Here is a 57,671-nt window from a genome sequence, read left to right as displayed (position 1 = left end):
GGTAACCCGTGCGAAAAAGCGCTGAACGCGATTGCACAAAGTATTAACAGAGAGGTCGGCCGGGAAACATGCCAGCCCGAAGGTGTGTTCATCAAATCGACATTTTGGCAGGATAGTTGTGGTGAGACTGATATCTTATCGTGTTTCGCCACAGATTAACAGCATTCGGCCTTCAGCTTTCGGACGCTTGCCAGATGAAGGAGCGTTCGTACTGTTAAAGTGCAGTGTGCTCCAAGGCCTCGCTAATCGCGTTTGCCTTTTCCGTTTCACCGCTCACGCGAAGCAGCGTGTCTAAAATAACTTCGGCATCCGTTGCTGAAATCTCCCGGCTGCTGTTAGGCAGAATCGTAGGCTGTGTTTGGCCGGTGCGGGCAGCGCTCACAAATTTGGCGTTTGGCTCCGGCGAATTCGATCGTGTGAGAATCGCTTTCGACGCATTTTGAATCGCAGTTTCCAAAACTTGGTGCTCGCTAGCGAGCCGCTGCGTAAATCGCGCCGATAGCATCGTCGCATCAATCGCGACAGCACCGTCGTGGGTCGCCAAGCGAAAGAGCGACGCCACTTCATTTTCTGATTTTCCATTTGCTAGGCCCAGCAAGCCCGCGCGCAAAACAACTTCGCTTGGCAGTGCCTTTCGGACTTTCAGCAATTGCGTGCAGGCGTCCTCCGCTTCCTGCATCGCACCTTGGTCAACCATGTCGTCAATCAAGTCAACTGCGACGTCCAGCCAGCTAGCCTGGTCGTCAATTTGATAAGGCTGCTGGTTCCGGATTTCAAGATGGACCGGAGGCGACGCTTGGCTTGGGCTGGCCGAATCTTCAATAACAGTGGGAACATAACCCGAGTAGTTCGCGGACGCAGGAACGTAGCTGCAGCAGTCGTTGTAGATCGGTTGTGGCTCGCAGCAGTTTGTCTGACTGTAAAAACTGGTAGTAGGATAGACGCAGGGTGACGTTGGATAGCGAACGATTGGAACCGAGTACGTCGAGTAAGCATTCCAAGTGGGCAGATACGTATGGTAGCTGTAAGTGTAGGGTAAGACGGAGTAGTTCAAGCTGTTGTAATAGCCATAGCTCGTGTAGTACGGGCGGTAGCGATAGTGATGTCCCAGGCCGCGGTAGAAAGGTCGATAAGTGCTGTAAAAAGGACGCGACCAAGTGAGTGATAGGCCGAAGTTGTTGGGGTAGAAACTTGAGTACGAGCTGTAGTAGTACGAGTTCGTCCAAGCATAAGGGCGGGCATAGGAAGCGAATCCTATGGCAGGCGTTGCGTAATACGCATGGCGATGATGGCCGAAACCACTTGCAGTGTTCGTCGAGAAAGTGGACACCGCAATCATGCTGAGAAGTGCCAGTGTTTTTCGCATACGTTAACGCCTCTAAATAGAGCGACATGAGCAGGTTGGAATACTGCTATTGTATGTCAAACTGCTGGTGAAGCGAAGCTTTTAACGAAAATGGGACGTCGTGGCGCCCCAGCGCGTTTTGGAGAGAGGCAAGTTGTGCAAGCTGCAGACGCGGCGTCCGTCGTTCAGCGCAGCAAAAACGACGGCCAAAAGACCGTCGTTAAATCATATTCAGCTCGGTAAATATCAGTTAGACGCGGCGTTCGCGAAGCCGAACAGCCTTGCCGCTACGTTCCCGTAGGAAGTAAAGCTTGGCACGGCGAACCACACTGCGGCGTTTGACTTCGATTTTTTCGATGCGTGGCGAGTGGACAGGGAACTTTCGCTCGACCCCTTCGCCCGCGACGATACGTCGAACGGTGAACATTTCACGGGAACCGCTTCCACTGCGGGCAATGACAACGCCGGTGAAAACTTGAATGCGTTCTTTGTTGCCTTCCAAGATTCGTGTGTGCACGTCGACGGTGTCACCGATCTCAAATACCGGAAGGTCGGCCTTCAACGAAGACTGTTCAACAAGTTTTAAAATTTCCTGGCTCATGATAAATCGCAAACAACGTCGCGTGAAAGATATTTTTGCAGTTAAGTGGGGGACGTATATTCCACGAAAACGTTCGAAATGAAAAGGGCAAAATCGGCCTCGGAAGCCAAAAACCCCATCTTCCGTCTGACTTTTTCGAGCAATACGAGAGACATCCGAGCGCGCGGCTTATCATTCTGGCGGTTGATCGAGCAATTCTCGCCGCTTTTCAGCCGTGGTCTTAGTGCTCTGTTGAGCTCGCCAAGCGGCGATTTCTTCGTGATTTCCGCTCAGCAGAACGTCGGGAACAGCTAGGCCGCGGAACTCTCTCGGTCTAGTGTACTGCGGAAACTCTAGCATGCGGTTGCCGCGTGAAAACGAGTCTTGAACGCTACTGTTTTCGTCCCCGAGGACGCCCGGTACCATTCGGACCATGGCGTCGATGAATACCATCGCTGCTACTTCGCCGCCGTTTAAAACGTAGTCGCCAACGCTCAGTTCAAGCGGGTTCAGGATGTCGGAAACGCGTTGGTCAAAACCCTCGTACCGGCCGCAAAGCAGCAAGAAGCGTCTTTTCGGATCGTTCGAGAGGTCTTCGATAAAACGCTGGTCAAGTCTACGACCCTGAGGCGAAAGCAGGATCGTCGTCGGAAGTCGAGCATCGTAGCCTGAAATCTCTTCAACACAGGCTACGGTTGGTTCGACCGAGAGGAGCATGCCAGGTCCGCCACCAAAGGGCCGATCATCGACTTTATGATGTTTGGGGTCAGCAGACCAATCGCGGAGGTTGTGTGTTTCGATTTGGACAAGTTGAGCAGCGATCGCTTTGGCCAGGATACTCTGCGAAAGATAACCGCTAAAAATTTGCGGAAACAGAGTAACAATGTCGAAACGCATGGACTTGCTTTAAGTCGTCGCTGATAAAAGACGGGCGAGAACGCCTGTCTTGCACTTTTCGAAACAAGAATTAATCAGTGACAGAGCACTAGTGCTGCGTCAAAATTCAATCTTAGATCGGCCGGAGCCCAACTGGCACCCGGTTCGTACGGCGATAACCGGACGCTAGCGCGTTCCGGCTGATTCTTCCTACCGTAGGATTGAACGTAAGCGGTGCACTAAGCACCTTGAACTGGTGCACTGACGCGTCGTTTTGGATTTCCGTTTTCGTCGCGGTTCAGTCGTGCAAATGCAGCGGCTTGTTGTTCTTTATGCGTGCCTTCGCTGCCATATTTCTTGACCAATACACGAACGGCATCGCTGGGTTGGGCACCGACGCCGACCCAATACAAAATGCGATCACCCTTTAGCACTGCGCGGGCGTCGACTTCCTTACACATTGGATCGTAGTAACCCAATTCTTCGAGAACACGACCATCGCGCGGTTGACGACTATCAACGGCACAAACTCGATAAAACGGACGCGCTTTACGTCCAAGCCGTTTCATACGGATGCGAACAGCCACTGTAAGGAAGCTCCAAAAACACTGAACTTAGTAAATGAGGGTCGCTAGTTATAGCGTGCAAGTCGGTATGTGGGGAGACGTTTTTCGCGGTTTTTTGCCGAGAATCATTTTTGCTTTCGCATTTTACGCAGCATTTTCTCTTTCTCCTTCGCCAATTTCTCCCTTTCCTTGGGTGTAAGCCGCTTGCCGGTGCTTTGTTTGATCTTGCCGCCCTGCATGGGATTGAACGGGTTGGCGCTCATCATGTTTTGCATGTTTTTAACCGCGCCCAGTTTGTCTTTCATGTTTCCGCCGGCCGCCATCGCCATCAGCGGTTTCATGGAATCAAACATTTTGACGAGGTCATTGACCTGCTGCGGAAGGACCCCTGCCCCACGCGCGATACGCGTTCGGCGAGTCGTATCAATGAGTTTTGGATTGTTGCGTTCGGCCACGGTCATCGAATCGATCATGCCCACCAGTTGCTTGAATTGCTTCTCGCTTTCGGGCGAATTCAGCATTTTGGACATTTGCCCCATGCCAGGCATTAAGCCCAGCATTTTGGTCATAAGTCCAGGTTTCCGAAGCTTTTCCATGAGCGAACGGAAGTCGACCAGCGAGAACTGGCCCTTCTTCATCCGTTCTTCCATGCGATTTCGTTCGTCTTCATCGACCAACTTGTGGGCTTCGCGGGCAACTTCAAGAATATCGCCCATTTGCAGAATTCGGCTGGCCATGCCTTCAGGGCGAAATGGCTCCAGAGCATCCAGGTGCTCGCCCGTACCAATGAACTTGATGGGGACCCCCGTGACTGCTTTGACGCTCAAGAGAGCCCCACCGCGCGCGTCACCGTCCAGTTTGGTCATGATTACGCCGTCAAGTTCTAGCGCCTCATGGAACGCAGCCGCACTGTTGACGGCGTCTTGGCCGGTCATCCCGTCGACGACGAGTAGGATCTGGTCGGGCTTTACTTCCTTGTCGATACGCTCGAGCTGTTTCATCAGCTCTTGGTCGATCGCCAAGCGGCCCGCAGTGTCCAAAATTACAACGTCCGCACCTGCTGCTTTAGCCATCGCGATTCCGTCGCGACAGACTTTGACAGGGTCCTGAGCACCTTTTTCGCTGTATACCTGGACACCGATCTGATCACCGATGACGTGCAATTGGTCGATCGCAGCGGGGCGTTGCAAGTCAGCCGCGACCATGAAAGGCTTGAACTTCTGATCGCGAATTGACTGCGAAAGTTTGCCGCAAGTCGTTGTTTTACCAGCTCCCTGGAGTCCGCAGAGCATTAGAATGGTAAGACTACCGCGTTTAAGAGGGAGGCTAGAATCGACGGGCCCAAGCGTTTCCACGAGCTGGTCATAGACCACTCGGACAAGTTCTTCATGCGGCCGTAGCGAAAGCAGGACACGTCGACCGAGAGCCGCTTCGGTGACCTTTCCCATGAATTGCTCGATGACCGGCAACGCCACGTCAGCCTCAATCATGGCCGTTTCGACCGTCTTGAGCCCATCGCGCATATTGGATTCGGTCAATTTGCCTTGACCACGAATCTGTTTAAAAGCGGACTGTAGCCCTTCTTGGAGCGATTCGAACATCAGAAATTAGTCAGATTGTTGAGGGTATGAAAACGCAAAGCTACTGCGGCTTACCGGGTCGACACGTGCTGCCGCCTGCTTAAAAGGAGCACCAAGTCGTTAATTTATAGCACTCGCGCACGACCGACCAGGGTTGTTCAATGCTTCGCTAAAATAGTGTTCGAGCTCTTGGTTGGTCTTCGATTCGATGGAAGGGGTGTTAAATCCTGAGTAATCCTCAACTTTTGCGTAAGAATCTTTCTGCCGTAAAGATTTGAAGAACGTAGAACTTTCGTCCCCCAACTATCATCAAAGGCTACTGAGCTCGCCCGACTGCAATTTGCGTACGGTTTACAATGTTCGAATTTATGCACAGTTCAAAATCTTCTGGCTCGCCTCGCAGCCGTAGAGAGCGTGCTGCGCGAAAGTTGAGAGCAACAGAGCGACGGCTCAGAGTAGAGCGTTTGGAAGACCGCCGCGTCATGGCGTCTTTGCCTTTCGGCGCCGTCGCGACTGATACCGCAGAATTTATGCTCGGTCGTGTCGCGGTAACGCCCGTTTTCTTGGAGAGTAACGGTCAGCTCGATCACAGTACGGAGGACTGGACGCCGACTTATAAGGAGCAAGTTTTTCAAAACATAGTTACCGGGCTCGACTTCTGGGTCGACCTGCTCGCAAAGAAAAGTCCAGTCCACACGCTTGAGTGGGTCTTTGATCGTACTTTCGTAGACAATCCTGCCGAGACGGTTTATGAGCCGATCAGCCGTATTTCCAATGATTACAATCGTTGGGTGCCCGAGTTTCTGACAAATATTGGCTTCGGCAACCATGGTGGTTTGGAGGCGAATATTCGCGAGTTTAATCACTCGCAACGAGTGAAGCTGGCGACGGATTGGTCATTCACCATTTTCGTCGTCAACGCTCAGAACGACCCCAATGGTTCTTTTGCGAGCGGTGGTGCGTTCAGCCGTGCGTTTGCCTTTGCCGGTGGCCTATTCGAAGTTGTCCCGTCCACGCGGCCGCCATCGACGTTTGCACATGAGACGGGGCATATCTTCTATGCTCGCGATGAATACTCTGGTGGAGGAAATTATTACCAGCGACGTGGTTACTACGATACGCAAAATACCAACGCTATTGATCTTCATCCCGACCCGAACTTTGTACAAGAAGTCAGCATTATGACTTCAGGCGCTCTGTTAGAGGAAGCTTACACAACGCTTGAGACTACGGCTTCAACGCTCGCCCAGCTCGGCTGGCAAGACAGTGATGGAGATGGCATTTTCGACGTATTGGATGTCCCGCTTGGGTTGGAAGGTGTTGGGCGTTTTGATCCTGTGCATTCCGTCTACCGTTTCAATGGTCGAGCCTATGCGCAGGTTGCACCCAATCAAAATTCCTCCGGTAACGGCAACAGTATTACGATCAACAGAGTAACGGATGTCCAATACCGATTTGAAGGCGATTTAAATTGGGTATCGGTGGTACAGCCAAACGAGTATGAAGCCAATCTGAATTTCGAAATTCCAGTCGCAGAGGCCAACGCCGGTAAGATCGTTGAGATTCGAGCAGTTGATGCGAGGATTGGAATTACAAGCGGTACGTTTTCCGCAGCTGTAGTTGGAGAACCCACAGGTACGAACGCAAGAGGGCTTGGTGGGCTAGTATGGAATGACATCGATGGAGATGGAATCTACGACGTTACCGAACTTGGGCGGCATGGCTGGGTTGTTGAGCTGCGATCGGGGACAGGGGCTCCGCTCAATCTATATAGGCACATTGAGTTGAATGCGTTACCTGACGGACTGCTTCAGTCTGACTTTTTCGGGGGAGTTTCGATCAGGAATAGCGGTTCGAGTGGGAATTACACTCTTGGAATCGGCAACGGGCAGAGGATCAGCGGGAAGGTGCTGAAACCATTTTCAAGTGCGAATAACCGATTGCTTGATGCTTGGAATTCATCGCAAACGCTAGAAATATCGACTTCACAAAGTTTCACAACGTTTGAAATCGAAGCAGCGGCGATTGCTCAGACTGCGATTGTTCAGATCCGTGGCTACGATGCCCATGGCGTGGTCGTTGTTTCCAATTCTCAAACTCTACTTGTGTCTGAGCAACCTGCCAAGTTGCGGGTGGTAGATCCGACTGGTCGAATGACCCGAGTCCTTGTTCAAGTCTTAGGATCGTCGGCAGTTGAGCTTGGGGATTTAGATTACGGGACGCCGACGGTGACGACGACCGATTCCAACGGTCGATATCACTTTGATGTCCTTCCGGTCGGAGAGTACGCAGTTAGGGTCGTTCCGAAGCACGACATTTATCAACAGACTACACCTGCAGACGATTTAATTGCTGTTTCATTTGAGTCGGACGCTGCGTTGAATGGTCTAAATTTTGGGCTTCATTTGGCGCATAACCCTTGGGCTCGAGAGACAAATCAACTGGATGTTGATGGAGACACCAAGATCCTGCCGCTCGATGTGTTGAAGGTTATCAATGCACTCAATCGATACGGCATTGGTCGGTTAGAGAACCTGGATGTTCCTGCGGGCTGGGTTGTCGATGCCAATAAGGATTTGGTGCTTTCGCCATTGGACGTGCTGATAATCATTAATGCGATAAATGCAGTTAGCCGTGCCGTTGGCGAAGGGCCGTCGACCGGCATTTTGACCGGGCAATCTCTTGCAGGAACTCCCGCGAATCTCCAACCTACTGTAGCCCCAGCCATTGTCGTCGATGCGGCATTCGCTGGGCACAGCGTCTCTTGGGACGTTGGAGAGAGTGAAGGTGTCAGTGACGAGCAAGAAGTTAGGTTCCTACCAAGTATCACTAATCGCGGTCGTCTTATTGACGGTCAGCATCGCTCTCTGAGTGCGACTCTTTCTACGGACTCGGAAGTCACGCAGCCTTCAACGGAACCGCAGGAGAGTTTACGCACCCAAGTCGACCAAGCATTGCCGTCAAACCTGCTTCAACTGTTTCAATTAGCTCCTCTTCCAGCGTGAGCCGACACTGCGCATCTTTCGATCTCTCGGAAAAAGCGGCTTTAGCGATTTTATCGATTTTGACTAAATTCCTGGAACCGGACCATCGTCCGGGACGTCCAATAGCTACGTCTGGTGGCATGTTCTGCCCAAGTTGTAGCGATTATTTCGACCTTAATGCTCCTTTACGGACAAATCCTGCGGGCTGGGTAAGCCTGCAGATTGAAAACGATCATACCCCCAATTACTCTCAAACCGTGAGTTTTAGCTGACTTTTCACAAAAACTGGATCGGCTGGAATCTTCGGCAACAACCCTTCTCTAATATCACAGCAAACGATGCAAAGATCTACGCGACGGTCGAACTCAGGCAATCGATCCACATCAGCTATCTCGAAAGTCCTGCAAAAGGTGCGGCAATCGGGGAGCCGAAAGCTAGCCAAGAAACGCGGTGAGAGTCGGTTGCGAGTGGAGGCTCTCGAGCGACGCGATCTGATGGCAGCCGATTTCTTGCACAATCCGCTGATTGCGCAGGACGTTAACGGCGACTTCCGCGTAACGCCCCTCGATGCGCTCAGTGTGATTAATCATCTAAATCGTCAGTATCGCAGAGGCGTTGGATCAGGCGAAGGGGAAGCCACGACAAGCTCTGCGAGCACCAGTACGCCCAAATTTAGTTCAATGTTGGATGTGAATGACGATGGGCGTGTGACACCGCTTGATGTGCTTAGCATTATCAATAAGTTGAACAGAGCGGAAGGAGAAACGATTCTGGCGGAGGTTCAATTAGTTCCGATTGATAGTCAAGGGAACGAACTTGCTTCGTCAGTCGTAGACGGTGTGACCACTTACATCATCGGCATGGGGCAGGATTTTTCAGTCCGAACACAGATTTTAGACAATCGCGGCGATGAAGCCGAAGGTGTCTTCGCCAGTTATTTGGATATTGAATACGTGAATCTGGATGGTTCTCCGAATGAAAAGGTTGGAGCGTTGTATGGTGAGTTTCAAACAATTGAGCTAAGCAATGTTGACGGCGGGACCTTCACACTGAATTTTGGCGGCCAAATTACTGCTCCAATCACTGTCGCACGGACAGCAGGTGGAGCAATCAACCGCGGAGCAACTGCTACCAATATCGTCAATGCTATTGGCGCACTGCCTTTCGCTGGCGGTGCCGCTAACATAATTATCGAAAACGACGGTTCAGGAAATGACGCAACGTTCAAGCTAAACTACTTTAGAGAATTGGCTCGTATTGATATCCCGAATCCCACAGTCCAATCAAATCTCCTGACTGCTCCATCAGGAACTCCTTCAATCGTCGTACCACCTGGAATTATTGATCCATCTAATTCGGATGTACTTTTTCCGGCGATGGGATTTCCAATTACGCCACAGTCTACAAACAACTTGATTTACGGTTTTTCTCCTACGGGTGCTCTGGTATCGGCGGGCAATGGGAGATTTGTACTCGATGAAATAGGCTCATCGCTTTCATTCTTTTTCCCGTTGATTATTGAGAATCCCGATGTCTTCATTAGTATTTTTGATGTGAAATTTCGCGGTACGGAAACAGGTATCGTTGAATTTTCTGCAAATGTCGCAGACGAATTTGCCGGCATCGCCTTGCTCAGTTCCTTTGGTGAGGATACTGAAGATTCAGTGGATTTGCCGGCAGATGTAATTCAGTTTCCAGCTCCTTTCCGGATCAATGTTATCGACCGAGTCCAAGCAGTGAATGATGTCTTTCCTGCTCCGGGGGCTCCGCTCTTGCGGGAAGATCTCGGGCCTTTTACGTTAACGAACGTAACCGGAAATGACATCGTCCTTGTTGGCGAGTTGGCTGGTATCCAGGCTGTTAGTAACCCAGGTGCATCTGTAGGCACGGTGAGCTTTACTCCGGGTGGAAACGATATCGTTTTCAACCCAGCGAGAGACTTTTTTGGCCAAGCTACGTTCACTTATACGGTAGCAAACACGCTTGGTGATACCAGCGTTGGTACGGTAACAGTCAATGTTACACCAGTAAATGATCCGCCAATTCCTCGATCGCCGCTTCCAGCGTTAACTATCGAAGAAGATAGTACAACTCCACTCACTGTGGCGGCGTCGGAAGTGTTTTTGCCGGGTCCTGGCGGCGAGACGGGCGCAGTGAGTTTTGTGTCTGCTGAACTGTTGCCCGGTGAAACTGGCGGATCTGTTCAGGTTGTGAATGGACAATTGGTCTTTACTCCGGCCGAGGATTTTAATGGACTCGTGCGACTTAACGTTGTTGCAGCCGATCAAGCGAATTTGCAAAGCGCGGTGACTCGCATCAATATCACGGTTACGCAAGTCAACGACGAACCGACGCCATTGGGCCCAACTTTCACCACGAATGAAGATACCAACTTGGTCCTCGCACCATCCAGCTTGTTTGGACCAGGCGCTCCGTTCGAAGAACAAACGATTACATTGAGTAATCCAGCGTTAGTCAGCGGCGAGATAGGTGGTGTCGTTCTTCTCAATGCCAGTGGAAATTTGGTATTCCGGCCTGACGAACACTTCTTTGGCGATGTTGACATTGTCGTCACAGGAACCGACAACGGTACGCCGAATCTATCGACGACTGGGACGTTTACGATTCGAGTGATCGGTGTGAACGACGCACCAACTGCTAATCCTGATAGCTATGTCGTGTTTGGATTGAGCGGTACTGAGCAAGAGTTGCTCGTTTTAGAGAATGATAGTGCTGGACCGAACGAGCCGATTACGGACTTGCGTATAGTCCGTGTGTTGAATCAAAGTGGTACTGGCAACGTAAGAATTGCCGCGAATGGTCGAAGTATCTTCTACACTCCCCCAGCAGGAGTGGCGACGGGAACCGACGCATTCACGTACGAAGTCACCGACTTAGCCGACCCCACCGGCGCAACCACTTCACAAGCTCGTGTTACGATCGATATCGTGCCACCAGTTCTGCCTTTTGCGCTTCGGGACGTTGTTAGCATTGTAGAAGGCACTACCGCACCGCTTACGATTAATGTACTTGCTAACGATTTTATAAACGATGGCGAGCAGAAACGGTTGCTGTCGTTCACTCAGCCTGCAAGTGGCTTAGGCACCGTAACGCTAGACCCAGGCACCAATCCTGATTCAAGCGATGATCGCTTGGTCTATACTGTGCCATCTGAAAACTTCTTTGGCGAAGTTATCTTCACCTATACCATGGTCGACACCGGAGATGATTCGGAACCATCGGTTGGGCAAGTTACTGTGACGGTAACCGCGGTCAATGACGCACCGACTGTAGTTCAAAGCCGAACTATTGCGACGACTGAAGACGTGGTGAATTTTCGAGTGGCCGGCACGACGCTTTTGGAAGGTTCAAGTGCTGGACCGCTGGAAGGAGATCAAACAGTATCGGTCACTTCCGCTAGAATTATCTCTGGTGGCGGGACAGTGAACGTTCAAAACGGAGATCTGTTTTTCTCGCCAGCGGCGAATCGCGTTAACAACGTTGTCGTAGAATTTACTGCGACTGATGACGGAACGACAAATGGTGTGCTTGATCCGAAAACAGCCACCGGTCGCGTCACGTTCACCATCGCAGCAGACAACGATGCGCCGGAGACTGGGAATGATACAGCGACCACTCCTGAAGATGTGCCAGTTGTCATCCAAGCTTCGCAGATTCTTTCCAATGACCGTCCAGGGCCAGCCAACGCAGCAGATGAAACTGCAAATCAAACTCTGTCGATTACCGCAGTTCGCGTAATAAGCGGTGGCGGTACAGCGACGATCGTTGGAGGCAACGTTCGGTACGCTCCAGCCACGAACGTCAATGGAGTAGCGGTTCTCGAATATACAATCACCGATGCAGAAACGGTAGCAACGCCTGGCTTCGTCGCGAAGACCGCAACCGGACGAATCACAGTTACCATTACCGAAGTCAACGACAATCCGGCCGCTCTGACTGCGACGCGTTCGGCTTTTGCTGGTCTGGCAACGAGTATCGATCTAACAGCAGAGCTTGCGGCGACATCGCGCGGAGCGACTAACGAAGCTTCGCAGACCTTACGGATCAATCGAATCATTCCGGGCAGCGCAGTGGGTGGAGTCGCAGTACTGAACGCGAACGGAACAATCACCTTTACTGCAACGGCGGGATCCTCGGGCACAGCAACATTCCAAATCGAAACAATCGATAATGGAACAACCGCTGGTGTTGCAAATCCCAAGACGGGCGTCGGCACGGTCAACGTTCAAGTCGCACCATTCCAACCATCGACCATAAGCGGTGTTGTTTGGATCGACGATGATTCTGATAACGTAGTTGATTCCGATGAAAATCGTTTGAGCGGTGTGACTGTCGTCCTGACAGGTACTACGGTCGCAACAGGCGGTGGAGCGGTATCTGAGACTGCCGTAACAAAGGCAGACGGTTCCTACAGCTTCGAAACGTTGCCACCTGGTACCTATACCGTTCGGTATGTCCAACCGATGATGACTGTTGATGGACCTTCAGCCGATTCGGTGACACGAACCATTGCTGTTCCTGGCGGTAGCACGATTGTTGCTAATTTCAGCATCTTAGGAACCGACGTCGAATTTGCGAGCATCTTGGACAATCTTGCTGCGGGCTATTTTGGACAGTTCCCGCACGTTCGAGGTAAGGGAATTGATGCCGTTGTAGGGGCCGATGGAACGATGGCGTTTTCGACGGTTCACGGTGGCTACGGCCCGATGATCTTCGCGGAAGTCACCTTGAGTGCCGATAGCCGCGATGCGTTTCTAACGATCGTTGGAACCGACCTTTCTGTTAAGACTGCAGCAATTCCTCGCGGCAAGTTCTTCATCGCTCGCGATAGCGAAGGGAACACAATGGTGAAAATTGTGGCACTCGAATCCGAACTGAACTTCTTTGCCGTATCTGCAGCTCCAACTGCGGCACAGCAAAGCCGGGCTTATATGGATTCGGTCGATGCTTTCTTCGCACAATTGAACTAGAACTAAGCCTGTGCTGCGAAAACCCTCGCTTGCACCCTAAAGCTTAAACCCTCGAGTGCCGACCGCACTCGAGGGTTTTTCATTGATAGATCTGATTCGAATCGATGTACGCCGCGACGGCTGCTGGCAGGCGGTAGCGAATCGAACGACCCGCGCGGACTCGTGTGCGAATGTCGGTACTGCTGATTTCCATGACTGGCAATATTAACTGGCAGGAGCGAATCTGCGCGAGTCGTTGTTCGTCCGCAACAAAAGGCTGCAGTACTTCAAAATTGGGGGCTTCAAGGCCGCCACGGTGCGCGACCGCGATCGTTGCCAAGTCACAAATCGCTTCCGGTTCTTTCCATTTTGCAAAATCCAGAAGTGAATCGCCGCCAATAATTAGAAAGAATTCGGCGGTAGGATGCTCGGAACGAATTTCACGAAGCGTATCGACCGTATAGCTTACGCCTTGACGACGCACCTCACGATCATCCATTGCAAATCTTGGATCACTGTTGATGGCCAACGTGATCATTTCACAGCGATGTTTGGCTAAGATCGGTGGTCGGTCTTGTTTGAGGGGCGATTGAGCTGCGGGCATAAAGCGAACTTGCTCCAAATTGAGCTGCTCAAAAGCTGCATCGGCCATCAGCAGGTGTGCAAAATGAATTGGATCAAACGATCCACCTAAAATTCCGATTCGCATTCCCGCGGCTTTCAATTCCAAAGGGTTTTTGACTGAGTTGTAGTAAGACCGAACGTGTCACGCCAGTCATTTAACATTGTACGGTATACGGAAAGCCAATTCAGAATCACAATTGCGGATGACAAATGCAATACAAATGACAAAGTGGATGACATGACTAAGCGGCAGGGAGAACTATTTAACGAAGATGCGGCACCTTGGGAATTGGATTCGCAGCAAGACTTGATGGTAGCGTCGATCGCGCTCGCTGAGCCACCTTTTGGACCGTTTCACTATACGATCCCCCCTGCCCTGGCTGGCAAGTTAGGCGTGGGGATGCGAGTTCGCGTTCCACTCGGAAAATCGAATCGACTCATTTTAGGCTACTGCTTAGATATCGAAACGATACGCCAGTCGCCGGGGGCTCTGAAGCCTGTTGCTGAATGTTTGGACGAACAATCGCTTTGCCCAGGGAAGCTAATCGAGCTGATCCGCTGGATGTCTGCCTATTATCTTGTACCGATAGGCCAGATCTTTGAAGCCGTCATACCGGCCGGCGTTCGTTCTTCGGCGGGGACTAGGCTAAAGAAGATGGTACGCCTAACAGACCAAGGAAGCAACGAAGCCCGAATTGAAGCCTTGCCCCCGAAACAGAAACAGATCGCTCGACAGTTGATCCTGGCCGACGGTCCGATGGCAATGGATGACCTGATGAAGATGGCCAGCTGCTCTCAGTCTCCGGTACAAACATTGGCAAAGGTAGGCTTGGTTGAAATTTACGAACAGCGTGTGCTGGTTGATGGCAATAGTCTTGGAACAATGACTGCGCAGAAGACACGTTCCAAAGCGCTCAGCGTAGATCAGCGGCTTGCCTTAGCACAGATTCTGGATTCGCTAGAAAGCTTGCAGCATTCGACCATTCTCTTGCACGGAGTCACCGGAAGTGGAAAGACCGAAGTCTACATGCAGGCGATCGAGCGAGTGATACGATATGGTCGTCAGGCAATCGTACTTGTACCCGAGATATCGTTGACGCCTCAAACTCGTAACCTGTTCAAGGACAGATTTGGTGAGGTGGCTTTGCTGCATTCGCATATGTCCGATGCCCAGCGACACTACCAATGGCGGCAAATCTTTGAGGGCGAGGTGTCTGTCATTGTTGGTCCTCGCAGCGCGGTGTTTGCTCCAGCGCCCAACCTCGGACTGATCATCTTGGACGAAGAGCATGAGACTTCGTTCAAGCAGGATACTGTCCCACGATATCATGCTCGCGATGTGGCGCTCCATCGCACCATGCTCGAAAAGATCCCTCTGGTGCTTGGTTCGGCGACGCCGGGATTGGAAAGTTGGCAGCGCGCTGTCAAAGGCATCTATACACGGGTGTCTCTTCCACGCCGAATTCACAATCGCCCTCTTCCGAACGTCGAGATCATCGACTTGAGGGCATTGCGATTTGATCCGAAACGAGGAGCGATTTCGGAGCCGTTGCTCCGCGAGATGCGTGAGAATATTACCCAAGGCGGGCAGACGATCTTGCTGCTGAACCGTCGCGGTTTTGCAACCACGATTCAGTGCCCTGCGTGTGGAAGCGTTGTGTCGTGTCCTGATTGCGACCTGCCTTTGACGCATCACCGTGATGGTGGAAAGGCGATGTGTCATTACTGCGATTATACGATTCCGACGCCACCGGTTTGTCCAAAATGCCGATTTGATGGGATACGTTTTTCTGGAATTGGGACGCAACGTCTGGAGCAAGAGGTCAAAGATTTGCTGCCGACGGCGAGCGTGGCCAGGATGGATTCTGACACGATGCGGCGACCAGGTTCACACGAACGGACTCTGACGATGTTCCGCGAGGGAGAAATCCAGATCTTGTTGGGAACCCAAATGATTGCTAAAGGATTGGATTTCCCGAACGTTTTGCTGGTGGGAGTCGTCAACGCCGACATGGCACTCCATTTCCCTGATTTTCGGGCGGCGGAGAAAACATTTCAGTTGATCACTCAAGTCGCTGGCCGAACCGGGCGTGGGGAGAAGCCGGGGAAGGTGTTTGTACAGACTTATTCGCCCGACCATCCTTCAATTCAGTCGGCTTCGAAGCATGATTTCATAGGTTTCGCTGCCGCAGAATTAGGGCACCGAGAAAAATTCGGATATCCACCGTATGGCGCGCTGGCACGCATAATTGTCCGCGGACCGGTGGAAAGCGTAGCTGAGGCATTTGCGGACCAGATCGCTAGTTCAATAAAAAAGCACCGAGAATTGTTGGGCAAGGAAACGCGTGTGCTTGGGCCAGCCGTACCGCCAATTGCCAGGCTGCGGGGCATGTTTCGATTCCATTTGATGCTGTCATCAGATGAGGCTGCCAGCCTGAATCGACTGCTATTGCGGGTTCAGGCAGATTTGCATCCCCCTAAAGAAGTTCAGTATGTGATCGATATTGATCCAATTGATATGCTGTAGCAGACCCGAAAGATTCGTCCCATAAAGTGAGTAAAAAACAGCGCCAATTGATACCGGGGTTTCCGCGATCCTGGAAAATTGGCTAAGATTTGAGGTTTCTGTGGCGCCTGTTAGCTCTGTTGCATTCTCGATCTGCTCAATTGGCATTTCAAGTGTGGCAAGATCCTGATAGATCGCCACATAAAATCACGCTTAGATAATCGTTTCAGGGAGAGCGTTGATAATGTCGTGTCAGGAGAAGATTTGGTGAGACTGCTTTTATTATCGATCACCTTTATAGCGGGCGCGCTAGTTCAAGGGGTTGTTACTTGTTCCGCACAAAATGACGCCCTTTCCGTAAGCAAGTTATTGCCAGCAGAAACACAGGGATGTGTACGAGTTGTCGATTTGCCCAGGTTTATCGAACGTTGGAATAAAACTCAACTGGGACTACTGGGCAACGACGAACGATTGAAACCGTTCTGGGACGAGCAGCGCGCCGAAATTCAGAAACGCTTTACCGATGCTGGTTGGCAACTGAATCTTCAGGCCGACGACTTGTATGAGATATCAACAGGCCAAGCTGCAGTGGCATGGGTCTCGCAACCTCAAAATGCACAGCGGCCTTATGCTGTCTGTTTGGTGATGGATATCGATGGCAAGAATGCCGAAGCCAAGGCGTTGCTTGATAAGGCCGACGTGGAATTAAAGAAGCGCGGCGCAACAGCTCAAGATTCTCAAGTGGCCGGAACAGCGGTCCGTCAGTACACGTTACGACGTCAGCCAGGCGATACAGTCATTCGTTCCACCTTTTACTCGCTGACAGACAAGCAACTGTATGCGACGGATGACCTGTCTCTGTTGAGCAATCTTATCGACGCCAATACTAGCGGCGGAAATCATAATCCGCTTGCGTCCGAAGCAATCTATCAATCGAGCATTGAATCGCTCGACGCAAAGATTACCGATTATGATCTCGAGTACTTCGTCCGTCCCATCGGATTAGCGAAAGCAATGCGGTTCATATCGGGCCGGGCTGCAGCAGGTCAAACTGATATCCTCAAAGTGCTTGAAAACCAAGGGTTCGGAAAGATTTCTGCGGTCGCAGGTCGCGTCGAGGTTGGGACTGAAAAATATGACATGATTCATGAAGCGTTTGTCGTTGCACAAAGGCCGTTACCTGAAGCAGTGCAAATCTTGGACTTCCCGAACGCTGCAACTACGAACGTGCCCTCGTGGGTTTCGCCAGAGTCTTCGACATTCACCTCGCTAGCGTGGAACGCAAAGGAAGCGTTCTGGAAGGTGCGATCGATTGTTGACGAAATTGCTGGCCAAGCAGGAACGTTTGATTCTGTAATCGAGGGCATCCAGACTGATCCATTGGGCCCGCGGATCGATATTCGCAACGAAGTTCTACCGTTCCTAACTAATCAAATCTTTGTGATGACAGATACTGTGCTACCAATCACAGTTAACTCGCGTAGAGCCCTCGTCGCGATTCAAGTGAATGATCCTGATAATACTTTGAAGGCTGTTCTGGATCGTGCAATGGAAAATGAGCCAGATGCTATCGTTGAAGACTACAGGGACGTTCGGATTTGGAAGGTGTCTCGTGAAGACGAGACTTTTGCCGCTGATTTAGATACCGACTTTGGTGATTTTGGTGCAACAACGGGCGATGAAGAACCAGATACGGATGATTCGCCATTGCTAAATAACTGGGCGATCGCAAAATTCGACGGCTATCTGGTTTTTGCATCGCATGCCGACTTGATTCGTGAAGTGCTCGATCGAGCAAAACTGCCCGTCGAAAACAGCCCATTTGTTGATCAAGATGACGTGGCTAAAGTACTGGCAGAACTCGACGCTATCGCGGGTGACGACGAGCGTTGTGCCTGGAGAGTCGTTCGCAGTGACCGCTCTTTTGAAATGCAATACGAACTTTTTCGCACCGATCAACTCCCTGACAATCAGTCGATACTTGCTGTCCTCTTGGATCGTATCCTGAAGCCGCGAGCTACCGCTGTGGTGAACGATCAACAGGTCAAAGGTAACAAGCTGCCTGAATTCGAACAGGTACGCGGTTACTTGATGCCACTAGGAGTGGGTGCAAAGTCGACGGAAAAGGGCTGGGCTATCAAGAATTTTGTTCTAGCCAAAGAGAAGCTTGAAGAGGCCGAAGCTTCCAAACAAGCAAACGCCGAAGCTGCTTCACCGAAGCGGTAGCCCAAGCTGTGCCATAGTATTTCGCCCGACGTCAGAAATCGGCTCGCATCCAGAACGGATGCTGCCGATCGGCTCGCTGGCGAATATCTTCTAGCAACACGCTAATATCAATTACTGGCGTCAACAGCCGAGTCTTTCCACGGTCGATGATCGTGACTTTCTCATCCAGCTTGACAAAGTCTGGACTTAGCCAAAGCGTGTATCCATCTGATGGAAATGATCCAACGCGCAGCCCGTTTGTACCCGCTGGCAGAACGGTTGCGTCTGCTACGGAAATTTGGGACTTTATAGAGTAAAGGTGCGGGTTGATTACGATACTCGGGTTCATGTCCCGCAATTCAAGGAACCAGAAGAAATTGTCGCCTGGCCGAGCGGTCGAGACCTCAAACGATTTGACTGCAAAATCTCGTCGATGGCCTGACAGATTCATCCAATCCATTATACGAGGCAGTTCCTCTTGGAAATGATCTCGCCCACGGCCTTTGTACATGACGAGCATGGTGTCAAAATCCGGCGATTTTAGCAGTCGGTCGAGGTACTTTCCGTTTCTCGCGAGGGGAGCTGGAGCACCATCTAGCTCGCCAATAACAAAATAGGTCGGAACGTACTTCGCATTCTTGTAGTAGGCGATTGGGAACCGCTCACAGTCGGCTCCAACAGCGACCATGCCGGCCCACAAGTCTGGATGCGCCAAGGCGATATCCCACGCTGCGTCTCCACCCATGTAATGGCCGCTTAGAAAAACGCGATCTGTATCGATGCTTGACCGCCGCATAGCATCACGCAATGCGCCAAGAATCTTGGCGTGCTCATTTTCTGTATAGTTGTAAAACGGTTGTTTCGGCTCGCCCCAGTGCGGCGCGACGGTTATGTAGCCATGGCGGGATGCTTCGCCCAGACACTGATTAAACTCTTCGTTATAAGTCCCCGACCACCAGTCAATCTGCTCTTGAGGAGAAGAAAACTCACCGTGCAATGTGAGTACACATGGGTACTTGCGATTTGGATCGTATTCTGGAGGTAACTGAATCGTATAGCGACTGGCCGGAGCTCCAGGAATTGCGGCGACTGTAAAATCAACTTCGTATCGACCGGGTGTCGAGCTATCGCCTGTCAGACCAAGCGGCGGTTGCATTATCTGCGCAAGCCGCGACAAGTAACTAGCAGTACCGCTCTCTTTTGTTTTCAAGCTAGCCACGATTGCAGACCTGCGGTCGCTATCTTGAGAAGCGAGGTACTCTGCAAGCAGATCACGTGCTTCTACAAGTGAAACAGCAAGAGGAAGGGTATTTACCGGCGAACCGCTTCCCATCAACCAGTTCGAAACTCCAATTGCCAAACGTCGTTCGTCCGAGCTATCTTGCTGCAAATTGAAGTCGGCGAACCGGCTAAGATTCGAGATCGATATCTCTTCCTGAATCTCTTGTACGATAGGCTTCAGCGAGGCTTGTAGCTCGCGATTGGATACGGAATCAACAAGCTGAGCTAACTTGGTACGTATCGCTTCAATTTGCTTTTCTTGCGTTTCAAACTTAGATATTTCATTACCGATGCTGACTTCAGTGGCGACTGAGATCCGCTTGCGATCGAATCCATCCAGCAGTGACTTCGCAAGTTTGTACTGTCCAGCGTTGAAACGCGTTTTTACCTCGCGAAACATTAGGTCTGCGTTCTGTTCGTCAAGGCTTGCAAGCTGCTTGCTTTTACTCGACTCCAGTTCCGGGAACTTTTTAATGGCGGTTTGGAGCAGATCCCTTGCTTCACGAAACCGCTTCGCCTGCCAGTAAACCGAAACGGCGTCCAGCCATGCCTGCGGATTATTCTGATCGATATGATTCAAAATTATAACACGAAGTTTATCTGGAGGCACGGTGTTGGGGGCGATGCGCATATCCCAGACGACGCTCCGCTCGCCCGCCAAGCCTTCTACGCGCAGGTAATTTGCCGAGATTTCGGTAATACCCTGCAGAATGTCAACTGGGCCATCGGACGTGGCTAGCGAGTAGATTCGCCTGCCAAAATCATCAAAGGGCGTTACGCCAAAGGTGTTCTGGACTGCAGCAACACGGCGCCCGCCGCCGGTTCTCAAGATCGCATTTCCCGTTTGAATTACGGTCAGCGGTTCGGGGCGATTGCTGATGCTTTGGCGCAATGCGTTGTTAAAGAAAGTCAGCCGTAGGTTGTCGTCCAATACGACGACCGGTTTGACCGCAACGTTGGAATTGACGACGTTGGGATTGAAAGCTGCTTGGTCAACGCCAGCCACAGAACCAAGAGCAGCAGGCCCCAGGATCATTCGATTCTTTAAGACAACAATCGATTCATCAGCTAGCGCGTTTGCTGCGAATATTAGCGAGCAAAACGCGGAACTTGTTAGGAGCTGCCGACGCAACCATTTCACAGGCGTTATTCCGGAAGAAGGCGATAAGTAAATTATCGGCCACCGAAAAACTTTTTAAGCGTTTGTTCTGCGGCTGATTTTGAATTCTGAGTCGCTGGACCAGTCTTGTATTTTGGCATCTTAATCGGTGCCTTCTTGTCTGCACGAACCATTTTGGAGTCTTCCTCAGGTTCTTGCTCGCTATTCTCCAGATTGATATTCGTCGTTTCGTCTAGCGAGAGCATTCGGGTTTCCGGTTCCAGAACTGGCGTTCGTTTGGATCCTCTATCGACCATATCGGCTTCAATCAGCCAGTCAGCGATGTTGACAAAGTCAGAGTTCGGTTCCGAGGTCGCCGAATCTTCGGCAATTCGAGCTGCGGCTTCTTTGACGTTGGCAACTTCTGGCTTCTTCGCACCGCCCAGGCCATGTTCGATCATAACTTCGAATTGCAATTGACCGACCTGAAGTACATCATTTGGTTTTAGCGATTTCGCTTTTTCCGCATCTAGGCGGATTCCATTGATCAGTGTTCCATTGCGGCTGCGTAAATCTGCTACGAGAACGCGGCCTTCTTTCTGCACAATTACACAGTGCTTACGGCTTACGGAGTCGCTTTTTGGCCGAAGCTGACAGGAGTCGCTGCGACCGATTAGGAATTTCTCGTCCTTGACGATGATTTCCTTACCTTCATGTGCACCACCAAGTACTTTTAGCTTTACTTGCATAACGAGACTACCTTGATGAGACGTACTAACCACATTCAGCTGCAAACAATATTCTCAATTCAGTCCCCGAGCTCGTGACCGACCGTGCACAAATTCTTCAAGATGACCAGCATTAAATACTGCATCGGTTCCAGCTGCTCGGAATCCAAACAAAAGTTCGGAGAATACCACTTATCTTAGTCAAATTGGAGTCGATTGCATAGACCGGAATTCCCTAAGACGCCAATGTGGTTGTGTATTTTCCCATTGAGTGGCTTAAAAGGATTCTGGACGCCGTAGGGAAAACCTTTATGTGGACGACCGCAAGGTAGCGCATTTGGGGGCAGCTAAATTTTGCATCGCCAAGCAGCATTTCCATACTTTCCGCCGCAAAGCTCGTCTGCAGATTCCTGAATTTCGAGTTCCATAGCGGGGGAGATCGGAGAGATTGACACGTCGTGGCGGAAAACGTCTTCCAAGCAACGGGGCAACCGAGATTCTAGATCGGTCCGCAAAAAATCTGTCAGCGACAGTAAAGACATCGACGGCGCGGTCTGAGGCTTCGCTCCTGAAACGCCTGGCTCGCGTCGGCTGTTGTGACTGCTCAGGTCGAGCAAGCCAGGCAGATGTGGGGTGAGCGCAGAACGTGCAATTAGAATGCTGCCGTGCTGAAGTAGGGTCTGGCCGATACGGCGTTGAGCCGACCCCACGATTTTTTGGCCATCAAGCACGAGATCAACGGGAGAACGTCGCTCGAAACACAAAAAGCGTTGATTGTTGGAATCGATTTCTTCACCCGGTTGTAGGCTGCAGGCCGCCGTCGAAGCGTTGTAACCTTGGACTTTGAAGGCTGCCTCAATGGCTTGATGAAACGCGCAATAGAGATTTCCAATCGCCGCCTTGCTGTTGTTCGAATCGTGAATGGCCAAGCTATAAGTTAGCTCGTTGTCGTGTAGGATTGCTCCTCCGCCGGACAATCGCCGTGTAAATTCGACCGTCCTGAACTCTGAGTGTTGCAGACGATCGGACGCTCGTTGAAAGTACCCGAGGGAAAGAGTTGGCATTGCCCACTCATAGAATCTGAGAATGGCGATTTGATGCCGACTGGCCGTTAAAACTATCGCCTCATCGATTGCCATATTGCGAACGCCAGGGTGCGCAACATCTTGCCAGACGATCAAATCCATAAAGCTCGCTCAGTTGGTCCTAGCCCTAGTGTGACTGCTCGCATTGGGCTTTGTACTTTTCATAGGTCAACAAGGCTTCCACTTCGGATGGGTTAGTTAGCTTCAACTTCATAATCCAGCCCTTCTCGTAAGGGTCATCACTCAAGAGTTCCAAGTTGTCAACCAAATCGGAATGCACTTCAACGACGGTGCCGCTTACAGGCGAATACAGAGGACTAACCGCTTTCACAGATTCAACTTCACCAAATTCTTCTCCGGCTGCGATCTCCTTACCACTTTCTGGCAAGGCCATGAATACCAAGTCTGTTAGCTCAGCAACTGCGAAGGCGGAAATACCGATCGTCGCAACGTCGCCGTCTACATCGACCCATTCGTGAGAAGCGGCATATCGTAAATTTTCTGGAGCTCTGCTCATGGTATCAAGCTGATTTTCTACGGTAAAAAGGAAGTGAAACAATCGTGCCGGGGACCTTCGAGCCTCGAATGTCGATGTCCACAGCTGTGCCTACATTGGCTACGTCGGTTCGGATATAGGCCATAGCAATGGGATGCTCAAGTGTCGGTGAGAACGATCCGCTGCTTACTGTGCCGATCTCGCGGTTGTCGAAGTCTAGCACCTTGGCATGCTCCCGAGCGGCACGGCGCCCGTCGAGTCGAATTCCGACACGCGTAAAGCACGGCGGTTGCCGGCTTGCCAATTTTAATTCTTCATATCCGACAAATGTACGATCTTTGAAATTTACAACGCGTCCTAGCCCGGCTTGAAACGGATTGATTTCTTCGGACAACTCATGGCCATAAAGTGGCATCGCCGCTTCCAATCGCAGCGTGTCACGAGCGCCCAGTCCCGCCGGCAAAATGCCTTCGTTCCGTCCAGCCAGCAAAAGGTTTTCCCATACACGCAATGCGTCTTCTGCTCGAACAATTATTTCAAGACCATCTTCACCCGTATAGCCGGTACGAGAAACGATCGTTGGCTTGCCGAACTGGTCTGCAATCCGGCCACGGTAGTAGCCAAGCTTTCCAAGCGGCGTTCGGGGATAGATTTTTTCAGCAATCGATATCGCCTGCGGCCCCTGCACTGCGATCATGGCCGTCTGGTCAGAAACATCCCGGAACTGCACATCGGCGAACTCAGGCAATCGCGACTGAAGCCAGTCCCGAATTTTCAGCTTATTGCCAGCGTTTACGACCAGCAAGAAGTAAGTATTGCCGTCTGTTCCTTCAAGACAATAAACAAGGACATCATCCAGAATCCCACCCGACTCATTGCACATCAGAGAGTAGCGAATATCACCGATCTCCATATCGGTCACGCGTCGAGTCAGCAAGCTATCAAGAAATTGGTCGGCGCGTGACCCGTCAAAACGAAACCGTCCCATGTGGGAGATGTCAAAGAGCGTTGCACGCGTTCGAGTCGCGACATGTTCGGCGACAATCGAGCTGTACTGGATTGGCATTTCGTACTGCGCAAAGGCGGCCATCCTTGCACCAGCGGACACGTGCCAGGCGTGCAGAGGGGTTGTCAGTAAGTCTGTATTCATCTGCAAGCAAATCAACGCGGTCAAAAGGACAGCGCATGTGCGAAAGCCATAAGCAGCTTCGCCGACTCAGGTTTCCAACGAGTCAGTGCGCCAGTATGTTACAAATGCCAAATTGTCAACGAACGGATGGTAATTCATGCTCGCAAGCTTGCTCTACCGCCAAAACAGTATAACTTTGCGGGAAGAATGAACCAGACCTTCAAGGCTAGAAAAGCAAATTCGCTGCCAGCCAAGATTCAGCCAATCGGCGGTTACAGTGATGGTCATTCCGTAAATCTAAAACTCCTTCCGAATTCAAAATAATGCGTGACAATACGGTCAAGAGATCACTGATAAACAATGAAATTGTCTGTGGCGTTATGGCACAGGAATTTGCCACGCTGGGATTCCCAAGTATCACCGCCAATTCCGGCGCGCAGTTCGTCGTCTACGACATGGAACATACCGGTTGGTCGCTTGAAACGGTCAAAATGCTGATCGCCGCTGGTCGTTCAACGTCACTGATTCCCTTCGTCCGAGTGCCCACGGCGGAATATCACTGGATCGCTCACGTACTAGATATCGGAGCGTGCGGCGTCGTCATTCCACTGGTCCACAATGCTCAAATTTTGGAAAGAGTTATCGAGTCAGCTTATTATCCGCCAATAGGCCGGCGAGGCTGCTCCTTTGGATTAATTCATGATGACTATCAAGCGGGCGATTTGCCAGCGATGATGCAGCATGCAAACGAAAACTTGTTATTAATCGCTCAAATAGAATCGCAAGAAGGAGTCGACAACATTAACGCGATCAGTTCGAACCCTAATGTGCACGCGATTTGGATAGGTGGCTACGATCTCAGTTGTTCGTTAGGATCGCCAGGAGATTTTCAATCACAACGGTATCAGCAGTGCGTTGAGCAGGTGATGGCATCCTGTCGCAAGCACAGCAAAACAATCGTGCTGGGGACACTTGATGCCGGCGCGCTAGCGCAAGGGGCGGCAAATGGCTATCAGATGCTTGTCTATACATCCGATCTAGGGATTTATAGCCAAGCATTGCGCCAGTGCATGGACGCAATTAAAATGCAAAAGACGCCGCAAAGCTAAATTGCCGCGTCTTTTCATTTCATACATGCCCGACCGTCGAGCCTCTATCCAAGTCGGCGATCGTATTCGTAGTTTTTCAGAATACCTGGCATCGGTATAGGATAAGTTCCATCTGCATTGGCTGGCAGTGGCGAAGTGCCATTCAGCGTCAGGCTGGCGAGATCCGGTGCAAATTCGTGATCGCAATTAAGCATGTCGTCATAACGCACGATTTGCCCCGTGTGAGCTGCCATTCGTCCCATGGAAGTCACAACGCTGGCAGTCACCCCGCGTTCAACTTCGTTATGAGGTTTGTCTTCCCGGATTGCGGAGATCAAGTGATCCCATTCAAGCTGATATGGATTCGGTTCCGAGTCTGCACACTGCCAAGTAATGTTCTTGCGACTCATGTCTTGGCTGTTGTAAATCTTGCATTTAGCTGGCGTATGACCAGCTTTGGAGATCACGGCCGAGCCTTTCGTGCCATGTGCGTAAGAGGCGAATTCGTCGTGGCAGCCTGGCATGCAGCGACCGTTCAAGAACAGCTTTGTGCCGTCTCCAAAAGTATACTCGACCGAATAAGTGTCGAAGTTTTGATCAATATTTTCGCCACGGTAATGCCGGCCTCCGCACGCTTGTGCTTCGACAGGCCAAGCGTCTTTGACCCAGCAGCATTCGTCGATGTTATGAATCAAGAAATCGCTGTAAGCTCCACCACTCAGCCAAAGAAACGAATGGAATCGAGAGATTTGGAACATGAGTTCATTCATGCTCTCCGGTTTGGGTAGAGAGAATGCGGAAGCGGTTGGGCCGGCCATGCGATACGCTCGCATCATGGTTATGTCACCAATTTCGCCTTGCCGAATTCGTTCGATCATCTCCTTTCGCATATCGCAGTGACGGCACATTAGTCCCACACCGACTTTGAGATTCTTTTCCACTGAACGTTTGCCTAACTCAAGCATGCGCTTAGAAGTGGGGCCATCAATGGTGACTGGTTTTTCCATGAACACGTTCAGTCCCTTTTCGATGGCATAGGTGAACTGCAGCCAGCGAAAGGCAGGTGGCGTAGCGAGGATGACAATGTCGCCTGGGCGAAGAGCATCCATCGCTTGTTTGTAACCGTCGAAACCGATAAATCGCCTGTCCTCTGGAACATCCATCTTGTCCGCAAAAGCAGCCGACAGTCCACTATGGCTAGGGTTCAGTTTTTCGGGGAACACATCCGCCATGGCAACCATTTTGAGTGGGCCGTTGTTAACAGATAGCGCATTCTCGGCAGCTCCTGTACCCCGGCCTCCGCAACCCACCAACGCAAGTTGGATCGTGTTATCTTCTGCTGCATGCACTTTAGGGGTGGCCAGTGCGCTCGTGACAACCGACGCTGCTGCTGCAGCCGTGCCCGTAGTTCGCATAAAGTCGCGCCGGCTGGCACCTTGTTTGGCAGTATGAATTGAACTGTTATTTAGATCGGACTTCACAGTATTTCCTTGGCACAAAAGGTAGGGAGAGGTTAAGGCGAGCGTTTGCGTAAAATTGAGTTAGGCTGGATTATCTATCGAGGGGAAGTGGAACTGGTCGTTCTTTCTGAATCGGTTCACTGTACTCCCAGTAGGAGTCTTTATCATCCTGGGCGGGTTCCTCAAATGGCCTAACGATGCGAAATCCTACGTGAAGTGCATCTGTAAGATACCAAATGCTAACAGGAGTTTGTGGGTCTTGAGCGATCCATTCTTCGGACGAGCCTTCGCGGGCGGAACTGCGAAGTTTTTCGGCGGGTTGATTCCATCCGCCGCCACGAACAACACGCGGATATAAGGTCTTGGGAACAACAAGCGGATCCGCGATCATTTCAGAATTCGAATCGCTTGCGTAGCCCCCGGACGTGTATTGGTCTAAAACCCATTCCGCGACATTTCCATGCATGTCGTAAAGTCCCCAAGGGTTTGGCTTTTTCTGCCTCATCCGCTCATAGCCTTCGTCATAGTTGTCTTCGAACCAAGCGTAGTCTTCTAATTCGGCCGGGTCGTCTCCGAAAGAGTAAGCGGTTGTTGTGCCAGCGCGACATGCATACTCCCACTCAGCTTCCGTCGGAAGGCGATAGTATCGCCCTGTCTTGGCCGATAACCATTTACAAAAGACACGAGCCGAGTGCTGCGTCATGCATATCGCTGGATAGCCTCGCTTGCCCATCCCAAACGTCATGTCGACGTAAGGCGGTGTCGGCTGGCTCTTTTGGAAGACGTCAGCTATTTCGTCGCGCTTTGTGATTTTAAAACCACGAGTTTCACGCGAGCTTACATCTAAATCAGACATCCAGACATCGAAGACATCCCAGCTTATTTCACACTCGCTCATCCAAAATGGCGAGATACTCACTTTGCGAACTGGAGCTTCATCAGGACTCGCCTGTTGACTATCGCTTCCCATTAAGAATTCGCCGCCCGGAATTGCAAGCATCGTAATCGATTCGTCCGTGTGCTCGATCTTTTCGATGTACTTCCGCATTGCGTCGGGTGCACTTGCGCGGGCTTGCTCAATGGGCAAGACGCTTTCAGAGAGCGAATCATCCCCGATCGCGACAGTCGACCAGAATGTAAATATGAAAGCAAAGACGACGTGCAAAACTGAGTGACAAAATGACTTTCGTTCCAAGCTACTTTTCATCGAGAGAATGGTTGCGGAAATTGACATGTCTTCCTTGGAGATTCAGCGAAGCTTCGGAATTTAACTACATTCAAACCCGAAGACTTGTGGACTATATTGGATTGGTAAACAGAATCATTTCGAATCGCAGCGCGATTGGATACTGAAATGAGCGAAGGTGGGATTCAAGCAATCTAACTTCGATGAGCAAAGATTGCAACATATTCCGACCGGTGAACAATGAACCGAATTCTCAAAACTTTTTTCTTCTTGTCGTACGTTGCCTTCGTGGAAACCATATTTCCAACCTTTTGGCAGCCAGCATTCGCTCAGAGTACTGAAGCGCCGGTGCCGAACAATCCAACGTTGAACGGCTACGAAGTCGAATTTCCTGCGATGGGATCGACGTTCAACTTCTCGATTTACGCTGCAGATGAAGCCGAGGTTCTCGCTGTCGCAGACGAACTGCAGGCCGAAGTTTTGCGGTTAAACCAGATCTTCAGCGATTATGATCCCAACAGTGAACTCGAGCGGCTTCTGGCGGCAGAAGATTCGTCCACTGTCGACCTCTCGCCCGATTTGTTTGCTTTGCTGCTCGAGTGCGATCGCTGGTATAAAGAAACAGGCGGCGCATTTGATGCCTCGGTCGGAAAGCTTACAAAGCTCTGGCGCAATGCGAAGAAAGAAAATCGTATACCCAGCAAGAGCGAAATTGAGGAAGCACTACTTCATGTTGGTTGGGATAAAGTCAAACTGCTGCCGGACCAGCAAAAGATTTTGATCCACGATTCTGAACTAGAAATCGATTTTGGTGGCATTGCGACAGGCTATACCGTAGATCGGTGCTTCGAAATGTTAACGGCCAAAGGTCTGCACTATTCATTGATCAATAGTGGTGGAGACATTCGTTGCGGGGAAGCGCCGCCTGGCCGTGATGGCTGGAATATAGAAGTCGCAGCGATCGAGCGAGGTGGAGATGCCTTGCGTCACTTGGTCTTAAAAAACTGCAGCGTTACCACGAGCGGAGATCTGTGGCGATATATTGAAATTGAAGGTGTGCGGCGAAGCCATATCGTGGATCCTCGCACTGGTTATGGAATTCCGGGTCCTATGTCGGTAACTGTCATTGCCGAAACTTGTTTGGAAGTCGACGTTCTCGGGACTACGCTTTCAGTGCTAGGCGAACAAAAAGGTCTGCAGTTCCTAAGCAAGAGTTACGCTCGAGATGCAGAGGCGTTTTTTGTTTGGCAAAGCGCGGACAAGGGAGATTTGCAGATGATCGCAACCGAGGGTTTTCCTGCAGGAACAGTTCCTGTAACCGCTCGGTAGAACTCGAGTTTACTTGCGACGTTTCGATTTGCCTGGCTTTTTCGAGGTCGCAGGATGAATCGTGCTACGCGAGGACTTCTTCTTTTTTGCCGAAACGGTCTTGGCTGGAGCGGTATGAGCCTCTGTCTCCGTTGACTGGCGGTTTGATGGACTGCCAGAGCGGCTCGAGCGTTTTTGTTTGCTGTGTCCGGTGCCTAGTTTATGAGTCGACGATCGGCCTTCAAAATCAAAGTACAGTTCGCGCTTGGCAAGATCGACTTGCGTGACACGAATCAACAGACCATCGCCCATGCGGAAGCGGTTTTCACGTCGATAACCTTCCATGCTGTAGGTTTGCCGGTCGAACTTGTAACGGTCGGCAGGAAGCGATCGCATTTGAACGACTCCTTCAACCGGTACCTCATGCAATTGAACTACAATCCGATCTGGCTTGACTGTTGTAATGGTGCCGGTGAAGGTTTCGCCGACGCGTTTGTGCATGTAATGCAACAGCTTAACGCGAACTAGCGCACGCTCGGCTTGTTCAGCATTCTGCTCGCGATCGCTGCAATGTTGACCTTGCCTTGTCAGAACTGCGAGCGGTACGTCGGCTGGCTTTCCGTCGACCACGTTTTGAAGAATTCGATGGACGATCAAATCGGGATATCGCCGAATTGGACTAGTAAAGTGACAATAGTTTGTCATGTCCAAGGCGTAATGGCGCTCGGGGAACGGTTGATAAACCGCTTTTGACATGCTCTTGAGAATCGCGTAGTTGACGGCCTGCTCGAGTGGTGTTCCTCGCACCTCTTCTACCACACGTTGAATTTCAAAGCGGCTATGCATATCGCCAGCTTGAATACCGACAGCTCGAATGAACTCAGTCAACCTTTTTAATTTGATCCCTTGCGGTGCGGGATGTACTCGCCGCATGAAGGCCACTTCAAGCTGATCGAGGTAGGTCGCCACGGCTTGATTCGCCGCCAGCATAAATTCTTCAATGATCTTATGGCTATCGGTGTACTGCGTTAGATGAGCACCTTTGACTTTGCCGTTGCGATCAAGATCGATTTTTACTTCTGGCAAATTCAACTCGATGGCACCATGTTCTAGCCTACGATTACGCAGAACCATCGCAAGAGTGTGCATGTCCTTTAGCAAATGATTGATGGCGGGCGTTACATCAATCGAGCTGGGCTTGTCGAGAAATTGGTCGACCATCTCATAGGTCAAACGCTGTTGGTTGCAGATTACCGATGCGAAGAACTCTGAATGGATTGGAACTCCACCTTCGTCGAACTCAATCAGCACCGTCCTCGAAAATCGACGCTTGTGCGGCTGCAAACTGGCTAGCGAATTGCTGATGATCTCCGGAAGCATCGGGATGACACGATCGGGCAGATATACGCTCGTCGCTCGATCGGCAGCTTCTTCGTCAATCTTGCTTCCGGGCTGAACGAAGTGGCATACATCTGCAATATGAACCATCAGTTCCCAGTTGCCGACTTCATTTCGGCAAAGTGAAATTGCATCGTCAAAATCGCGAGCGTCGACCGGATCGATGGTAAGTGTTGGAACTTGCGTCAAATCGCGGCGGCCGTCGAGCGCATTTTCATCAAAACGATCTGCGACCGATCGCGCTTCTTGAACCACCGCGTCGGGGAATTCTTCGGGAAGGTTGAATTGATGCAGGACTGCGATCGTATCGACGGCGGGATTTCGGCTGGTTCCGAGGACTTCGAGAATGACGCCTTCGCCGGCTAAAAAGTGTCCTGTCGCAGTTACCTCTGGGTATTTCACCATTTCGAGGACGACTTTATTGTCGTTTTCGATCGGGAGGCCGCGAATATCGCCGACAGCGATGGGGTACTCAAGATTCACCCCATCGAGCCAAACCACGGGCTCGCCATTGATCAGTTGGAAGGTACCGACGAACTTGCGGCGCCCTCGTTCGATAATTTCGGTGACCGCCCCTTCCCTGCCCGGCCCAGCCTTCTTGGCGGAAATTTGAACATCAACCAAATCACCTTCCATAGCAGACTTCGTAAAGCGGCCAGGGATAAAGATGTCATCCGGACTGTCCAGCAGGCTTGGGTCGAGCGGTCTAACGAAGCCAAAGCCGCCAGCCGCCGAGCGGAATGTTCCGCGAACTAACTGGTTGATGTGTCGAGACTTACGTGGCGGACGGTCTTCGGGTTCCGCGTCGTCACGGTCAGTTTCCAGCGGCCGATTTGCTTTGTCAGCATTGCCGATCGGGGCGATCAGGTGGTTGGCTTGGAAGGAAATGAAGCCCTTTCGAACGAGCTTCTTCAGTAAACTGCGGAGGGCGGCGTAGTCTTCGGGGGCTACATCCAGCAGCTTGGCGATTGTTTTTGGCTTGCAAGGGCGAAACTCTGGCGAATTAACCAGTTTCAGAACCGAGGTCGCGAGAAGCGAGTTTTCCATAGGTCTAAGGATAGATCGATAGGTTTTGTCCGGAAAGTGGAATAGAGGAAGAAATCAAGAAGAAGTTCAGATCCTCGAATCATTAGCCATAGCCCGTAGAAGCAATCCCGGGCGTGGTTTAAACTGCGAGGGATGCTTGAGAAGCATTCGCAGTTTGCAGTATTTACGCAAGAAAACCCTCGGCGACTGCGCCCGCCTAATGCTCTACAAAGGAATTGTTGTGTCCGACGTTGCTCCCGCTTCCACAAAACAGGCACGGATCCTGATTATTGATGACGATGATGAAATCCGCGAAACGGTTTGCTATGCGCTTACGAGCCAAGGCTACGAAGTTCACGTCGCGCAGGATGGAAATGAAGGCTTGGCGATGGCCGAAACTTTGGAACCAGACCTTGTACTGCTCGACATGATGATGCCTAAACGGAGCGGTTTTTTAGTTCTGGAGCAGTTGGGCCAAGTGATCAGCAAGCCTATTCGAGTCATCATGATGACGGCAAACGAAGGCGAACGGCACAAAGCCTACGCTGAACTACTGGGCGTCAGCGATTATCTGCATAAGCCATTCGCCATGGAATCGATGCTTGAAAGTGTCCGAAAAATCCTGGCTGAACCTGCGTCGTAAGATACTGCGTAGCAAATCATACTTCCGCATTACAATTTCGGGATCAAAAGTAGTGATGAGTGACATTGAGTCTGAACGATCACAGGGGCTGGCCAAGTTCTCGATGGCGACTCGGGTGCTTCTGTTGGTCGCCGCGTTGCTGGCTGGCTCAGGCGTAATGCTGGGTGCCTATGCTGCGCACGGTATGCAAGATATGCTTGCCGAAAAAGGCTTCGATGCTGCCACTGTCAGCAAGAAACTGGACCAAGCCGAAGTCGGCGTCCGCTATCAAATGTTCCATGCACTCGCCATTTTGGTCATCGCGGCCACCGGATTGGGAGCTCGCTCGCGGTTGTTCGTCGCTGCGGCTTTTGCATTCATATTGGGTGTGCTCCTCTTCTCGGGAACTTTGTATGCAATCGCACTAGCCGATTCGACCATGCATTTGGTCGTTCCCTTTGGTGGGCTTGCTATGACCATCGGCTGGGGTTTGCTGGCAATCGGTGCCTTTACAGCTCGACAGCAAGCATAGATTGCGACGTTTTTCAATAAAATTCAAAGATTGGCTCAAGTCCAGGTGTTGAACGGTCTTGCCGTCCCACCGACAGAAATGCTACACGATCAGTTCGTTCTTGGTTTGCCTTCTACGTAGCGGCAAACTTAGGCAGCGAAACGATTCCGACGATCAAGGTGGCAAATCGGTGTACGCAATCAATGCAAAAATCATAAAGCATACGAGAGTGCTCGTGGTCGCTGTTTTGCTATCGCCACTCGTTCTGGTCGGCTGTCGCTGGGGCAGCATGGGGCAAAACGGCCTCGGCATGCAGTTGTATCAGCAGGGTAAGTACGCTGAAGCGTTGCAGCAATTCGAGCTGGCCAAACAATCAGATCCAACCAATCCCGACACATATTACAATCTTGCATCAACCTATGCTCGGTTGGGTCAGATGCAAAAAGATACGAAAATGTTGGAGCAAGCAGAGGTGTTGTATAACCAATGCTTGGACTTGTCGCCGAATCACACCGATTGCTACCGCGGATTGGCTGTGCTGTTGGCGGAAACGAATCGCAGCGACAAGGCGTTTACCTTGCTGCAAAACTGGAATAAACAAAACCCAACGCTAGTTGATGCCAAGGTCGAACTGAGTCGCTTGCAATCTGAGTTTGGGCAAACCAAGTTGGCACAGCAGACTCTTGATGAAGCGTTGGCTATGGATCCCAATAGTGCGAGGGCTTGGGCAGCGCGTGGAAAGCTGCGAGAGGATTCGGGCGATTTGATCCAAGCAGTACAGAACTACCAACAGTCACTTGCGCTGAACGCGCTGCAACCCGAGTTGTATCAGCGCGTCGCTGCTTTGAATGTGCAGATGGCGCAGAACACACTGGGGACCGCAAATTCAGCGATCATCGCTAGCGGCCAAGGCTCTGCAGTAAGCGGAACAAGCACCGGATCAACATCGCCCACCAACCGCTATTAAAGACGGTTCATTCGTTAGCGAGCGGCATAAGTTCTTTGTTTCTTCTGCGCTAGCTACTGCAATTGCACCTTTAAGAAGGCTTTGGCGTAGGTCCACCAGCGATTAGCGGTTGCACGCGAGATGTCAAGGAGCGTTGCAGCTTCCGCCAGGCTGTAGCCGCCAAAATAGTGCAGCTTGACCAGCTCTGCACACTGTGGATCTTGAATGGCTAATGTATCCAGTGCATCATGAATGCCCAGCAGTTCGGCGGGTCGCTCGATGTGAATCTGGTCTAGTTCGAGAAACTCGCGTTTTACGTCGCTGCCGCGTTTTTGCGCAAGTTTACGCCGAGCGGAATCGACCAAGATATGCCGCATCGCTTCGGAAGCAGCCAAGAAGAACCCGCGACGTGACTCGTATTCAAGTGTTTGATTTGGTCCGACGAGTTTCAAATAAACTTCATTGACCAACGCCGTCGGTTGCAGCGTATGTCCTTCTTTTTCATTGGCCAAATGTCGTTTAGCTAGTCTTCGCAACTCATCATAAACCAACGGAAACAGTTCGCCCGCTGCCTCGCCATCACCCGATTCGATGCGATTCAAAATTTGAGTAACGCAGGTCACGGAAAAATCTTGACTGCCACTCATTCATTCGATCCTTCCAGGACCTGCCACGTTTCAGTTTGCAGTAGGCGAAGAGTTGCGGTTCGATTCCAGGGAACGCTAGAAGGCGTACGAAGTTCCTCAATGACCATTTCGTCTGCTCGACGTGCCCAATCAGTGGCAGTGTCCGTGTTCCCCAACGTAGCTTCGCACATCGCTAAGAAATACCAAGCATACGCGGGCGACGAGTTGGGCGTTTCGCTTTCAGCAATTTTCAGCAACTCGTCGCGGGCTCGTTCAACCTCTCCTGCACGATAAAGCAAAGCACCCAACTCGACACCCATCGTGTCGTCCATGTGCAGTTGTTGATAAAGATCTAAGGCCGCCGAGTAGTCTGCAAGCGATGCGGGCGCTAGACTAGCCGTCCAGGCACTAAAACGAGCTTCAACTGGCTCCGTTGTTTCGGCAAATTTATCAAGGATTGAGCGGCATGACTCTTCATATCCCTGTCGATTCCCCACGACCAGATAGGCCAAGGCCTTTTGATAATAGGGTTGGTGTCCATTCACTTGATTTTCAATATCTTGATCAAAGCCTTCGAGCCACTCTTGCTGGAAGGTCGGGACGACACCTTTTTGTAGCTGTTCATCCGTAATGCTCTTGAACCATGCATTCGTTGTCGCACGAGAGTCAATGCCCACGTTGAATGGCATGATGCCTGATGGCACCAATGTCAGAAACGTTTGGTAGCCATGCATGATCGCCCGCAATTCTTCGGTTGTCGTATCGTGTTCATCCTTTTTAAGCTGAGCGATATAGCAGTTTACTTCGGCGTCGACCAGTAGCGTTTCCAGCGCAACGCGTCGTCGCCAATCCTCAGGACTTTGCTCAAACTCCCTCGCAATTCGAGCGAGTGTTTGCCTAGCGGCTGCAAAAGCTTCGCGAGCGTCGCGTATGTTGTCCGGCTTTGACAGTCGGTGGCAAAGACTGTAACGAATGTCTAATTCCATTCGTAACGCTTCTTTGGTCCCAAGAGCCTGGGAGTGTTCGTTCAATGCTTCCAGGCATGAATTGCCCAACTGCATGGCCACGCATTCATCCAGGTGGCCGTCAATCAGGCATTTTGCAGCAACTAGATAGGCTTCGAATCGCTCTTCAGATTTGATAGCTGGTTCAATCCAATTGCGAATCTCACTCGCAAGCGTTGTTGGACAAGGTTGAGTAACTCCATCAAGTATTTTGAGGAGTTCTTGCAACGGCCCACGCCAAGCGGGCGCGGTGACCGGACGCTCAAATTCGTCTGCGGCTGCTTGCTTCAGAAAGTGCTGGTATACTTTGCCGTGAGTTGGAATATCGCTATCGGTAAGCGGAATAGCAACCCTTGGTGGACCGAATAAGATCACCGCTCGATCGAATGTTCCGGCAGCCAATTGTTGGCCATCAGGACTCCATCGGACTTGTGAAAATCCAACCATCTCGGCCCCTGTCAGTTGGATCAGCTCTTTACCAGTGGCTACATCCCAAATCCTCACTGTGCCATCGTGACTAGCAGAAGCCAAACGCCGACCGTCGGGTGAGAAATCAAGGCCATTGACATCAGCAAAATGTCCACGCATATGGGCAATCACTTCAAGCGTTTGTCCATCCCGAATCCAGATATCTCCATTGTTGTTTCCCAAAGCTACGAAACGACCCGATGGGTGCCAAGCGATTCCAAAACTTGCAGAGGAATGACCGTCCGGAAACTCAGTAAATGTGCCATCAATTCGAAAAAGAGTCGACCAGCCATGGCCGCCAGAAATGAATCGAGTTTCTGATGGATCCCAGGCACCAGCAAACATTCCATTTTGAATATTGTCATGCCACTCATGGATCACTTCTCCAGTTGCACCGTCTCTTAGCAGCGGTGGGCGGTTACCGTTATGAGTCATCACTAATTTCGTTTTTGGACTCCAGTACGCAATCGGATCGCCGAAGAGCTGGCATGGCATTTTCTGTATTTCTAATCCAGTATATGGATCATCAACCTGAAGTCTATCGCCAGTACTAGCCCGCAGAATGAACCGTGAATCGAGGTCCCATGCTAGACCCTTGCAAAGTCGAGTATTCGTGAATTTCAAAGGCCGCATCGAAACGGAATTGAATAGTGCGCTCATGCCCCCCACCCAAGTACCATGCATAACTTCGCCGGAAGCGTAGATTTTTGAATTGTCAGGTGACCAGTGCAATTGGGTTATGCCATTCTTGCCATTGCTTTGCACCGATAGATTTCCAATCTCATCCGGTATCTGTGCTCGCAGTTCCAATTCGATATCTTTTAAACCAAGTATTTTTACATCCAAGTTTGACGCGACAGCAAAGCGATTTCCGGACTGAGTTACCGCTAAGGAATACAATGGGACGTCGGAGGTATGCCAGCTTTGTCGTTGTGATTTTTCTAAAACATCCCACAAACGAACGGAACCATCACGTGACGAGGAAATTAATAGATGGTCATTGATCCACGCCACATCCGTAACAGAGGAGACATGGCCTGTGAGTAGGGCGGTATCTTCGCCTCGCTCGTTCGCGATCCGGATATTTATGCCTTCGGAAGTTGCTAGCAAATTCCCCGATGAATTCCAAGCCGTGGCGAGACCAATTTCGAGGTTGTGGGAGGATAAAGCAGTCGTTGATTTATCGGCAGTGTTGAAGATCAAACGCTTTCCAAGCCGCAGACCCGCCAGAATCCGATCGTCATGCGGATGCCAAGCTAAATCAGCTAGATAGCTATGCTTTTCAACGGAGTGTATGAGCGATGTTGTGCGATCTTTTAAGTTCACAACAGCAATGTCGCCATAACGACTACCAATGGCGATGCGCTCGCTATCAGAGTGCCAGCTTAGGCCACCTATCATCACTCCGGTGATTGCATTAGAACGAATCTCAAGTGGTTGGCTCCGCCAAACTTGCCGCCCGTCTTGGCTGTCTAAGACAATCAGTTCGTTGGTTTCCCGAGTTCCGACCGCGATGTATTCACCGTTGGGTGACCATGCCATTTTTGCGAAGTCTGCGCGACAGTCCAGACGTCGCAATTTCTGAAACGTGTTCACATCCCAAATATCAATGAACGTTGGGGCAGAGAACGTTGCTAGTTCGTTTCCCGTAGGATTGAATGCAACCATTAATGAAGATCGTGTCTGGTTCACCTCAGGCAAACTGACATATGCAGACTTTACGCACTGCTGAAGGTAATGCCATTCCCAGCCTCGGAAGTCGATTTCTCCCTCTGCGGGGACGGTACTGGCTAATAACGAAGCAAGGCCTCCAAAGTTGCGTTCCTTGAGCGCGGCCTGCATGGATGCCAGATTTGCTACATATAAATTCCACTGAGACTCTCGAACCGCCGACTCGGTTCGTTCCCGTAACTCTTTCTCGATCACCGTTGCCTGTTGAGCCTTTTCTGCGGCGAGTTCCGCCTGCTCGCGAAGTTTCTGCTGCTCGACTCTAGCAGCTTGTACGTCGATCAAGGCCTCCCGCGTTTTTGCCTGCTCAACGGTAACCTGTCCCAATCGTTGTTCAACTTCGCGTTCTGCGTTTGTTGCTCGGATCGCTTGACCGACGCTGACGATGGTGCCAGCCACAAGCATAGCAAACAGCAGCAGGGCAGAAGTCAAGAGACCGCGATACCTGCGCATTATCTTGTTAGTTAAATACCAGACCGATGGAGGGCAAGCTAACACGGGGGCATCGTCGAGAAAGCGTTGAATATCAGCCGCGAATTCTGACGCTGTCCCGTATCTGCGTTTTCGATCTTTGGCGAGTGCTTTAAGAGCGATCCAGTCGATTTCACTGGAAATCGCCTTGCATATCTCTCGTTGATCCAAGCCCCGACTTTCCGCGACGGTAGAAAGTGCGGCTTTGGGGAAGGTCGTCACACGTTGACTTGGGCGAGGCGGGTCTTCTTCACGGATAATCCGACGCATTTCGTCGAAGCCAGACTTCAACAGCCGATCGCGGTCAAAGGGAGTAACACCTGAGATTAACTCATACAATAAGACTCCCAACGAATAAATGTCAGTACGCGTATCGATGTCTAAACCGCTTAACTCAAGTTGTTCTGGGCTCATGTAAAGCGGTGTACCCACGACTTGATTAAACGCCGTGTAGACGGTGTGCTGCGTGAGGTTCTGATGAAGGGCCTTCGCAACGCCGAAGTCAATGACTTTGACGACAGGCTTGCCATCGTGCAATGTCACCAATATGTTCGGTGGCTTCAGATCGCGATGAATTATCCCCTTTTGATGTGCGTGCTGTACTGCGCTGCAGACGTCCATGAACAGTTTTAGTCGTTCGTTGATCGTCGCTTTTGCTTGGTCGCAATACTTGGTTATTGGCAGGCCACGGACTAACTCCATCACAAAGTATGGCAGTTTTTCGCGCGTGGTCCCCGCGTCGAGAACTCGGGCGATGTTGGGATGTTCCATCATAGCGAGTGCTTGACGTTCGGCTTCAAAGCGCGCGATGACGGCTTTGGAATCCATGCCGGGTTTGATGACCTTCAGCGCGACCTTGCGTCGTACCGGTTTGGTCTGCTCGGCGACATAGACAACCCCCATGCCGCCTTCGCCAATCTGCTCCATCAGCTTGTAGCGATCTATCTGACAGCCAACATCGATGGCATCCATCGATGTAGTCACATTTAAATCGACCAGGGGATTCGCCATGAAGCTGCCCGATTCGGCCGCGTTCTTGAGAAGTTGTTCGAGGCGTTCCTTCAAAGCCGGATTGCCTTTGCACGCCTCGTCTAGAAATGCGCTCCGCTCTCCCGTTGGCAGGTCGATGGTCGCCAGCAACAAGTCTTTTTCATTTGGGACTGAGGTAGAGTCTTCTGGCACGATCAACCATCCAGCAAAGTGATTTATAAAGGCGCTTCCACCAATTCAGGCGCAGAAACGACGATGATTGTCGCATGAGATTAGTGTAAATGCGTCAAATTTGTTTGAAAGCAACAAGTCTCGGCGTTTATCACACGATTACGCGTCCATGGGATTGGAAATCGGATCAAATTTTTGAATCTCGGCATCGAGTTGCGTCATTTGTGTTAGGCCTGAAAGGCCGGTCTCCTCCAGCCCAGGCCAAAGGCCTGGGCTTTTGGTCCGCCCCAATTCGTTAAGGCCTGAAAGGCCGTGTTCAATTATGACTGCCTGGATATGAACGGCCCCTACAGGGCCGGATGATCATTATGTGAACCGTAAACCCAGGCCTTCGGCCTGGGCTGACAGAACGGCCCCTTCAGGGCCGAAGAATTTCTGACAGAACGGCCCCTTCAGGGCCGGAGGATTTCGGTTTTCGGCCTGAAGGGCCGGTCTCTACCAGCCCAGGCCAAAGGCCTGGGATTTTAGATCCCCCCGGAATCATTGAGGCCTGAAAGGCCGTCTCAATTGCATATGGCTATTGGGGGCGATTAAAATTGGGGCGTCATTCTCAGATGCGATCGCCATTTCCCTGACCACAAGAGGCATCCCATGTCGCAATCGCTTGCCAAAATCTATATCCATCTCGTTTTTTCAACCAAGAATCGATATAAGACCCTAGCGGACGCTTGGCGCGAAGAATTGTTTTCGATCTTGGGCGGAGCAACCAATAGTGTTCAATGCCAATCGTTGATCGTTGGCGGCGTAGCCGATCATGTGCATCTGTTGTTTCAGTTGGGGCGGACTGTGACCATTGCTGACGCCGTAGGTAAGATCAAGTCGTCAGCGTCTTCTTGGATTAATAGCACGAGAAAGCTCTCAGAAGAGTTTCATTGGCAAGGCGGATACGCCGCATTTTCAGTGAGCCAATCCAATGTTGAAGCGGTCAGGGATTACATTCGACGTCAGCCCGAGCATCATGCCAAACAATCGTTTCAAGATGAGTTACGAGAGTGGCTCAAGAAATACGAAATCGAATGGGATGAACGATATTTGTGGGATTGAACCTTAACCGCGTCCAACGAATGAACGGCCCCTACAGGGCCGGATGATCATTATGTAAATCGTAAACCCAGGCCTTCGGCCTGGGCTGACAGAACGGCCCCGTCAGGGCCGGAGAATTTGGTTTTCGGCCTGAAAGGCCGGTCTCTACCAGCCCAGGCCAAAGGCCTGGGATGTTGGTCCGCCCCAATTCATTAAGGCCTGAAAGGCCGTGTTCAATTTTGATCACCTTGATTGGAACGGCCCGTGGCGTTTCCACATTTCTGAATATTCCATGAGACAAGCCAGTCGATTCGTGCGCCCGTATTGTTGAGGCAAAACATTTGGCACAAATGCAAAACTCAACGATGGCGATGTTTTTCTGGACGGTTTACGGCTGTTTCTTGCATTGAGAATTGTCAGTCCGCAAGCGTCTGCCCGCGCAATTCAATTAGGCACAAGGATCACAGCTATGTTTCGAAATTCTAAAACCAAAATGGCACGTGTCCCCAATCTTATGGCGGGGAAATCTTCCACTATCGGACGTGCAATACGTGCAAGGAAATCAAACATCGAAACAAGGATTGGCCGCAAGCTCCTAGCTGAACAACTCGAGGCAAGGAATCTGTTCGCGGGATTGGCACTCGAATCTGTAATCACCACGGAAAGCGATTTTCCCGTTGGGAAGTCCTATGCATACGCTGTCGCGGCTGACCTCTTTGGCAATACTTACATGGGCGGTCAGTTTACGGGCACCGCTGACTTTGATTGGAACACTACACATGCTGATAAGAGGGACGTATTGACTGCGCGAGGATATAGCGACGCGTTTGTAGCGAAGTACGATCCCGCGGGGCAATTCTTGTGGGCGCGCAGGATGGGGGGCGATTCGGCGGAGAGTTCTGACGATACCGGCTATGGAATTGAGACCGACAACTCAGGAAATGTCTTTCTGACAGGCAACTTTGGACAGACGGCCGATTTCGGTGGAACCTCTTTGGCAAGCGTTGGCCTGAGAGATTCGTATCTGGCCAAGCTTGATTCAAACGGAAACTTCCTGTGGGCCGCGGGTCTGGGGACGGAAGTCGATGACTTTACAACCCAAATCGAGGTTCACGAGAGTGGTAGCGTCACTGTTGCGACAGTCAGTAACTTGGGATCCGGGCAATCGGCAACTAGAATTCGGCAGTTCGATGCAATAGGAACGCAGCTTTGGCTCAATGAAATCGGTGCAAATGCTTTCCAAATGCGAAGCGATGCGAGTGGCGATCTTTACATCGCTGGACATATTTCCGCGACAGTTGATCTAGATCCAGGTCAAGGCGAATATTTGGTCACCGGATCTTCAACCACTCGCAAGAACTTCGTAAGTAAGATTACGAACAACGGAGAATTCCAGTGGGCAACGAGCATAGCTTGGGAACCAAGTGACTATGCAAGTTCTTTTCAGATGCTGGGCTCGATAGCGGTTGGCCAAGATGGCTCGATCGCTCTGATGGGCTCTTATGCTGCTGGTGACGTTCGAATCGAGCAAGGAAACAGTGTAAGCCCGCTGCCGTCTTTTGATAGCCGTCGAGCATTCTTTACATTACTCGACGCATCGACCGGCGGCTTTCAGTCTTACAAAGCATATGAAGGAAACTTTCGTAGCCAATCACTTATTTCTACAACCAATGGGTATGCCGTAACTGGCATCACGGCTAGCACAGGTGGTTTCAATCCCGTCGCCAGCATTTCGCTTGCAGGATTGGGAAGCAACGATGTCTTTCTCATGACCCTGGATCAAACCGGGAATGTATCGTGGGCGGGATTGGTGGGAGGCTCAAGTATAGACAACGTTTTTCAGATTAAGTCGGACCGAGACGGGGGCGTGTTGGTGCCGGGATACTCCGCTTCGGCCGCCTTTGATTTCGACCCGAGCCCAGTTCGTTCTACTACCGTGAGTAACGTTGCTTCATTCGTTTTGAAGCTCAAGCCTATGTTGGCGACGAAGTTTTATGTGGTTGACGATGCTTCCAGTAATCGGACTTACGAGTATGCTGCCGGCCATAGTACGGTCGAGAACTATACTCTCAACAGCGGAAATACAGCACCGCGTGGTGCGGCTAGCACGGTGGCTGGCGATAAAGTCTGGGTCGTCGATGCGAACAAGAAAGTCTACATCTATAACGATAGCGGTGTGTTGTTAGGTTCTTGGACTGCTGGTTCGGTGGCTTCCACTGCAACGATCGAAGGGATCACGACCAACGGGACCGATGTCTGGTTGGTTGACGCTCGGCAGGATCGTGTCTATCGCTATGTTAACGCAGCCAGTCGATTGTCGGGCAGCCAGAATGCGACGAGCAGTTTTGCACTCAACAGCGGCAACCGTAGTCCAAAAGACATCGTAACTGATGGGACATACATCTGGGTGGTCAACGATAGCACGACCGATAAAGTCTTTAAGTACACGATGATGGGATCGCTGGTCGGAAGCTGGACGATCGCCTCCGTGAATTCGAAACCGACTGGTCTCACCATTGATCCCTCGGGAGCAAGCCAAAGTATTTGGATCGTCGATAACGGCACTGATCGCGTCTACGAATACACCAACGCTCGCAGTCGAAATTCGGGCAGCCAGTCAGCAGCAGCTTGGTTTGCATTGTCGAGCGGGAATGGTAATCCTCAAGGAATCGCCGATCCACCAGCGTCGAGCAGTACGCCCGTCGCTCCTGTAGACTCAGCAATTCCTCTCAATGATCTCGTCTTTGCGGAATTTTCAGGCCCATCCTCAAGTGCGCCGATGATCGAGAGTCGCGGGCTGTCTGCAATTCAGAAAACTAATTTGCGTCGTTTGGAGACGCGGTCAAACGACGCTCCCGAGAGCGAATCGCGTGTATTGTCCGACGAAGCAGTCGCATCATTTGGATCGTCCAATAGTTTGCCTTTTTCAACACGATTGCCACGGTCATTGAATTGGTCAGATGACCTACCTGCTGAAAAGAACGGGTTGGAAATGGTAGATGATGTTTTTGCAGATTTGGGATCACGCACTAACATCGTCGGCGTTTAGTTTCGAATGCTGCTACGGAATTCATTTCAAGTACAGAATATGACTCAAGCACAATCCTGTATCAGTCGTTCGGTAGCTTGCAACGGCAAACTGATAACGCAGTTGCGAAGACAGATAGGTTGGACGCAACGCGAACTTGCTCGTAGGGCGGGCTTTTCCGAGAGGCTCATCGTCAAAGCGGAAGCTAGCCTGAACATAGCTGTATCGACGCTCAGCATTATTTCGCAAACGCTTACCGAAGGGGGCGCGACTGTGTCGACGTGCGAACTAACGGTTGATCCACTTGTTCTGGCCAAGAAGTTCCTTCACTCCATGTATCAGCGTGATCGGAATGTAATCGACTTTAATGCTCAATTCATTTCGCCACATGTTGTTGTTCACTTCTCGGGTGATCCAGCGATCTTTCCATTCGTTGGAGAGCACACTGGCATCTCTGCCGCACGAGAAGCGTTCGAGAGTTTCAATTCTGCACTAGAGTTTCCAATCGATGACTCCGAGATTGCAAGTTTCGTCGTTGCTAGCACTGGCCAAAGAGCACTCATCTGGGGTGAGACCTGGGCACATTCCATGCGAATACCGCTGTCTGGACCTATCAAGTTTGCAATCAAGATGGATTTTAAGGAGGGGCTGTTGGTTGCCTTCAACGATCGCTTCGACACATTTGAAGGCAGAGTAAAATTGGCTGAAGCAATCTAGTGGTGTACGATATCGCCGAACAAAACTCTTCAACTGTGTAAAGTCTTGAGTCCACTCCCGTCATGTGGTTGGCCGTTGTGTTGGCAAGTGAGGCTGAAGTGAATTAGACTAAGCTGTTGCTTCTACTAGCACTTCCAAAGCTATCTGTCGGAACGCGGGGCGGCGGTGACTATGATCAATCTGAGTTTCATTTCAAAGGGCCTGCTGGCCGTCTTGTTAATTGTGCCGTTTAAGTTGGCAAGAGGCGATATCCAGATCGCGGGCTTTGATGCTTCGGTCAATGATCGTTTTACGAATTCACCTCTGTTTATCGCAAACGGTTTTGACGTTAGCGGTATCGGCCAAGATTCTGGAGGCAAGTGGGCGACTTTGATCAGTCCCAATGTGGTTGTCTCTGCAGATCACTTACAACCATCCGGAAACATTTCCTTTTTCGCTGGTAACGATCCCGCAATGGTTCCTGTCGTTCGCACGATCATTCAATCCCAACGCATCAGCGGAACGGATCTCTGGGTCGCCAAGCTAAACACGGACGTAGACGCGAGCATCAAGCCGTTTGGCTTCGCGACGGAAACTCTTACCGGCCTCCCTGCCGTCGGTGATAACATTACGATCGAGGATGCTTCAATCTATCAAGGCTTAAACGGTTTTGTCGTGGGAAGATCTCCGACGGTACATGCGGCGAACCAAGACCAAGCGTTCGGAAGAAACGTCATCACGGGCTATGCAGAAGATATAGTCTTCGAAAGCTCGCTTTCCGACACCTTGGTGTTATGGTTGGATGAAGAAACTGATGCCGATTTCGTGACGAATGAAGCGCTCGTAATTGGCGGTGACTCGGGCGCACCGTTTTTCGTCGAGCAAAACGGGCAACTAAAGCTTCTCGGAATCAACAGTTTTCAACTTCAAGATGACTTGAAAATACCAGTTGCAAGTGGCATAAGCTACATCGGCAACAGTGCCACGCAAATTCAGCAGTTCATCAACGTCGCCGCTGTGCCAGAGCCCGGATCCATTTTCTTGATAGGTTCGTTTGCAATCGGCATTTACCTTCGCAAGCGAGGTAAGCGTGCTGCTGCGGTCGCTTAGATCACTTCGAAGCAGACTTCGAGTTGCGAATCCACGTTCGAACTTGGTTCTCGAGAGTTCGTAAGGGGACGGACCCGTTGGACAAAACAGCGTTATGAAAACCTCGCACGTCGAAATCGCCGCCCAGCTCCTTCTCTGCCTCTGTGCGTAGCTCCAGTATCTTAAGCTGGCCGATTTTATAACCGAGAGCTTGGCCCGGCCAACCAATATAGCGGTCGACTTCGGCAACAATATTGTGCTGGCTGAGCGCAGTGTTGTCTCGCATGTAGTCGATCGCTTGCTGACGCGTCCATCCCATGTCGTGGATCCCGGTGTCGACGACCAGCCGGCATGCTCGCCATGCTTCCATGCTCAAACGACCAAAATCCTGGTATGGATCTTTGTACATGCCAATCTCTTGTCCAAGCCATTCGGCATACAGCCCCCAACCTTCGACGAATGCGGTGAACAGTGTAAAGCGACGGATCGGATGAACGTCCTCCAGTTCCTGTTGCAGAGCAATTTGGAGATGATGGCCAGGTACCGATTCATGCAACGCAAGGGCTTCCATTTCGTATTTGGGGCGTTGCGGCAAGTTGTAAGTGTTCAGATAGAAGAAGCCGGCTTTCGTACCATCGGCGGCTGGCAGCCAGTAGTAAGCGCTTGTTGTTTGTGGTGCGACGAAACTTGGTATCTCCTTGAGGCCATAGGGCGTCCGCGGAAGTTTTTCAAAGGCGGCGGGCAGTGCTCCATCGATTCTCTTCAAAATCAGCGCCACGAACTGCAGTAGTTCTTCGGGTGTTTTGGCGAAGTGACGTTCATCGCTTTGGAGCGAGCGAACAAAAGATTCGAGATCCCCGTCAAACTTCAGCTCCGCAATTAAGTCATCCATCTCACTGCGGATTCTGGCAACTTCGTTGAGTCCCAACTGATGGATTTCGGCAGCCGAGAGATCAAGAGTGGTGAAGTGACGGATTTGATCTTGGTAGAATTCACGGCCTTGCGGTAACGCTCTAGCAGAAATGCTTGACCGAGCGGCTGGCAGATACTCTTGCTTTACGAAATCCAGCAGTTCGCGATACGCTGGAGCAACATGCGCGATTATTGCTTCACCAGTTCGTTGCTCCAAGTCCTTCCACTCTGCGTCCGCTATGTTGTTAGGTTTGGGCTTCCGGAAAGGAGCAAAGAGTTCGCTCGCCGTTGGATCAGAAACAATGTGTGGTTCGATTTGTGAAGCGATGTCGCGAAGCACAATTGCAGGCGTCGTATAGCCTTGCGCGATTCCTTGCCTCATGAGGTTGATCATTTCCGCGTTATATCGCGGGAAATCGGTTAAACGCGACAAGTAGTTCTCAAAGTCCTGTTTGTTCCTCAGCGTCATTGAGTTAGCGAGTTCAGCAACCGAGAGATGGTAGCCGCTGCGGCCCGTCAATGGCATCATGAAGCTGCCAAAGGTATAGCTCGAGATTGAGCTTTGCAGCCGCAATCGCATAACTTCATGATTGATCTGAGCGACTGCCGATAAGCGGCTAGCATCGACACCCATTAGTTTGACTAGCAACTGTTGTCTGTATTCGAATCGTCGGCGTTGATCATCGACAGTTTCTGACGGAAACGCATCTTGGCCAATGTCTTCTCCTGTTTCCATCGCAAGCCAGCTATCTTCACGAAGCTCCCAGTTCCAGTAGGTTTCTAGCAATTGGTCGAATTCGGTTTGGCTGGTTGAAGTAGTGCTGGAAGAAGCTTGATCTTGAGCAAGACCCAGCGGGACACATACCCCGAACATGAATAGCAGTTGGAATGCGAAGTGGATGTAACGCTTCCATTGCTCGTTCGTCGATTTAACTAAAAAGCTGGAAGAATTGAGCGGGTGCCGTGGCGTCTTCATTTAGAACTGTGCAGTCGATAGAGTATTTAGGATTGATGCGGTTTTATAAGTCGCATGTCGACCTTGGAAGGAATTCAATCATGCGTACCTGCTGGTATGTCGCGTTTATGTTTTTTGCTCTGCAGATAAACGGTTTGCAGCCAGTGTGCTCTGCCCAAGAAAGTCAGAGCACTTTGTTGGTGCATTATATGCCATGGTACCAAGCAAAACCTTACAGCGAGACCTGGGGATGGCATTGGACCATGAATGCTTTTGATCCCGAAAAAATTGAAGACGATCGCCGTGCCATTGCCTCAAAGTTCTATCCGACGATCGGCCCCTACGATTCGAGCGATCCGGCAGTGATTGAATTTCACTTGCTGACAATGAAAGTTGCGGGCATTCGCGGCATCATTGTTGACTGGTACGGGCTGCAGGATTTTCGTGATTATGCGCTGCTCCATGAAAACACGAGCCGACTGATTCCGTACGTCGAGCGATTTGGGATGTTGTTCGCGATCTGCTATGAAGACCAAACGATACCTGCATTGGTCGAAGCTGGTAACTTGGATGCCAGCGGACGAATCGATCACGCCACGCGCGAGATAAAGTGGCTGGGTGACAACTGGTTTTCTAAACCCAATTATCTTCAAGTCGCAGGCAAGCCAGTTCTATTGTCATTCGGACAGACCGGGCTATCTGACTCTGAGTGGCAAGCGACATTGCTGAATCAATCAAAGCCGATCTACTATTTGAGCCAGCATCATCGGCGGACTTCAGCGGTAGGCGTTTTCGACTGGCCTGTGCCTCAGGAGGGACTGGCGGCGACCGAGCGGTTTATTCGCGAACATGGGGCGACGGTCCAAGCTGAAAAAGAGTTGCAAGAAGAGCTGATGCCCGTGGTTTTTCCGAGGTTTGTCGATATCTATAAGGAGGCAAATGTTCATCCAAGCTGGGGGCATATCGCCGACGATCAAGGGACGACGTTTCAGAAAACGTTGGAGTTGGCTTTGTCGACCAATTCACGATTGGTGCAGCTAGCGACTTGGAACGACTGGGGAGAAGGTACCGTTTTGGAACCTAGCGTCGAATTTGGCTTTCGAGATTTGAAAGTGCTCCAAAAGAGACTCGAAAAACAACCTGGTGCAAAAAACTTGTATAGCGAAGCGGACTTTGAATTGCCGCTGAAACTTTACGAGCTTCGCAAGTCCGAGAGAGGGAAGTCGATGGCAGCCGAATTAGACCAGATTGCACTCGATATCGCATCTGGCGACGTCTTGACAGCCGCAAAGTCACTTCAACGGATCGGAGCAAGGCGTTAGCAAAGACGGCTGCGTAGTCAAATCACCGGCTGAGATCAGGGGGGAGCATCCTGAATGGCTGAGCGATTTCCGTGCGGCATGTTCCCCAAGTGAGAAATTCTTTTCTGGAGCCGCTGGTTGAACTCTTGCCGTCCTTTTCGGTTTGGGACGATGAACCTAGAATCAACGCACAAAAAGCCGCTTAATGGAATCGCTGTGGGCTGCACCGGCCCCTGCCCTTTTCGGTTTCGGCGAACTCACTCTCCAAGCTACTTATCGACGCTTAAGCGTTTAAAAAATGACAACAACAAAGAACTGCGATCGACACTTTAATTTTTCTCCAGGCCCTGCAGTCCTCCCGCTCCCGGTTCTCGAACAAGTTCAATCGGATCTGCTGTGCTTACCCGGTGCGGGAGCATCGATTCTGGAAGTGTCGCATCGCAGCAAGGCGTTCATCGACATCCAAGAGCAAGCCAAGCAGGCATTAATCCGGCTTTTGAAGGTACCCGCTGACTACGATTTGCTTTTCTTGCAAGGCGGCGCCCGGCTGCAGTTCTCGATGGTGCCGATTAACTTGCTGCGAAATACAGGCAAGACTGCTGGGTATGTCGTAACGGGTTCGTGGGGCAAGTACGCTCTTGCCGAAGCCAAGAAAGAAGGGGCAACCAAAGTAATCTATGATGCAAAAGAATCGAACTATGATCGCTTGCCGACCGTCGACCAAATGCAGTGCGACGACGATTTAGCGTACGTTCACATCACCAGTAACGAAACAATTCAAGGCGTGCAGTTCTTGAGCGATCCTGCTTGCAAGTCTCCACTGGTTTGTGACAGCAGCAGCGATTTTATGTGCCGTCCGATGGACATTGCGAAATATGGGATTGTGTACGCGTGTGCTCAGAAGAACGCTGGGCCGGCCGGCGTCACGGTTGCAATCGTTCGAAAGGATTTGATGGAACAGGCATCCGAAGATTTGCCTGGCTATTTGCGTTACAAAAACCACTCGGACAATGATTCGATGTGGAACACTCCGCCAACATTTGCCATTTATGTGTTAGGATTAGTTGCAAAGTGGCTTGAGAATGACGTTGGTGGCCTTGCAAAGATGCTCGATCACAATTCGCACAAAGCCAAATTGCTATACGATGTGCTGGATGCGAACCCCGATCTTTACATTGCACACGCCCAAAAAGATTCTCGTTCGCTAATGAACGTAACCTTCCGCTTTCCAGATGAAGCGATCGAAAAAGAATTCTTGGATGGCGCGAAAGCTCTTAAGTTAGATTCACTTAAGGGGCATCGCAGCGTTGGGGGAATTCGTGCAAGTATCTACAATGCGATGCCTATTGAAGGTGCGCAGACGCTGGCTTCCTATATGAAAGATTTCGCGAGCAAGAAATCTTAGCTGGCGGAACCTCTTATCTTTCGACTACCTCTCGTACAACTGTTGTTAATGCTATGGCCAAATATCGAATTTTAGTTTTAGACCCGATCGCAAAAGAAGGTTTGGATCTGCTCGACGCAAATCCAGACTTTGAATACGAAGTCCGAATTGGACTCAAAGGCGAAGACCTGCGAAAATCGCTCAATGAGTTTGACGCCGCAATCGTGCGCAGCGGTGTAAAGATTACAGCGGATTCGCTGCAGGGGAACAAAAAGCTTCGCGCCATAGCGCGAGCAGGTGTTGGGACAGACAATATCGACAAGAACGCTGCCACGCGACTGGGGATTGTTGTCATGAACACTCCGGCCGGAAACACGCTCAGTACCGCCGAGCATGCGTTTGCATTAATGCTTGCCCAATCACGCTCAATCGCGCCGGCGAACCAAAGCTTGGTAAACGGAAGCTGGGACCGTAAGCTCTTTATGGGAACGCAGCTAGCGGATAAAACTCTGGGGATCATCGGAATGGGCCGGATCGGCCGCGAAGTCGCAGTTCGTGCCAAAGCGTTCGAAATGCGTGTACTCGCTTACGATCCTTTCTTGACCGAAGATCAGGCACTGAAATTGGGTGTGACTCGAATTCCGTCGGTCCCCGAGATGCTACCGAAAGTCGATTACCTTACAGTGCATACACCGCTGACCACCGAGACCAAGTACTTGGTTGGAATGAAGGAGCTGGATCTGCTGAAACCAGGTGTTAGGTTGATCAACTGTGCGCGCGGGGGAATCTATGAAGAGGCCGCTCTGGTCGCAGGCCTGAAGAGCGGTCGAATCGGCGGTGTTGCCCTGGATGTTTTCGAAGATGAACCTTGCACGAACAGTCCGCTCTTTGGCATGCCAGGCGTCGTTTGTACTCCGCATTTGGGCGCAAGTACTGAAGAAGCGCAGACGCAAGTAGCGATTGAGGGCATCGAACTGCTGATGAACTTCCTCCAGCATGGAGAGATTCGTCATGCTGTAAACGTTGCTGCTCTCGATCCAAAGACACTTGAATCGATGCGAGGCTATCTGGATGTTGCGCATCGGCTTGGCTTGCTGATTGCCCAGTGGAACGGTGGCAGTGTAGATAGCTGTACGTTGCACTACCGAGGTGAAGTTGCTGGTAAGGATACAAAACTCCTGAATGCTGCTTTTTGTGCCGGACTGTTGGAGCGGGCGCTGGCAGGCGAAGTCAATGTTATTAATGCAGAGCTTCTGCTTCGTGAGCGTGGAATCGAACTCGTTGAAAGCAGGAATCGCGAGCCAGGTGCATTCAGCAGTTCGATGACGGTCGAAGTCAAGAGCGGCGATCAGAGTCTTCGCGCTGGTGCGACCTTGTTTGGTAACAACATGCCACGGCTTATTGCTTTGGATGACTGTCGGCTGGAAGCATATCTGGACGGACGGCTACTTTTCTTTAGCCACACGGACAAGCCAGGGATCATTGGGCAAGTTGGCACGATCTTCGGTACCCACGGCGTTAATATCGCACAGATGTCGGTTGGCCGATCGGGTAATCAGCCAGGCGGTCATGCGATTGGCGTGTTGAACTTGGACAGTGTTCCGCCGCAGAAGGTGATCGACGAAGTTTTGAAGATCGAGGCGATCCAAAAGGTCTTCGTGATTGAACTTCCTGAAGCCGGCGAATTACCAGCGTGGCTTGCGTAGCTAATTGTGCTGCTACATGTCCATGTAGACGTCGATTGCAAGGTCGTCTGGACCAAGCTCGACGTCGCGTACGACAAATTTACCTTCGACGCGGATCGTAACTCGATGCTTTCCGTGAAATGCTTTAACGGCACTCACTCCAGCCGCATCGGTTGAAGTTGTTTCGTCGGTCCACCACTCATCATAGACTAGCTCTTCCCAGACCTTGCCATTGGGCTTGATGGTCCAATCCTTGCGAAACATTGCTCCAGAGGGACGCCACATGCTGCCTTCCCAAAAGCCCCACGTAGTAAAGCCGGTTGTTGCTGGATGCGAAAAAACAAGCGTCAGGATGTCTCGCGTGTATGCGGCTTGCGTTTCTTCATCGTGTGAATCAATGTCGAATTCGGTAACTTCGATGGGGAGCCCAAACTGTGCGAAACGATCAAGCACCTCTTGAGCTTTCGACATCGAAGTAAGTTTGCCTTGAAAGTGGCCCTGCATTCCAATTCCTTCTACAGCCGCTCCTTCGTCCAGCAGTCGACGAATCAGGTTTTCGTACTGAGCGATATTCTCATCTTGCTGGTCATTTGCCGCCAAAATTCCGTACTCGTTAATAAACCACGTCGCCGAAGGCTGCGAAGCATTGGCGGTTTTAAAGAGTTCTGTGTAGAAGCTTTTGCCTAAGACTTCGGCCAATATATTGTCGTCGCGAACCTCATTAATTCCATCCCATGCCACCATTGGAAACTTTGAAGTTCGCTCAAGGGCGTCACTGATAGCAGCATCGATTTCGCGGCGAAAGGCCTTAGGTTGATCCCTCAGTTCTCTAACACGTTTCGGAATGAACGTGGGATAGAGCAACAAGTGAGTTTTAAGCTCGAAGCCTTCCGACGCCGCCCAATGAGCCATATTGTCGGACATCGCTTTTCCATTCGGCGAGTCCGTTCCCCAGTCGGCCCAATAGCGAGGCAGTGTGACGCGATTGAAAAGTTGTTTCATCGTTGCCCGATATCTGTCGGCGTCAGCACTGTCCGTGAGGGGCATCGCATCGGTGAAGCTACCAAACGCAAATTTATGCCGTTGTTGTTCAACCTGGACATTAGCATTTGCCACCGGTGTGCCGTCGGCTTTAAGTACACGAATTTTCAAATTTGACTTTCGCACAGCATTGATGCGCGATTTCGCATGCTGGACTATCTCCAGATCCGAAGCAGATGGTTCGTATACAAGCTTTGTCCGGGGCCACTCCCGTTCAGGGATATCTCCAAGAGAAATCAGGCTAAGGTTTGTGATTTCGAGATGCTGCTTATTTTCAGCGCAGTGGATTGTTACATTACAACTGTTTGATTTATAAGATTGTTTTGCACGAACGCATGCAAAGTAAGTGTTGCGGCTAGAAGTCGGAACAATAATGGAAGCGGAATCGGCTGCAGCCATTGACTGGTAGTTATCTGTCTGCTGGAAATAAACCGATAACTTCCCTTGAGTTTCCTGCGCTTTAGGCGCGACGCAAACGGCGTCGAACCGCAAGCATAATACCTCTTGAGCACGAATGGCTTTTGCAATCGGCGGAGACTGGATCTGCAATCGCCAGGGTTCTGACGATGGCGCAACGCAGTTAACCTCAATAGCTTCTTTTCGTTGAATTATGCTGCCAAATTGAGAATCCGATAGGCATAAGAAGTCAGCTTGGCTACTGAGGATTGTTTGCGTTTGGGCCGTTGCATTCAGAGCAATAACCAAGGAGAGTACAAGAGCAAGGAGGGGCTTGCTATATAAGCGTGTCATAAGGTTGGGCGAGAGTGGCGACTAGAGAGGAGGCAGGACAAGAGCCGGGTTCTTCTTACGCGCTTGGGAAAAAAGCTGCTTCGCTTTTGCTGCATCACCGTTCTTTAAAGCCAATCGTCCTTGAAGAGCCAGGATAACCGAATCATCGTCCGCACCTCGCTCGAGTTCACCGATTGTCGCTTGCGCGGCGTCTAGTTGATCCGTTGCGATTTCCGTTTGAGCCTTAAGGTCTAGGTAACGAACTATATCTTGCGCTGTAACGGCGCCTTCTTCATCCAGCTTTTTGACTGTCCGTGCTGCGTTCTCAAAATCGGAAGAAGAAACCTCTTCCTCCAGTTTGGCCAACCAAGTTGTCGTGTTTTCCATAACACCAACGCTCACGTTCGTCGGCCGTCTACATCCGCTCAAGAACATTGCGATCATACACGCAAGCATCACAAGTGCGGGAGCGTAGGCTCTTGAGTTCGTTGGGCGGTTCGAGAAAACTGCGGAATGCAAAACAACGTACCTCAGCTTGAGCGAAATTTTCGGAACAGTTTGGTGACGACTTTTTGCGCTGGCTACGTTGCAGGCAGCCTGACAACCGCAGTAGATTTTAGCCGTTCGTGGTCGCCGAGACGCACTCTCTATGTGAATTTATGGGGATTTTTCGCTCTCCCTATGCCCGCATATTTCTACGCAGGGTGTATATAAGAATTGCACGGCGACGATGTCTGATGGGCACAGACAAATGCCAAAATCAGATGTTTGGTATTACAAACTTCGGGTTTTGGCGGCGGGCTTCGGTGAATTCCTGTTTTGCCGTTCGTTGGTCGCCTTGTTTTAACGCCAGTTCACCTCGCAGCAGATGTACGACGAAAAGCTCGTCGGCTCCGCGCTCTAATTCATTGATCGTGGATGCAGCCAGGTCGTATTGGCTAGTTCCTATGTGCGACCGAGCTTTCAGCACTAAGTAGTCCGAAAGCTGTTGCGCACTGACGGAGCCCTGTGTTTCTATCTTCTGAACTGTCTCGGATGACTTGTCGAAATCGCCGGTCGTAACTTCTGTTTCGAGGACCTCAATCCACTGATGCGTTGAGAATACGACATCTTCATCAATGCTAGTAGAAGGACTGCACCCGAAGGCGCAGAAAAGTAGCGACAGGCAGCTGAATCTGCATAACATACGAATACTCTTTGAATAAGTTGAAAACAAATTCCGCCTGAAGGTCAATCTTTGACTATTCCGGCGCTAAGAGTGTTTCTTCACCGCCATTGCGAGAGCCGAGGGCACGCCAAGTTGCAAGGTCAATCGCTTGATTGACGAAACGAGTCGAACCATCGCCATAGGCCGCATTAACGCCGCCAATGTGATAGCTGCGAGCAGAGATGATCGCGTGTTCGCCTGGTCGATCGGGAATAGCACTGCGTTGACCGCAATCGATGTGTTCCCAGTTTGGAGGGGCAACGTGGTTGTACATGGTGCTTGAATAGAAGGCGAAGGGCCATCCATTTGAATACAAAGCACCACCTAACCAACGGCCTGACGAATTGAAATTAAACGAATCAATTACAAACGGGCGGCTTTCGCATTGTCGGTAGAACTCGTCCGGCGTAAGCAAGTTAAATGATCGGTTGGTCAACGTTGTCACGTCACCGGGTTGCGGAAGCGAAGCTCTCATGTCAGCTCCACTGCCCATCATCCGCTCGGAAAAGAACACTGTGTTTGAGACACCATCCAGAAACGCAGCGGATGTTAGTGGTTGTCCGATAGTGAAGGCACCATTACCGCGAACGCTCAATCCGCTGATGGTTGCCTGCATTTGTTCATTATCGTTTGTGTTTTCAGCGCCACCATAAGGAGTCGAACCACCGAAATTGTAACGGTAGCTGTTTTCGGTAACCTTGCGATTATCGTTGATTTCCGAAGGGCAGATAAACAACGGGCCAGCATGCTTGTAGGCCGCATAGTTCACGTTGACCGGAGTTCCCGATGAATTGATCATCTGAACCGCCGTAGGAGCTTCGAAGTCTATTTGGTTATAGACTGGCAGTTGATCGATGAACGGCAGCAAGAAAGTATGAACAGATCTGAAACCTGTCCAACCACCCTTGCCGATTGTCATTGGGTAAGTCGTTGGATTAGAATTTACTGGCACACCATTCATGGTGTAGTCCGGGGACATACGTCCTTCCGGCATATATCTAAAGTTCACTTCGTACTCGGCAACTGCCAAACCGAGCTGCCGGATATTGTTTACGCACGAAATACGTCGAGCGGATTCACGAGCACTTTGGACGGCGGGCAAAAGCAATCCAGCCAGGATCCCAATAATGGCGATCACAACCAGGAGTTCGATAAGAGTAAAAGCGTTTCTGCGATTCATTCCAAGCACCTATGGCCATTTAAAACTGTATGGTTTCAGAACCAGCAAACTGATCCGCCTTGATCGCCAGCCAATTAATCTTATCGGATGTTAGCCTCTCTCGGTTGTGCGGCAAGGCTAATTTTTTCAAGTTTTACACCTGCTTTACATTAACGGATTCATCATCTTTCCCTTGTATTTCCACGCTCGAAATTAACGGCATCGGAACTGGCTTAAGTTACATCTTGTGGCACAAACCAAGCAGTTACAAATTCTTGAATCTTTACAAGGCCGCCGGCAATCACAAAAACTTTTTTCATTAAGAACGCGTTAATTTAGCTCGCCAGCTGGAAGTTTTTGCCGGACCGCTACAACGTGCCTGCTCAAAACGACGCGCCGAGCTGGGACGGGAAGTTAATATCTCGTGGCTGAAGCAACGGGAGAAGTCGCCTACGAGACTCACGCCAGACTCAACGAAACTAGGCAACCTCAAGGCGAGGTTGCCTAGTTTTCATGCTACGAAACGTCGATTCGATAGCGCTTTGGAGCTCTAAGGAGTAGTGTGTTAGCTGGATGCGAGAGCTGTTCCAAGAGTTATGCCTGGAGCTGGAAGGCAACTGTGCCCCATCAGATACTCGTCGATAGCCCGAGCAGCTCCGCGGCCTTCGTTGATCGCCCAAACCACTAGCGATTGTCCTCGACGGCAATCGCCAGCCGCGAATACGCCTTCGACGTTTGTCTCAAACTTGCCATAGTCTGCTTTGTAGTTAGACCGAGGGTCCTGTTCTATGCCCAGTAACTCGCTGGCATAATGCTCAGGTCCCAGGAAGCCCATGGCAAGTAAAACTAGATCGGCTTCAATCAACTCTTCACTACCAGCGACTTCCTTCATGACAACGCGGCCATCTTCGCGCGCCCATTCCACGCGAACCGTCTTGATTGCTTTTACGTTGCCATTTTCGTCCCCGATGAACTCTTTACTGAGAATGCAGTACTCGCGAGGGTCCTTGCCGAATTTCTCTTGAGCTTCTTCGTGACCGTAGTCCGTACGGAAAATGCGAGGCCATTGTGGCCATGGGTTATCTGAAGCTCGTTCAACAGGCGGCTCATTAAGAAGCTCGAAGTTAACCAACTGGGTGCATCCGTGTCTTAGCGATGTGCCAATGCAATCGCAGCCCGTGTCGCCACCACCGATGACAACTACTTTTTTATCCTTTGCGGATATGTACTTGCTGTCCGCGTGGTTGGAGTCCAACAACGACGCAGTGTTGGCCGTTAAGAACTCCATAGCAAAATGGATGCCCTTGAGTTCTCTGCCAGGAATCGGTAGATCTCGAGGGCGGGTCGCTCCGGTCGCCAGCAGGACAGCATCGTTTTCAGCAATCAATTCTTTCGAATCGATGTCCTTGCCCACGTCTGCATTGGTAACAAACGTTACGCCTTCGTCACGCATCCGGTCAACGCGACGTTCGACAATCCCTTTGTCTAGCTTCATGTTGGGAATGCCGTACGTAAGCAAGCCGCCGACGCGATCTGCACGTTCGTAAACCGTTACTAGGTGGCCAGCTTTATTCAGCTGGTCGGCAGCGGCCAAGCCAGCCGGGCCAGAACCGACGATCGCGACCTTCTTACCGCTCCGTGACTTTGGTGGAGCGGGCTCTATCCAACCTTCTTCATACCCGCGATCAATAATGGCACATTCGATGTTCTTGATCGTAACCGGCGGATTGGTGATACCCAACACGCATGCTCCTTCGCAAGGCGCAGGACAAACGCGACCCGTAAATTCAGGGAAGTTGTTGGTCAAGTGCAGACGATCGAGCGCTTCACGCCACCGTCCGTTGTAAACCAAGTCATTCCATTCCGGTATCAAGTTGTCGATTGGACATCCCGTAGTGCTCATACAGAATGGAACACCGCAATCCATGCATCGCGCCCCCTGCTGCTGCAGATGGGCTTCTTCTGGGTCGGTGTATATTTCCTTGTAATCATCCAATCGAACAACAGGTAACCGCCATGCAACCTTCTTTCGCTCGAACTCCTTGAATCCTGTCGGTTTTCCCATTGCTTATCCCGTCACTACCTATGCAGTACTTGTTATTGTTCTTTAAATTCAGCCTGACACGTCACGCCGGTCGACTCAACTGACGTTGAGTCTTACCGGCGTCACATCTTGTTGATCTAGACCAGCACCGAACGCTCGGCTTCACGTTTCTTCATCTCTGCCAATACGCGTTTGTAGTCGGTGGGCATTACTTTTACAAATTTCGTAAGCGTAGTGTCCCAGTTGTCCAATACATCCTTCGCGACTTTAGACTTCGTGAACTGCAAGTGACGCTCGACGA

General features: G+C 50.9%; 40 protein-coding genes (2 of these 40 only partly in view). 16 read left to right on the top strand and 24 right to left on the bottom strand.

What is annotated here, in order from left to right:
- The 6 genes from SH451x_RS22080 to ffh all read right to left on the bottom strand — a co-directional run.
- Window positions 1-92, bottom strand: partial view of a DUF2231 domain-containing protein gene (locus SH451x_RS22080; protein WP_479359330.1) — the start only. 928 nt of this gene lie to the left of the window's left edge; the window shows 92 of its 1,020 coding nt (coding positions 1-92); it begins with the start codon at window positions 90-92; the stop codon falls past the left edge of the window.
- Window positions 93-214: 122 nt separating this feature from the next.
- Window positions 215-1,366 (bottom strand): hypothetical protein, encoded by a 1,152-nt coding sequence (locus SH451x_RS22075; RefSeq protein ID WP_479359329.1) that lies wholly within the window; start codon window positions 1,364-1,366, stop codon window positions 215-217.
- Between the two features lie 229 nt (window positions 1,367-1,595).
- Window positions 1,596-1,946, bottom strand: a complete 351-nt coding sequence (gene rplS, locus SH451x_RS22070; RefSeq protein WP_479359328.1) for a 50S ribosomal protein L19 — start codon at window positions 1,944-1,946, stop codon at window positions 1,596-1,598.
- A 171-nt stretch (window positions 1,947-2,117) separates the two neighbouring features.
- Window positions 2,118-2,822, bottom strand: a complete 705-nt coding sequence (trmD, locus tag SH451x_RS22065; RefSeq protein ID WP_479359327.1) for a tRNA (guanosine(37)-N1)-methyltransferase TrmD — start codon at window positions 2,820-2,822, stop codon at window positions 2,118-2,120.
- Window positions 2,823-3,040: 218 nt separating this feature from the next.
- Window positions 3,041-3,388: a 30S ribosomal protein S16 gene (gene rpsP, locus SH451x_RS22060; protein ID WP_479359326.1), complete on the bottom strand. Its 348-nt coding sequence runs from the start codon at window positions 3,386-3,388 to the stop codon at window positions 3,041-3,043.
- Between the two features lie 104 nt (window positions 3,389-3,492).
- Window positions 3,493-4,968 (bottom strand): signal recognition particle protein, encoded by a 1,476-nt coding sequence (gene ffh, locus SH451x_RS22055; protein WP_479359325.1) that lies wholly within the window; start codon window positions 4,966-4,968, stop codon window positions 3,493-3,495.
- Window positions 4,969-5,303: 335 nt separating this feature from the next.
- Between ffh and SH451x_RS22050 the strand changes: the two genes are divergently transcribed.
- Together SH451x_RS22050 and SH451x_RS22045 are read left to right on the top strand one after the other, a co-directional pair.
- Window positions 5,304-7,952 carry a dockerin type I domain-containing protein gene (locus tag SH451x_RS22050; protein WP_479359324.1) on the top strand — a complete coding sequence of 883 codons (2,649 nt, stop codon included), beginning with the start codon at window positions 5,304-5,306 and terminating at the stop codon, window positions 7,950-7,952.
- 317 nt (window positions 7,953-8,269) lie between these two features.
- On the top strand, window positions 8,270-12,922 hold the full coding sequence (locus SH451x_RS22045; RefSeq protein ID WP_479359323.1) for a tandem-95 repeat protein: 4,653 nt from the start codon (window positions 8,270-8,272) through the stop codon (window positions 12,920-12,922).
- A 79-nt stretch (window positions 12,923-13,001) separates the two neighbouring features.
- On the opposite strand, the gene nadD is transcribed toward SH451x_RS22045, so the two are convergent.
- Window positions 13,002-13,610: a nicotinate-nucleotide adenylyltransferase gene (gene nadD, locus SH451x_RS22040; RefSeq protein WP_479359322.1), complete on the bottom strand. Its 609-nt coding sequence runs from the start codon at window positions 13,608-13,610 to the stop codon at window positions 13,002-13,004.
- 153 nt (window positions 13,611-13,763) lie between these two features.
- On the opposite strand from nadD, the gene priA reads away from it, so the two are divergent.
- Together priA and SH451x_RS22030 are read left to right on the top strand one after the other, a co-directional pair.
- Window positions 13,764-16,052, top strand: coding sequence for a replication restart helicase PriA (gene priA, locus SH451x_RS22035; RefSeq protein ID WP_479359321.1), 2,289 nt, complete (start codon window positions 13,764-13,766; stop codon window positions 16,050-16,052).
- Between the two features lie 246 nt (window positions 16,053-16,298).
- A complete protein-coding gene (locus tag SH451x_RS22030) occupies window positions 16,299-18,257 on the top strand; it encodes a hypothetical protein (RefSeq protein WP_479359320.1) in 1,959 nt (652 codons plus the stop codon).
- Window positions 18,258-18,288: 31 nt separating this feature from the next.
- Here SH451x_RS22030 and SH451x_RS22025 read toward each other — a convergent pair whose 3' ends face one another.
- From SH451x_RS22025 to gcvT, 5 genes are all read right to left on the bottom strand, one after another.
- Window positions 18,289-20,658: a carboxylesterase family protein gene (locus tag SH451x_RS22025; RefSeq protein WP_479359319.1), complete on the bottom strand. Its 2,370-nt coding sequence runs from the start codon at window positions 20,656-20,658 to the stop codon at window positions 18,289-18,291.
- Between the two features lie 32 nt (window positions 20,659-20,690).
- Window positions 20,691-21,365 carry an FHA domain-containing protein gene (locus SH451x_RS22020; RefSeq protein WP_479359318.1) on the bottom strand — a complete coding sequence of 225 codons (675 nt, stop codon included), beginning with the start codon at window positions 21,363-21,365 and terminating at the stop codon, window positions 20,691-20,693.
- A 326-nt stretch (window positions 21,366-21,691) separates the two neighbouring features.
- Window positions 21,692-22,531, bottom strand: a complete 840-nt coding sequence (locus tag SH451x_RS22015; protein WP_479359316.1) for a lipoate--protein ligase family protein — start codon at window positions 22,529-22,531, stop codon at window positions 21,692-21,694.
- Window positions 22,532-22,556: 25 nt separating this feature from the next.
- On the bottom strand, window positions 22,557-22,946 hold the full coding sequence (gene gcvH / locus SH451x_RS22010; RefSeq protein WP_479359315.1) for a glycine cleavage system protein GcvH: 390 nt from the start codon (window positions 22,944-22,946) through the stop codon (window positions 22,557-22,559).
- Between the two features lie 4 nt (window positions 22,947-22,950).
- On the bottom strand, window positions 22,951-24,075 hold the full coding sequence (gcvT, locus tag SH451x_RS22005) for a glycine cleavage system aminomethyltransferase GcvT (RefSeq protein ID WP_479359314.1): 1,125 nt from the start codon (window positions 24,073-24,075) through the stop codon (window positions 22,951-22,953).
- Window positions 24,076-24,377: 302 nt separating this feature from the next.
- Between gcvT and SH451x_RS22000 the strand changes: the two genes are divergently transcribed.
- Window positions 24,378-25,163, top strand: a complete 786-nt coding sequence (locus SH451x_RS22000; RefSeq protein WP_479359313.1) for an HpcH/HpaI aldolase family protein — start codon at window positions 24,378-24,380, stop codon at window positions 25,161-25,163.
- Window positions 25,164-25,207: 44 nt separating this feature from the next.
- Here SH451x_RS22000 and SH451x_RS21995 read toward each other — a convergent pair whose 3' ends face one another.
- Both SH451x_RS21995 and SH451x_RS21990 read right to left on the bottom strand, forming a co-directional pair.
- Complete coding sequence (locus tag SH451x_RS21995; protein WP_479359312.1) at window positions 25,208-26,623, bottom strand: Gfo/Idh/MocA family protein; 1,416 nt, start codon at window positions 26,621-26,623, stop codon at window positions 25,208-25,210.
- Between the two features lie 70 nt (window positions 26,624-26,693).
- The gene (locus SH451x_RS21990) at window positions 26,694-27,836 is read right to left on the bottom strand and encodes a formylglycine-generating enzyme family protein (RefSeq protein ID WP_479359311.1); all 1,143 of its coding nucleotides are present in this window, start codon (window positions 27,834-27,836) and stop codon (window positions 26,694-26,696) included.
- A 192-nt stretch (window positions 27,837-28,028) separates the two neighbouring features.
- On the opposite strand from SH451x_RS21990, the gene SH451x_RS21985 reads away from it, so the two are divergent.
- Entirely contained in the window at window positions 28,029-29,117 is a 1,089-nt protein-coding gene (locus SH451x_RS21985; RefSeq protein WP_479359310.1) for an FAD:protein FMN transferase, read from the top strand.
- A 9-nt stretch (window positions 29,118-29,126) separates the two neighbouring features.
- On the opposite strand, the gene rnr is transcribed toward SH451x_RS21985, so the two are convergent.
- On the bottom strand, window positions 29,127-31,541 hold the full coding sequence (rnr, locus tag SH451x_RS21980; RefSeq protein WP_479359309.1) for a ribonuclease R: 2,415 nt from the start codon (window positions 31,539-31,541) through the stop codon (window positions 29,127-29,129).
- Window positions 31,542-31,761: 220 nt separating this feature from the next.
- Here rnr and SH451x_RS21975 point away from each other — a divergent pair, with 220 nt between their 5' ends.
- The 3 genes from SH451x_RS21975 (at window position 31,762) to SH451x_RS21965 (ending at window position 33,620) form a co-directional block, all read left to right on the top strand.
- The gene (locus SH451x_RS21975) at window positions 31,762-32,163 is read left to right on the top strand and encodes a response regulator transcription factor (RefSeq protein WP_479359308.1); all 402 of its coding nucleotides are present in this window, start codon (window positions 31,762-31,764) and stop codon (window positions 32,161-32,163) included.
- Between the two features lie 55 nt (window positions 32,164-32,218).
- Window positions 32,219-32,674: a DUF423 domain-containing protein gene (locus SH451x_RS21970; protein WP_479359306.1), complete on the top strand. Its 456-nt coding sequence runs from the start codon at window positions 32,219-32,221 to the stop codon at window positions 32,672-32,674.
- A gap of 169 nt (window positions 32,675-32,843) precedes the next feature.
- Complete coding sequence (locus tag SH451x_RS21965; protein WP_479359305.1) at window positions 32,844-33,620, top strand: tetratricopeptide repeat protein; 777 nt, start codon at window positions 32,844-32,846, stop codon at window positions 33,618-33,620.
- A 53-nt stretch (window positions 33,621-33,673) separates the two neighbouring features.
- Here SH451x_RS21965 and SH451x_RS21960 read toward each other — a convergent pair whose 3' ends face one another.
- Window positions 33,674-34,246: an ECF-type sigma factor gene (locus SH451x_RS21960; protein WP_479359304.1), complete on the bottom strand. Its 573-nt coding sequence runs from the start codon at window positions 34,244-34,246 to the stop codon at window positions 33,674-33,676.
- Window positions 34,243-39,078 (bottom strand): protein kinase domain-containing protein, encoded by a 4,836-nt coding sequence (locus SH451x_RS21955; RefSeq protein WP_479359303.1) that lies wholly within the window; start codon window positions 39,076-39,078, stop codon window positions 34,243-34,245. Before SH451x_RS21955 ends, SH451x_RS21960 begins: the two co-directional genes overlap by 4 nt.
- Window positions 39,079-39,708: 630 nt before the next feature.
- On the opposite strand from SH451x_RS21955, the gene tnpA reads away from it, so the two are divergent.
- From tnpA to SH451x_RS21935, 4 genes are all read left to right on the top strand, one after another.
- Window positions 39,709-40,161 (top strand): IS200/IS605 family transposase, encoded by a 453-nt coding sequence (gene tnpA, locus SH451x_RS21950; RefSeq protein ID WP_479359302.1) that lies wholly within the window; start codon window positions 39,709-39,711, stop codon window positions 40,159-40,161.
- A gap of 448 nt (window positions 40,162-40,609) precedes the next feature.
- Window positions 40,610-43,189, top strand: a complete 2,580-nt coding sequence (locus SH451x_RS21945) for a hypothetical protein (protein ID WP_479359301.1) — start codon at window positions 40,610-40,612, stop codon at window positions 43,187-43,189.
- A gap of 39 nt (window positions 43,190-43,228) precedes the next feature.
- Window positions 43,229-43,885 carry a helix-turn-helix domain-containing protein gene (locus tag SH451x_RS21940; RefSeq protein ID WP_479359300.1) on the top strand — a complete coding sequence of 219 codons (657 nt, stop codon included), beginning with the start codon at window positions 43,229-43,231 and terminating at the stop codon, window positions 43,883-43,885.
- 171 nt (window positions 43,886-44,056) lie between these two features.
- Window positions 44,057-44,974, top strand: a complete 918-nt coding sequence (locus SH451x_RS21935) for a hypothetical protein (RefSeq protein WP_479359299.1) — start codon at window positions 44,057-44,059, stop codon at window positions 44,972-44,974.
- 1 nt (window position 44,975) lies between these two features.
- On the opposite strand, the gene SH451x_RS21930 is transcribed toward SH451x_RS21935, so the two are convergent.
- Entirely contained in the window at window positions 44,976-46,841 is a 1,866-nt protein-coding gene (locus SH451x_RS21930; protein ID WP_479359298.1) for a DUF885 domain-containing protein, read from the bottom strand.
- An 80-nt stretch (window positions 46,842-46,921) separates the two neighbouring features.
- Here SH451x_RS21930 and SH451x_RS21925 point away from each other — a divergent pair, with 80 nt between their 5' ends.
- The 3 genes from SH451x_RS21925 to serA all read left to right on the top strand — a co-directional run bounded on the left by SH451x_RS21925 (window position 46,922) and on the right by serA (window position 51,211).
- On the top strand, window positions 46,922-48,142 hold the full coding sequence (locus SH451x_RS21925; RefSeq protein ID WP_479359297.1) for a glycoside hydrolase family 99 protein: 1,221 nt from the start codon (window positions 46,922-46,924) through the stop codon (window positions 48,140-48,142).
- Window positions 48,143-48,419: 277 nt separating this feature from the next.
- The gene (gene serC / locus SH451x_RS21920; protein WP_479359296.1) at window positions 48,420-49,526 is read left to right on the top strand and encodes a 3-phosphoserine/phosphohydroxythreonine transaminase; all 1,107 of its coding nucleotides are present in this window, start codon (window positions 48,420-48,422) and stop codon (window positions 49,524-49,526) included.
- Between the two features lie 53 nt (window positions 49,527-49,579).
- Entirely contained in the window at window positions 49,580-51,211 is a 1,632-nt protein-coding gene (gene serA, locus SH451x_RS21915) for a phosphoglycerate dehydrogenase (RefSeq protein WP_479359295.1), read from the top strand.
- Between the two features lie 12 nt (window positions 51,212-51,223).
- Here the strand turns inward: serA and SH451x_RS21910 are convergent, their stop codons facing one another.
- The 6 genes from SH451x_RS21910 to gltB all read right to left on the bottom strand — a co-directional run.
- Window positions 51,224-52,981: an endo-1,4-beta-xylanase gene (locus tag SH451x_RS21910; RefSeq protein WP_479359293.1), complete on the bottom strand. Its 1,758-nt coding sequence runs from the start codon at window positions 52,979-52,981 to the stop codon at window positions 51,224-51,226.
- Between the two features lie 21 nt (window positions 52,982-53,002).
- On the bottom strand, window positions 53,003-53,347 hold the full coding sequence (locus SH451x_RS21905; RefSeq protein WP_479359292.1) for a hypothetical protein: 345 nt from the start codon (window positions 53,345-53,347) through the stop codon (window positions 53,003-53,005).
- Between the two features lie 373 nt (window positions 53,348-53,720).
- Window positions 53,721-54,146, bottom strand: coding sequence for a tetratricopeptide repeat protein (locus SH451x_RS21900; RefSeq protein ID WP_479359290.1), 426 nt, complete (start codon window positions 54,144-54,146; stop codon window positions 53,721-53,723).
- Window positions 54,147-54,201: 55 nt separating this feature from the next.
- Entirely contained in the window at window positions 54,202-55,347 is a 1,146-nt protein-coding gene (locus SH451x_RS21895; RefSeq protein ID WP_479359289.1) for a DUF1559 family PulG-like putative transporter, read from the bottom strand.
- 544 nt (window positions 55,348-55,891) lie between these two features.
- A complete protein-coding gene (locus SH451x_RS21890; RefSeq protein WP_479359288.1) occupies window positions 55,892-57,391 on the bottom strand; it encodes a glutamate synthase subunit beta in 1,500 nt (499 codons plus the stop codon).
- Between the two features lie 116 nt (window positions 57,392-57,507).
- Window positions 57,508-57,671 carry the 3' end of a glutamate synthase large subunit gene (gene gltB, locus SH451x_RS21885; protein WP_479359287.1) on the bottom strand. Its footprint extends 4,405 nt past the window's final position, so 164 of the gene's 4,569 nt are visible here — the last part of the coding sequence; the start codon falls outside the window, past its right edge; its stop codon occupies window positions 57,508-57,510.

The sequence above is a fragment of the Njordella aestuarii genome, from assembly GCF_056494165.1.
The sequence above is the reverse complement of the archived record's forward strand: the minus strand, read 5'-3'. Positions and strand labels throughout refer to the sequence as shown.

Coding starts and splice junctions, on each gene's coding strand:
- SH451x_RS22075 (WP_479359329.1), bottom strand. CDS start 1,366: ATGCGAAAAACACTGGCACTTCTCAGCATGATTGCGGTGTCCACTTTC.
- rplS (WP_479359328.1), bottom strand. CDS start 1,946: ATGAGCCAGGAAATTTTAAAACTTGTTGAACAGTCTTCGTTGAAGGCC.
- trmD (WP_479359327.1), bottom strand. CDS start 2,822: ATGCGTTTCGACATTGTTACTCTGTTTCCGCAAATTTTTAGCGGTTAT.
- ffh (WP_479359325.1), bottom strand. CDS start 4,968: ATGTTCGAATCGCTCCAAGAAGGGCTACAGTCCGCTTTTAAACAGATT.
- SH451x_RS22050 (WP_479359324.1), top strand. CDS start 5,304: ATGTTCGAATTTATGCACAGTTCAAAATCTTCTGGCTCGCCTCGCAGC.
- SH451x_RS22045 (WP_479359323.1), top strand. CDS start 8,270: ATGCAAAGATCTACGCGACGGTCGAACTCAGGCAATCGATCCACATCA.
- nadD (WP_479359322.1), bottom strand. CDS start 13,610: ATGCGAATCGGAATTTTAGGTGGATCGTTTGATCCAATTCATTTTGCA.
- priA (WP_479359321.1), top strand. CDS start 13,764: ATGACTAAGCGGCAGGGAGAACTATTTAACGAAGATGCGGCACCTTGG.
- SH451x_RS22020 (WP_479359318.1), bottom strand. CDS start 21,365: ATGCAAGTAAAGCTAAAAGTACTTGGTGGTGCACATGAAGGTAAGGAA.
- SH451x_RS22015 (WP_479359316.1), bottom strand. CDS start 22,531: ATGGATTTGATCGTCTGGCAAGATGTTGCGCACCCTGGCGTTCGCAAT.
- gcvH (WP_479359315.1), bottom strand. CDS start 22,946: ATGAGCAGAGCTCCAGAAAATTTACGATATGCCGCTTCTCACGAATGG.
- gcvT (WP_479359314.1), bottom strand. CDS start 24,075: ATGAATACAGACTTACTGACAACCCCTCTGCACGCCTGGCACGTGTCC.
- SH451x_RS22000 (WP_479359313.1), top strand. CDS start 24,378: ATGCGTGACAATACGGTCAAGAGATCACTGATAAACAATGAAATTGTC.
- SH451x_RS21990 (WP_479359311.1), bottom strand. CDS start 27,836: ATGTCAATTTCCGCAACCATTCTCTCGATGAAAAGTAGCTTGGAACGA.
- SH451x_RS21985 (WP_479359310.1), top strand. CDS start 28,029: ATGAACCGAATTCTCAAAACTTTTTTCTTCTTGTCGTACGTTGCCTTC.
- rnr (WP_479359309.1), bottom strand. CDS start 31,541: ATGGAAAACTCGCTTCTCGCGACCTCGGTTCTGAAACTGGTTAATTCG.
- SH451x_RS21970 (WP_479359306.1), top strand. CDS start 32,219: ATGAGTGACATTGAGTCTGAACGATCACAGGGGCTGGCCAAGTTCTCG.
- SH451x_RS21960 (WP_479359304.1), bottom strand. CDS start 34,246: ATGAGTGGCAGTCAAGATTTTTCCGTGACCTGCGTTACTCAAATTTTG.
- tnpA (WP_479359302.1), top strand. CDS start 39,709: ATGTCGCAATCGCTTGCCAAAATCTATATCCATCTCGTTTTTTCAACC.
- SH451x_RS21945 (WP_479359301.1), top strand. CDS start 40,610: ATGTTTCGAAATTCTAAAACCAAAATGGCACGTGTCCCCAATCTTATG.
- SH451x_RS21940 (WP_479359300.1), top strand. CDS start 43,229: ATGACTCAAGCACAATCCTGTATCAGTCGTTCGGTAGCTTGCAACGGC.
- SH451x_RS21935 (WP_479359299.1), top strand. CDS start 44,057: ATGATCAATCTGAGTTTCATTTCAAAGGGCCTGCTGGCCGTCTTGTTA.
- SH451x_RS21930 (WP_479359298.1), bottom strand. CDS start 46,841: ATGAAGACGCCACGGCACCCGCTCAATTCTTCCAGCTTTTTAGTTAAA.
- SH451x_RS21925 (WP_479359297.1), top strand. CDS start 46,922: ATGCGTACCTGCTGGTATGTCGCGTTTATGTTTTTTGCTCTGCAGATA.
- serC (WP_479359296.1), top strand. CDS start 48,420: ATGACAACAACAAAGAACTGCGATCGACACTTTAATTTTTCTCCAGGC.
- serA (WP_479359295.1), top strand. CDS start 49,580: ATGGCCAAATATCGAATTTTAGTTTTAGACCCGATCGCAAAAGAAGGT.
- SH451x_RS21910 (WP_479359293.1), bottom strand. CDS start 52,981: ATGACACGCTTATATAGCAAGCCCCTCCTTGCTCTTGTACTCTCCTTG.
- SH451x_RS21905 (WP_479359292.1), bottom strand. CDS start 53,347: ATGGAAAACACGACAACTTGGTTGGCCAAACTGGAGGAAGAGGTTTCT.
- SH451x_RS21900 (WP_479359290.1), bottom strand. CDS start 54,146: ATGTTATGCAGATTCAGCTGCCTGTCGCTACTTTTCTGCGCCTTCGGG.
- SH451x_RS21895 (WP_479359289.1), bottom strand. CDS start 55,347: ATGAATCGCAGAAACGCTTTTACTCTTATCGAACTCCTGGTTGTGATC.
- SH451x_RS21890 (WP_479359288.1), bottom strand. CDS start 57,391: ATGGGAAAACCGACAGGATTCAAGGAGTTCGAGCGAAAGAAGGTTGCA.